The 54,670-nt window shown below is 35.1% G+C and carries 73 protein-coding genes; 28 read left to right on the plus strand and 45 right to left on the minus strand.

The genetic code is table 11. From position 1 onward, the window contains the following. Positions 1-105: 105 nt before the first annotated feature. The 5 genes from JJQ60_RS21075 to JJQ60_RS21095 form a co-directional block, all read right to left on the minus strand. On the minus strand, positions 106-1,146 hold the full coding sequence (locus JJQ60_RS21075; protein WP_201924559.1) for a pentapeptide repeat-containing protein: 1,041 nt from the start codon (positions 1,144-1,146) through the stop codon (positions 106-108). A gap of 37 nt (positions 1,147-1,183) precedes the next feature. Continuing rightward, positions 1,184-1,825, minus strand: coding sequence for a hypothetical protein (locus tag JJQ60_RS21080; protein ID WP_201924561.1), 642 nt, complete (start codon positions 1,823-1,825; stop codon positions 1,184-1,186). Further along, positions 1,818-2,597, minus strand: a complete 780-nt coding sequence (locus tag JJQ60_RS21085) for a ParA family protein (protein WP_201924563.1) — start codon at positions 2,595-2,597, stop codon at positions 1,818-1,820. The genes JJQ60_RS21080 and JJQ60_RS21085 overlap by 8 nt, the downstream gene beginning before the upstream one ends. 909 nt (positions 2,598-3,506) lie before the next feature. Then, on the minus strand, positions 3,507-4,571 hold the full coding sequence (locus tag JJQ60_RS21090) for a replication initiation protein (RefSeq protein ID WP_201924566.1): 1,065 nt from the start codon (positions 4,569-4,571) through the stop codon (positions 3,507-3,509). Between the two features lie 36 nt (positions 4,572-4,607). Continuing rightward, complete coding sequence (locus JJQ60_RS21095) at positions 4,608-4,793, minus strand: hypothetical protein (protein ID WP_201924568.1); 186 nt, start codon at positions 4,791-4,793, stop codon at positions 4,608-4,610. Between the two features lie 194 nt (positions 4,794-4,987). Here JJQ60_RS21095 and JJQ60_RS21100 point away from each other — a divergent pair, with 194 nt between their 5' ends. From JJQ60_RS21100 to JJQ60_RS21145, 10 genes are all read left to right on the plus strand, one after another. After that, complete coding sequence (locus JJQ60_RS21100) at positions 4,988-6,244, plus strand: Y-family DNA polymerase (protein ID WP_201924570.1); 1,257 nt, start codon at positions 4,988-4,990, stop codon at positions 6,242-6,244. Then, positions 6,245-6,664 (plus strand): LexA family protein, encoded by a 420-nt coding sequence (locus JJQ60_RS21105; RefSeq protein WP_201924572.1) that lies wholly within the window; start codon positions 6,245-6,247, stop codon positions 6,662-6,664. A 6-nt stretch (positions 6,665-6,670) separates the two neighbouring features. Then, on the plus strand, positions 6,671-7,381 hold the full coding sequence (locus JJQ60_RS21110) for a hypothetical protein (RefSeq protein WP_201924574.1): 711 nt from the start codon (positions 6,671-6,673) through the stop codon (positions 7,379-7,381). A gap of 10 nt (positions 7,382-7,391) precedes the next feature. Further along, complete coding sequence (locus tag JJQ60_RS21115) at positions 7,392-8,144, plus strand: SOS response-associated peptidase (RefSeq protein WP_201924576.1); 753 nt, start codon at positions 7,392-7,394, stop codon at positions 8,142-8,144. Position 8,145: 1 nt separating this feature from the next. Beyond that, positions 8,146-8,394 (plus strand): hypothetical protein, encoded by a 249-nt coding sequence (locus JJQ60_RS21120; RefSeq protein ID WP_201924577.1) that lies wholly within the window; start codon positions 8,146-8,148, stop codon positions 8,392-8,394. A gap of 163 nt (positions 8,395-8,557) precedes the next feature. After that, positions 8,558-8,725, plus strand: a complete 168-nt coding sequence (locus tag JJQ60_RS21125; RefSeq protein WP_201924579.1) for a hypothetical protein — start codon at positions 8,558-8,560, stop codon at positions 8,723-8,725. Then, positions 8,691-9,167: a hypothetical protein gene (locus tag JJQ60_RS21130; protein WP_201924581.1), complete on the plus strand. Its 477-nt coding sequence runs from the start codon at positions 8,691-8,693 to the stop codon at positions 9,165-9,167. Before JJQ60_RS21125 ends, JJQ60_RS21130 begins: the two co-directional genes overlap by 35 nt. Then, positions 9,157-9,456, plus strand: coding sequence for a hypothetical protein (locus JJQ60_RS21135; RefSeq protein ID WP_201924582.1), 300 nt, complete (start codon positions 9,157-9,159; stop codon positions 9,454-9,456). Before JJQ60_RS21130 ends, JJQ60_RS21135 begins: the two co-directional genes overlap by 11 nt. Positions 9,457-9,481: 25 nt before the next feature. After that, the gene (locus JJQ60_RS21140) at positions 9,482-10,642 is read left to right on the plus strand and encodes an HNH endonuclease (RefSeq protein ID WP_201924583.1); all 1,161 of its coding nucleotides are present in this window, start codon (positions 9,482-9,484) and stop codon (positions 10,640-10,642) included. Continuing rightward, complete coding sequence (locus JJQ60_RS21145; protein WP_201924584.1) at positions 10,623-11,405, plus strand: S1 family peptidase; 783 nt, start codon at positions 10,623-10,625, stop codon at positions 11,403-11,405. Before JJQ60_RS21140 ends, JJQ60_RS21145 begins: the two co-directional genes overlap by 20 nt. Before the next feature lie 22 nt (positions 11,406-11,427). Here JJQ60_RS21145 and JJQ60_RS21150 read toward each other — a convergent pair whose 3' ends face one another. The 15 genes from JJQ60_RS21150 to JJQ60_RS21220 all read right to left on the minus strand — a co-directional run bounded on the left by JJQ60_RS21150 (position 11,428) and on the right by JJQ60_RS21220 (position 19,830). After that, positions 11,428-11,790, minus strand: coding sequence for a hypothetical protein (locus JJQ60_RS21150; protein WP_201924585.1), 363 nt, complete (start codon positions 11,788-11,790; stop codon positions 11,428-11,430). Positions 11,791-11,797: 7 nt separating this feature from the next. Next, a complete protein-coding gene (locus tag JJQ60_RS21155) occupies positions 11,798-12,055 on the minus strand; it encodes a hypothetical protein (protein WP_201924586.1) in 258 nt (85 codons plus the stop codon). Between the two features lie 24 nt (positions 12,056-12,079). Then, the gene (locus JJQ60_RS21160; RefSeq protein WP_201924587.1) at positions 12,080-12,340 is read right to left on the minus strand and encodes a hypothetical protein; all 261 of its coding nucleotides are present in this window, start codon (positions 12,338-12,340) and stop codon (positions 12,080-12,082) included. A gap of 14 nt (positions 12,341-12,354) precedes the next feature. Further along, positions 12,355-12,531: a hypothetical protein gene (locus JJQ60_RS21165; protein ID WP_201924589.1), complete on the minus strand. Its 177-nt coding sequence runs from the start codon at positions 12,529-12,531 to the stop codon at positions 12,355-12,357. A gap of 7 nt (positions 12,532-12,538) precedes the next feature. After that, on the minus strand, positions 12,539-12,799 hold the full coding sequence (locus tag JJQ60_RS21170; RefSeq protein ID WP_201924590.1) for a hypothetical protein: 261 nt from the start codon (positions 12,797-12,799) through the stop codon (positions 12,539-12,541). A gap of 50 nt (positions 12,800-12,849) precedes the next feature. Then, positions 12,850-13,143, minus strand: a complete 294-nt coding sequence (locus tag JJQ60_RS21175) for a type II toxin-antitoxin system RelE/ParE family toxin (protein WP_317194039.1) — start codon at positions 13,141-13,143, stop codon at positions 12,850-12,852. Next, positions 13,143-13,370, minus strand: a complete 228-nt coding sequence (locus JJQ60_RS21180; RefSeq protein WP_201924591.1) for a type II toxin-antitoxin system ParD family antitoxin — start codon at positions 13,368-13,370, stop codon at positions 13,143-13,145. Before JJQ60_RS21180 ends, JJQ60_RS21175 begins: the two co-directional genes overlap by 1 nt. Positions 13,371-13,379: 9 nt before the next feature. Then, on the minus strand, positions 13,380-13,811 hold the full coding sequence (locus JJQ60_RS21185; RefSeq protein ID WP_201924592.1) for a hypothetical protein: 432 nt from the start codon (positions 13,809-13,811) through the stop codon (positions 13,380-13,382). Positions 13,812-13,821: 10 nt separating this feature from the next. Beyond that, the gene (locus JJQ60_RS21190) at positions 13,822-14,019 is read right to left on the minus strand and encodes a hypothetical protein (RefSeq protein ID WP_201924593.1); all 198 of its coding nucleotides are present in this window, start codon (positions 14,017-14,019) and stop codon (positions 13,822-13,824) included. A 10-nt stretch (positions 14,020-14,029) separates the two neighbouring features. Next, on the minus strand, positions 14,030-14,194 hold the full coding sequence (locus JJQ60_RS21195) for a hypothetical protein (RefSeq protein ID WP_201924594.1): 165 nt from the start codon (positions 14,192-14,194) through the stop codon (positions 14,030-14,032). 101 nt (positions 14,195-14,295) lie between these two features. Beyond that, entirely contained in the window at positions 14,296-15,990 is a 1,695-nt protein-coding gene (locus tag JJQ60_RS21200; protein ID WP_201924595.1) for a ParB/RepB/Spo0J family partition protein, read from the minus strand. Positions 15,991-16,015: 25 nt separating this feature from the next. Continuing rightward, the gene (locus tag JJQ60_RS21205; RefSeq protein WP_201924596.1) at positions 16,016-16,231 is read right to left on the minus strand and encodes a hypothetical protein; all 216 of its coding nucleotides are present in this window, start codon (positions 16,229-16,231) and stop codon (positions 16,016-16,018) included. Positions 16,232-16,545: 314 nt separating this feature from the next. Continuing rightward, positions 16,546-17,049, minus strand: a complete 504-nt coding sequence (locus JJQ60_RS21210; RefSeq protein WP_201924597.1) for a restriction endonuclease — start codon at positions 17,047-17,049, stop codon at positions 16,546-16,548. 36 nt (positions 17,050-17,085) lie between these two features. Then, positions 17,086-17,535 carry a hypothetical protein gene (locus JJQ60_RS21215; protein WP_201924598.1) on the minus strand — a complete coding sequence of 150 codons (450 nt, stop codon included), beginning with the start codon at positions 17,533-17,535 and terminating at the stop codon, positions 17,086-17,088. 3 nt (positions 17,536-17,538) lie between these two features. Further along, positions 17,539-19,830 (minus strand): type IV secretory system conjugative DNA transfer family protein, encoded by a 2,292-nt coding sequence (locus tag JJQ60_RS21220; protein ID WP_201924599.1) that lies wholly within the window; start codon positions 19,828-19,830, stop codon positions 17,539-17,541. Positions 19,831-19,902: 72 nt separating this feature from the next. On the opposite strand from JJQ60_RS21220, the gene JJQ60_RS21225 reads away from it, so the two are divergent. The 14 genes from JJQ60_RS21225 (at position 19,903) to JJQ60_RS21290 (ending at position 35,338) form a co-directional block, all read left to right on the plus strand. Then, the gene (locus JJQ60_RS21225; RefSeq protein WP_201924601.1) at positions 19,903-21,054 is read left to right on the plus strand and encodes a hypothetical protein; all 1,152 of its coding nucleotides are present in this window, start codon (positions 19,903-19,905) and stop codon (positions 21,052-21,054) included. 115 nt (positions 21,055-21,169) lie between these two features. Further along, positions 21,170-21,424 (plus strand): hypothetical protein, encoded by a 255-nt coding sequence (locus JJQ60_RS21230; protein WP_201924602.1) that lies wholly within the window; start codon positions 21,170-21,172, stop codon positions 21,422-21,424. A gap of 87 nt (positions 21,425-21,511) precedes the next feature. Next, positions 21,512-23,797: a hypothetical protein gene (locus JJQ60_RS21235; protein WP_201924604.1), complete on the plus strand. Its 2,286-nt coding sequence runs from the start codon at positions 21,512-21,514 to the stop codon at positions 23,795-23,797. 96 nt (positions 23,798-23,893) lie between these two features. Beyond that, complete coding sequence (locus JJQ60_RS21240) at positions 23,894-24,130, plus strand: hypothetical protein (protein ID WP_201924606.1); 237 nt, start codon at positions 23,894-23,896, stop codon at positions 24,128-24,130. A 300-nt stretch (positions 24,131-24,430) separates the two neighbouring features. Beyond that, complete coding sequence (locus JJQ60_RS21245; RefSeq protein WP_201924608.1) at positions 24,431-26,923, plus strand: TraG family conjugative transposon ATPase; 2,493 nt, start codon at positions 24,431-24,433, stop codon at positions 26,921-26,923. 28 nt (positions 26,924-26,951) lie between these two features. Continuing rightward, positions 26,952-27,587, plus strand: a complete 636-nt coding sequence (locus JJQ60_RS21250; RefSeq protein WP_201924609.1) for a hypothetical protein — start codon at positions 26,952-26,954, stop codon at positions 27,585-27,587. 2 nt (positions 27,588-27,589) lie between these two features. Then, complete coding sequence (locus JJQ60_RS21255) at positions 27,590-28,468, plus strand: hypothetical protein (RefSeq protein ID WP_201924610.1); 879 nt, start codon at positions 27,590-27,592, stop codon at positions 28,466-28,468. 8 nt (positions 28,469-28,476) lie between these two features. After that, entirely contained in the window at positions 28,477-29,148 is a 672-nt protein-coding gene (locus JJQ60_RS21260; protein WP_201924611.1) for a hypothetical protein, read from the plus strand. Further along, positions 29,145-30,110, plus strand: a complete 966-nt coding sequence (gene traM, locus JJQ60_RS21265) for a conjugative transposon protein TraM (protein WP_201924612.1) — start codon at positions 29,145-29,147, stop codon at positions 30,108-30,110. Before JJQ60_RS21260 ends, traM begins: the two co-directional genes overlap by 4 nt. Positions 30,111-30,124: 14 nt before the next feature. Beyond that, the gene (locus JJQ60_RS21270; protein ID WP_201924613.1) at positions 30,125-31,129 is read left to right on the plus strand and encodes a DUF4138 domain-containing protein; all 1,005 of its coding nucleotides are present in this window, start codon (positions 30,125-30,127) and stop codon (positions 31,127-31,129) included. Then, positions 31,126-31,674: a conjugal transfer protein TraO gene (locus JJQ60_RS21275; RefSeq protein WP_201924616.1), complete on the plus strand. Its 549-nt coding sequence runs from the start codon at positions 31,126-31,128 to the stop codon at positions 31,672-31,674. Before JJQ60_RS21270 ends, JJQ60_RS21275 begins: the two co-directional genes overlap by 4 nt. Positions 31,675-31,692: 18 nt before the next feature. Next, entirely contained in the window at positions 31,693-34,320 is a 2,628-nt protein-coding gene (locus JJQ60_RS21280) for a hypothetical protein (protein ID WP_201924617.1), read from the plus strand. A gap of 58 nt (positions 34,321-34,378) precedes the next feature. Then, positions 34,379-34,834 carry a hypothetical protein gene (locus tag JJQ60_RS21285; protein ID WP_201924618.1) on the plus strand — a complete coding sequence of 152 codons (456 nt, stop codon included), beginning with the start codon at positions 34,379-34,381 and terminating at the stop codon, positions 34,832-34,834. Positions 34,835-34,840: 6 nt separating this feature from the next. After that, on the plus strand, positions 34,841-35,338 hold the full coding sequence (locus tag JJQ60_RS21290; protein ID WP_201924619.1) for a hypothetical protein: 498 nt from the start codon (positions 34,841-34,843) through the stop codon (positions 35,336-35,338). A 600-nt stretch (positions 35,339-35,938) separates the two neighbouring features. Here the strand turns inward: JJQ60_RS21290 and JJQ60_RS21295 are convergent. Both JJQ60_RS21295 and JJQ60_RS21300 read right to left on the minus strand, forming a co-directional pair. Beyond that, positions 35,939-39,937 carry a relaxase/mobilization nuclease domain-containing protein gene (locus JJQ60_RS21295; protein WP_201924622.1) on the minus strand — a complete coding sequence of 1,333 codons (3,999 nt, stop codon included), beginning with the start codon at positions 39,935-39,937 and terminating at the stop codon, positions 35,939-35,941. A gap of 1 nt (position 39,938) precedes the next feature. Next, a complete protein-coding gene (locus JJQ60_RS21300; RefSeq protein ID WP_201924623.1) occupies positions 39,939-40,352 on the minus strand; it encodes a MobC family plasmid mobilization relaxosome protein in 414 nt (137 codons plus the stop codon). Between the two features lie 447 nt (positions 40,353-40,799). Between JJQ60_RS21300 and JJQ60_RS21305 the strand changes: the two genes are divergently transcribed. From JJQ60_RS21305 to JJQ60_RS21320, 4 genes are read left to right on the plus strand one after another with little or no spacing between them, the layout of a single operon-like run. After that, positions 40,800-41,501, plus strand: coding sequence for a ParA family protein (locus JJQ60_RS21305; protein ID WP_201924624.1), 702 nt, complete (start codon positions 40,800-40,802; stop codon positions 41,499-41,501). A gap of 2 nt (positions 41,502-41,503) precedes the next feature. After that, positions 41,504-41,821: a hypothetical protein gene (locus JJQ60_RS21310; RefSeq protein ID WP_201924625.1), complete on the plus strand. Its 318-nt coding sequence runs from the start codon at positions 41,504-41,506 to the stop codon at positions 41,819-41,821. Between the two features lie 9 nt (positions 41,822-41,830). Further along, positions 41,831-42,166: a hypothetical protein gene (locus JJQ60_RS21315; RefSeq protein ID WP_201924627.1), complete on the plus strand. Its 336-nt coding sequence runs from the start codon at positions 41,831-41,833 to the stop codon at positions 42,164-42,166. Further along, on the plus strand, positions 42,138-43,007 hold the full coding sequence (locus tag JJQ60_RS21320) for a lytic transglycosylase domain-containing protein (RefSeq protein WP_201924629.1): 870 nt from the start codon (positions 42,138-42,140) through the stop codon (positions 43,005-43,007). Before JJQ60_RS21315 ends, JJQ60_RS21320 begins: the two co-directional genes overlap by 29 nt. 9 nt (positions 43,008-43,016) lie before the next feature. Here the strand turns inward: JJQ60_RS21320 and JJQ60_RS21325 are convergent, their stop codons facing one another. From JJQ60_RS21325 to JJQ60_RS21435, 23 genes are all read right to left on the minus strand, one after another. Further along, positions 43,017-43,217 (minus strand): hypothetical protein, encoded by a 201-nt coding sequence (locus JJQ60_RS21325; protein ID WP_201924631.1) that lies wholly within the window; start codon positions 43,215-43,217, stop codon positions 43,017-43,019. Between the two features lie 310 nt (positions 43,218-43,527). Continuing rightward, positions 43,528-44,007: a thermonuclease family protein gene (locus tag JJQ60_RS21330; protein ID WP_201924633.1), complete on the minus strand. Its 480-nt coding sequence runs from the start codon at positions 44,005-44,007 to the stop codon at positions 43,528-43,530. Positions 44,008-44,344: 337 nt separating this feature from the next. Then, the gene (locus JJQ60_RS21335; protein WP_201924634.1) at positions 44,345-44,665 is read right to left on the minus strand and encodes a hypothetical protein; all 321 of its coding nucleotides are present in this window, start codon (positions 44,663-44,665) and stop codon (positions 44,345-44,347) included. A gap of 24 nt (positions 44,666-44,689) precedes the next feature. After that, positions 44,690-44,881 carry a hypothetical protein gene (locus JJQ60_RS21340; RefSeq protein ID WP_201924636.1) on the minus strand — a complete coding sequence of 64 codons (192 nt, stop codon included), beginning with the start codon at positions 44,879-44,881 and terminating at the stop codon, positions 44,690-44,692. A gap of 444 nt (positions 44,882-45,325) precedes the next feature. Continuing rightward, positions 45,326-45,763 carry a hypothetical protein gene (locus JJQ60_RS21345; protein ID WP_201924638.1) on the minus strand — a complete coding sequence of 146 codons (438 nt, stop codon included), beginning with the start codon at positions 45,761-45,763 and terminating at the stop codon, positions 45,326-45,328. Between the two features lie 311 nt (positions 45,764-46,074). After that, positions 46,075-46,698, minus strand: a complete 624-nt coding sequence (locus JJQ60_RS21350; protein ID WP_201924640.1) for a hypothetical protein — start codon at positions 46,696-46,698, stop codon at positions 46,075-46,077. After that, positions 46,688-47,371 carry a DNA-processing protein DprA gene (locus tag JJQ60_RS21355; RefSeq protein ID WP_317194040.1) on the minus strand — a complete coding sequence of 228 codons (684 nt, stop codon included), beginning with the start codon at positions 47,369-47,371 and terminating at the stop codon, positions 46,688-46,690. The genes JJQ60_RS21350 and JJQ60_RS21355 overlap by 11 nt, the downstream gene beginning before the upstream one ends. Positions 47,372-47,403: 32 nt before the next feature. After that, a complete protein-coding gene (locus tag JJQ60_RS21360; RefSeq protein ID WP_201924644.1) occupies positions 47,404-47,922 on the minus strand; it encodes a PH domain-containing protein in 519 nt (172 codons plus the stop codon). A 2-nt stretch (positions 47,923-47,924) separates the two neighbouring features. After that, a complete protein-coding gene (locus JJQ60_RS21365) occupies positions 47,925-48,083 on the minus strand; it encodes a hypothetical protein (RefSeq protein WP_201924645.1) in 159 nt (52 codons plus the stop codon). Between the two features lie 2 nt (positions 48,084-48,085). Continuing rightward, positions 48,086-48,859, minus strand: a complete 774-nt coding sequence (locus tag JJQ60_RS21370; protein ID WP_201924646.1) for a phosphoadenosine phosphosulfate reductase domain-containing protein — start codon at positions 48,857-48,859, stop codon at positions 48,086-48,088. Between the two features lie 8 nt (positions 48,860-48,867). Next, complete coding sequence (locus JJQ60_RS21375; protein WP_201924647.1) at positions 48,868-49,053, minus strand: DUF2158 domain-containing protein; 186 nt, start codon at positions 49,051-49,053, stop codon at positions 48,868-48,870. Continuing rightward, positions 49,050-49,322: a GNAT family N-acetyltransferase gene (locus JJQ60_RS21380; protein ID WP_201924648.1), complete on the minus strand. Its 273-nt coding sequence runs from the start codon at positions 49,320-49,322 to the stop codon at positions 49,050-49,052. Before JJQ60_RS21380 ends, JJQ60_RS21375 begins: the two co-directional genes overlap by 4 nt. Before the next feature lie 437 nt (positions 49,323-49,759). Then, positions 49,760-50,428 carry a hypothetical protein gene (locus JJQ60_RS21385; RefSeq protein WP_201924649.1) on the minus strand — a complete coding sequence of 223 codons (669 nt, stop codon included), beginning with the start codon at positions 50,426-50,428 and terminating at the stop codon, positions 49,760-49,762. A gap of 49 nt (positions 50,429-50,477) precedes the next feature. Further along, positions 50,478-50,696: a hypothetical protein gene (locus JJQ60_RS21390; RefSeq protein ID WP_201924650.1), complete on the minus strand. Its 219-nt coding sequence runs from the start codon at positions 50,694-50,696 to the stop codon at positions 50,478-50,480. Further along, positions 50,693-50,905 carry a hypothetical protein gene (locus JJQ60_RS21395; protein ID WP_201924652.1) on the minus strand — a complete coding sequence of 71 codons (213 nt, stop codon included), beginning with the start codon at positions 50,903-50,905 and terminating at the stop codon, positions 50,693-50,695. The genes JJQ60_RS21390 and JJQ60_RS21395 overlap by 4 nt, the downstream gene beginning before the upstream one ends. Positions 50,906-51,046: 141 nt before the next feature. Then, the gene (locus JJQ60_RS21400) at positions 51,047-51,418 is read right to left on the minus strand and encodes a hypothetical protein (RefSeq protein WP_201924653.1); all 372 of its coding nucleotides are present in this window, start codon (positions 51,416-51,418) and stop codon (positions 51,047-51,049) included. A gap of 177 nt (positions 51,419-51,595) precedes the next feature. Beyond that, positions 51,596-51,994 (minus strand): hypothetical protein, encoded by a 399-nt coding sequence (locus tag JJQ60_RS21405; protein WP_201924654.1) that lies wholly within the window; start codon positions 51,992-51,994, stop codon positions 51,596-51,598. Positions 51,995-52,180: 186 nt separating this feature from the next. Further along, on the minus strand, positions 52,181-52,366 hold the full coding sequence (locus tag JJQ60_RS21410) for a hypothetical protein (protein WP_201924655.1): 186 nt from the start codon (positions 52,364-52,366) through the stop codon (positions 52,181-52,183). A 42-nt stretch (positions 52,367-52,408) separates the two neighbouring features. Next, entirely contained in the window at positions 52,409-52,870 is a 462-nt protein-coding gene (locus JJQ60_RS21415; protein WP_201924656.1) for a hypothetical protein, read from the minus strand. 11 nt (positions 52,871-52,881) lie between these two features. Beyond that, entirely contained in the window at positions 52,882-53,397 is a 516-nt protein-coding gene (locus tag JJQ60_RS21420; protein WP_201924657.1) for a hypothetical protein, read from the minus strand. Positions 53,398-53,538: 141 nt separating this feature from the next. After that, a complete protein-coding gene (locus JJQ60_RS21425) occupies positions 53,539-53,859 on the minus strand; it encodes a hypothetical protein (RefSeq protein ID WP_201924659.1) in 321 nt (106 codons plus the stop codon). A 190-nt stretch (positions 53,860-54,049) separates the two neighbouring features. Further along, on the minus strand, positions 54,050-54,403 hold the full coding sequence (locus JJQ60_RS21430; RefSeq protein WP_201924661.1) for a DUF6876 family protein: 354 nt from the start codon (positions 54,401-54,403) through the stop codon (positions 54,050-54,052). Beyond that, on the minus strand, positions 54,400-54,651 hold the full coding sequence (locus JJQ60_RS21435) for a hypothetical protein (protein ID WP_201924663.1): 252 nt from the start codon (positions 54,649-54,651) through the stop codon (positions 54,400-54,402). The genes JJQ60_RS21430 and JJQ60_RS21435 overlap by 4 nt, the downstream gene beginning before the upstream one ends. Positions 54,652-54,670: the final 19 nt, after the last annotated feature.

Genomic DNA, 54,670 nt, shown 5'->3' on the forward strand with positions numbered 1-54,670 from the left:
AATTTAAATATTGAGTTTGAACCTTAACATACCTTCGTTTGAAGACCATCACAAAATAATGAAATACTAAAAGAATAAATTGTATTAATTGAATATGCACAACATTTAATTATTATCAACTACCTGCTTGCAGTAACCAAAAGATTCTGTATCACATTGGTTTCCATTACTCCAGGTACACCCAGTAAAGTTTGCTTTACTATGCACATCAGAAAAATTAAGATATCCCGCATAAAAATTAGATCCAGAAAAATCGGTATTTCTTGCTATCGGTTCCTGGATAACGGCAGATTCAAAATCGCACACTCTAATTTCAGAATCATCTAAATTAGTCTTACTAAAACCACATCTTCTGAATCTTGAGTTTCGAAAATAAGATCCTCTTAAATTGGCTTCAATGAATTTGGATCCGGAAAAATCACTTTGATTTAATATAATACATCGAATAAATTCAGCTTTAGTAAAGTCTACATCCCTTGCGTTTGAACTGATGAATTTTATTTCACCAAATTTTACCCCTATTGCTGTGGAATTATCTAATATACATTTATCAAACAAAGTCCGCTCAAACCTTTCAAAAACACGAAAGTCCTTATTAGGAAATTGACAGGTAAAAAATTTGTTATTGAAAAAATTGGCTCCCTGCAGGGAAAAGTTTTTAAAATTAATATGGCCAAACTCTACAGAATGTACTTTAGTATTTTCAAAATTAACATAAGACGTATCAACAACGTTTTGTTTTGCTGTAAATGTTGCCCTTTTGATTTCAGAATTCTTGAAGCTGGATCCATTCATAGTACAACGGATAAATTTTGAATCATTTAATATGGTATTTGATAGATCTGCGTTGGATAAGTCACAATCAACAAATTCAGTTAGGGAAAGATTCGTGTTGGAAAACATCGCAAATTTTAGAATGCAATTTTTAAATTTTGCTTTAGAGAGATCGATGCCTGAAAAATCTACACCGGTTAAATCTTCCTTGTCTACATCCAATTGTTTCCCTTTTAAATTATCAGAAGTGTTTAACCAACGTTTATGATGTTGAATTTTCTTAGATATTGGCTGATCTTTATAAGGTAATTCTGAGGTAGGAGTTTGTGATAATAGGGTTATTGGTAATAAGAGTAAAAATATGAATTTCATTATAGTATTAAATATTTAAAAATATGTGACACAACATTTAATTATTTTTATTGAACGGCTCTAAATGTGTATTCTCTTTAGCATATTCAATGATTGAAGTAATATGTTTCTCTGTAAAATCAATTAGGTCGTAAAAGAAATATCCTGTGGTAAATATAGAAGGATCCAGGTTATCTTTACTTTCAAAGTAACTATACATTACATTGAGATATTCATCATAGGATTTTTGAGTTACCCCAAAAAATTCTGCTACTTTTTCATCGGAACTAAAGCTTCTGTCATTTTTCTTTCGCCTTCCTTTCTTTGTAGCATTATAAATAAAATTATCAGGGGCAGTTTTATAGAGATTCTGGTTCTCTAAAAACTTTACATAGTAACTGATCACATCTTGTAAAAAAAACTTTCTGGCCAGGGTAGCTTTATATGTTTCATAGAAAGCATCATCATATTTTCGTGAACAAACATTGAAACGCTGAAATGCATCTCTGTGTATAACCACTTTTAAAGCCTTTTCGTATCCTTGTTGCTTGGAATGATCTATTTTTGGTGGAGGGGTGGTTTTGGAGGTAGGAGTATTGAATTGAGAAGCAGCTTTTGCCATATTTTTATATTCTTTAGGAGCTGAACTCCCAAAAGATACTTCTTGATCAATACTGTCTTGTTTTTGTTTTTTAGTCATTGTTAATGGATTTTAAGATATCATCAACTAAAAGTGTATAATCTTCGGATGATCTAGAATTAGGTTGATATTGAAATATAGTTTTACCAACATCTGCAGCTTCAACTATCTGAGCGTCTTGTCGTATAAATGTTTTATAAAGTAATCCAGGAGCATTATTTTCAACATCTCTCCAGTACTTCTTAAAAGATCTTCTAGTGGATAACACATTACCAAAATAAATTCCTGCCATCTTTAAAGATGGATGATATTCGTCTTTTAATCGCTTAATTTTTGATAAAATTTTTTCTAAATTTTCAACTGCATATACGTCCGCAAAAAGACAGGTTGCAAAATAATCGCTTGCCAATAATGCTAACTCTGCAGGGGTTGTAACTTCCGGATCTAATCCTTGCGGGGGAACGTCTATAAAAATAATATCAAAATGATCTTTTAAATAAAAAGTTCCTCCATCTTTATTAGTGCATGAATTAGTAATTGCTTCTTTTAAAGCAAATCTCTGATACCGGCTAGCGAAAAATTCTTCACTTCCTGGAAGTACAAACAGGTTAGTGCTGCGTTGTTTTAATCGAAAACCAGGATCTTGGTTAAGAAAATTTAAAAGATCATACGTAGATTCCGTTGTACCCGTTCCTCTTGTTAGATCACATTGTTGATCTGCGTCGATCAGTAAAACACGATTTCCTCTGGAAGCTAGTTCAGCTCCGATATGAATTGTATTAGTTGTCTTCCCAACTCCTCCTTTTTGATTGACCTGTGTGAGTGTTACCATAAAGTAATTAAATGTATTAAATAAATATTTATACGTTTCCTACAATTTAAAAGGTAGTTCAAAGATACAAAATATTAATAGAATTTTATGTATTAATAGCATATTTATACATTTAAAATATTTAATACATTTAATTGTTATTTCAAAAAATATACTACATTTGTGGTGCGTGAAGGGATGTAGGAACCCCTTTCGTGAACATATGTGCAAAAACACATTTTAGACCACCCTTTTACAGGGTGGTTTTCTATTATTCGAACTTTTTTTGAAAACGTAAAATTCAAAAAAGCGATTTTAAAGCCTTTTAAGCGATTTTTTTTTTAATTTCACACAACTACTTGTTTTTTCTCTTAAACATCTTTAAACTTATCCCAATCAATCACAGCGCGGAATAAAAACACCCCTTCAAAAGTTTTCTGCAACTTGTTCCTTTGTTCCTGCTTTTGGTTACCTTTTGCAAAAGGTAATAATTAAATTCCGCTTATAGCCTCGCGGCGTTTGAGCAGGTTGGGTGGGTGGGTTTAGTAATACGAATTACGTAAGTTATACGAATTATTAAATAAATTAGGGCCGTGTAAAGCCTTGATAATAGGGGTTTTATCATTTTTAAAGTATGTTTTGATTCCGATAAAGTGTGTTTTCTTTCCGTTAAAGTATGTTTCTTTTCCGAATGATTATAACACATATTTTAAGTGTATACTATTGATATACAGTATTTTAAGTAATAACCTTGAACTAAATATCAAATAACTTAAAGTATGTTTTGATTCCGTAAAGTATGTTTTGATTCCGTAAAGTGTGTTTTTCTTCCGTAAAGTGTGGATGGGCGTTCGGAAGGATTTTTTACTTAAAGTGTGTTTTGATTCCGTAAAGTGTGTTTTCTTTCCGCAAAGTATGTTTTGATTCCGATTAGTGTTTTTTACCATACTCAAATACAACCCCGTATATATATCCGGGAACATTAGAAATCTTTCTGTAATCAGCGCGTTCTTTCTCTCCCCAGTATTTTTTTCCGTGATCATCTCGCATCCGGATAATCTTATCGTGGATCCTGGACAATATTCTATCTGCCGGGAAATCACTAATAATTTTCATTCGTTGGTTCTCCGAGAGTCCAAACTCTTCCAGGGCTTCGTAAACCTTTTGTTTTTCCGGTTCCAGTTTAACAGTTTTGGCGTCATAGGTAACGTGAATAAAAATGCTTCGTATGGGTCGGCCTTGTGTTTGAAAAAAGTTTTTGCCTTTTTTAGCTATTGACAAGCCTGACTCCTCGTGCTCTGATATATCTTTTAGCCAATTATTTAGTAAGGGGCGAAGGTTTTTCCAACCATTAACCCCTTTATAAGCTGTCTGTACAAACTCCTGTCGCTCAATATTAAATAAGTTATCCTCCTTTACATCCTTGAGATATCCATAACCAAGAAGCATATACAATTCATCCTTGGTAAGTTCAAATTTATAAGAAGTATATCTTCGGTGTTCTAACAACTTTTCGTAAAGGCGCTTCGTAGAACTCTCTTCAAAATTTATATAAGTCTTAGGTAAATAAGCAACATAACTATCGTGTTCGTTTTTGCTTTGCTCAAATAATTCCTTGACTAACTTGCTGTCTTTAAAATGTCCCTCTTTAAGCTTGTTGATGTAAAATAAGGGCAGTACATCATCAATGATCTCAACATCCATTATAAAATCCCGATCGAGAGTACATTTTTTAAATAGGTTGTGGCTGCTATAGAGTTTGTTTCCTTTGAAGTACTTAAAATTCACTTTTGATTCCAATAGGCTATCACAAAGTTCTTTGTAGTGGCCATAACGTTGGTCTTTTAAATTAAGTCCTTTCTCTTCAAGATAAGGTTTCAAATCTATGGAAAACTCACTTTTGATTTTACCCGTAGGATGGGTCTGATGTTGGATCAGCATAATAAGATCACGCTGAACGGGGGTAAAGTCAAAAACCGCTTCTACAAAGCGCATAGGTTGTATAACAAGTCGTTGAGTATTCATAGATCTTTATTCAATAAAGGTGTTAATAGAGCATAACAAACCATAATGTACAAACAATTGTTTTTGAAAAGCCTGGGCAAGCTCAACGGTAGTAAACCGCATAGCTTCCGAGATATGTTTAGTAGTTATCAAACTACCAAACAAATACTCTACAATATATTCTTCCTGGTTTGTGTATAATACATACTCCATAAATATCGGCTAATATACAGGATATAAGCTAAAATAACCTTGTAAAAATAATAAATAAATATATTTTCCACAACTTTAAATACATTTAATACATTTATATAGATGTCTAAAAAGAGATGCATTAGAAATATGGATATATTCCTATTTTTAGGAATTTTTCCAATAAAATCCAAAATTTATATAATTTTGCATTTATGATGGCCTTGATTGACTGTAATAATTTTTATGCAAGTTGTGAGCGTGTGTTCAATCCTTCTTTGATAGGAAAACCGGTGGTAGTTTTATCAAATAATGATGGGTGTGTTATTGCGAGGAGTAACGAGGCTAAGGCTCTCGGAATTCCAATGGGAGCTCCTGCATTTGAGTATCAAAAAATTTTTACAGAAAATGATATAAAAGTCTTTTCATCAAATTATGCGCTCTATGGGGATATGAGTCAACGTGTAATGAACGTGATATCTCGATATTCCCCAGAAATCGAGGTATATAGTATTGATGAATCCTTTGTAAAATTTTCAGGCTTTGATCGCTATAACCTTTGGGAATACGGATTAGAAATAAAAAAAGCTGTGTATACCATTACAGGCATTCCCATCAGTATTGGTATTGCTCAAACAAAAGCCCTGGCGAAGGTTGCCAATAAGATTGCCAAAAAATTCCCGGACCAGACGAGAGGGGTGTATGTGATGGATAGTAAGGAAAAAGAATACAAAGGGTTAAAATGGACTAAAATTGAAGATGTATGGGGAATAGGCCGTCAGTTTACGAAAAGGCTTCAACGGATAAATGTGACGAGAGCAAATGAATTTATAGACCTACCAAACGAATACGTCCGTAAGGAATTTTCAATAGTAGGGTTGCGACTAAAAAGAGAATTGGAAGGGCTGCCAACCTTGGAGCTGGAGGAAGTAAAAAATAAAAAGGCTATAGCAACTACCAGGTCACAAAAGAAAGATGTATTGGATTACGAAACTTTAAAGGAGCGAATAGCTACATACGCAGTAAGCTGCGCAGAAAAATTACGCCGTCAAAATTCTGCAGCGAATGTGGTGTATGTCTTTGTACGAACCAATCCGTTTAAGGAGAATATAGCGCATTATGGCAATAGTATTGCGGTGAGCCTTCCTTATCCAAGTAATTCTTCTATTACGATCTCCAGGTATGCAGAACAGGGATTACGCAGTATTTACAAAAAAGGCTATGCATATAAAAAAATAGGAGTGATTGTGATGGGTATTGTACCGGAAAATGAACGGCAGCTCAACCTGTTTTGTAATGAGGATCCACGGCATAAAAATCTAATGAAGATTATCGATCAGGTAAACCAAAGGGAAGGAAATACAAAAATCAGACTGGCCAGCCAGGACTTAGGTAGAAAATGGAAAATGCGGCAGGAGCGCCTTTCTCCGTTTTATACCACCAAATGGGAAGACATTATAACAGTTAAATAGATGATACAACTATATCAAAGGGAGAAGAAAAAAGGAAAATCAATACAGTTTATGGATGTGGGAATATCTGCAGGGTTTCCATCGCCAGCGGATGATTTTTTACAACAAAAATTAAGCTTGGACGATAAGCTTATCAGGGACAAGGAAGCAACATTTTACGCTAGGGTTAAAGGAAATTCTATGATTGGGGCAGGTCTGGATGACGGGGATCTGTTGGTAATTGACCGAAGCGAACAACCTAGTAATAACTGTATTGCTGTTTGTTATTTGGATGGAGAATTCACCGTAAAGAGGTTAAAGGTAGAAAAAGACTGTGTATATTTAATGCCGGAAAACCCGAATTACACCCCAATAAAAGTAGAAAAGGAAAACGAACTCATTGTTTGGGGGGTCGTTTCGTATGTGATCAAAGAAGTATAGTACGCAATGAAAAAAAATTACGATCCGGAAAGCATTGAATGGAAGAGAAATATGGACCAAATGGGATTGGCCACTTATATGGATGAATTGGACATAAACCTGTTGGAGGCCCCTACAAAAGGCTTAATAAAAAGTTTAAATGAAAATCTTGAAAATGAATATCAGGATGCCGGAGAGTCCTTTATGGAAACAGGTTCGTATGATTTGGTGAATGCTAATTATTTGGAACAGCAATTAATGGCTGTTTATGAAGTGAAAATTATTCATCTATATAAAAGCCTGGAGATTAATGTAAAAAGGCTTTTGAAAGCAGCTTATAATAAAACCTCAAAGGATCTATACCGGTGGAGTACATTGACAGGCTTTCTAAATTCTAAGGAAATAGATTATAAGAAAATAAAAGGGTATGTAGAAGTAAACCAACTCCGTGAGGTTAACAACACTTTGAAACATTGGACAAGGGAAGGGGATAGTAAGATCGGCCATATCGAGGAATTTAAAGAAGTGGATGGGTACTCTGAGGAAAGCTTGAGAAAATTTTATACAAGAATTAGAAACTTTCCGATTCAGTGGCTTTTAGGCCTGAGGGATGCGATATATGAAGAGTTGTATGAATTCAGTGATGACAGACTGGAAAACTTGGCCAAAGAATTTGCTTTACGGATGGATCCTCAAGTGATGGAACGTTTTATAAAAAAACTGAAAGATAAATATTAAATACTAGCATATGTGTTTTCACGCCAGTCAAACAAAAAGAGTTCCGGAATTAGAAGAACGCTATGAAGCAAAAAGAAATGAAGTCTTTGAAATACAGGATACTGATTTTATGGGATACCATCTGAATGGTTTTTCCCATCCGGAACTATTGGTGATTCCCCAGGAGAGCCCTTTTGAATTACATCCTTCTATTTGGGGGATCATCCCTAAAGGTAAAAGTGCTGCAGATCAAAACGAATATTACAAAGTACAAGCTCGGTATGGTGGTGGGCTCAATGCCCGAAGTGAAAAGCTATTTGACTACTATGTGTACAAGGATAGTATTTATGAAAAACGCTGTATCATTCCTTTGACGGGCTTTTTCGAGCCTCACGATCATAATGGAAAGAAAATACCCTTTTACTTTAGTGATGCTCAGGATGGTGTATTGTCTGTAGCCGGTATTTATTCTATTACCAGGGATGGGGCGCTTACCATGACAATGATTACTAAAGAAGCAAGCCCGTTGTTTGCAAAAATTCATAATACCAAAAAAAGACAAATTGTTTTATTGGACCGGGAACTGGAAAGGGAATGGCTTCGCCCGGATATGAACGAAAAACACATTAAGGAATTGATCAATGTGGAGTATGATGATAAAACATTAAGCACATATCCTGTTACACAGGATCTATTTAAAACAAAAGTAGAAACAAACAATTCTGAAATCATTAGGCAAAAAGAGTACCCGGAGTTAGGGTTCGTGGAAAGTCTGAAGAACTAGTATGGAAAAAATTACCTTACAGGAATACAGAAACCTAAGTAAAAAGGAACAAGAAGTACTGCTTACAGAAAAAGGGAAACACCTCGATTCTTTAAAAGAAGGATATTATGGGTATGCGCTGTATGCGTTAGATCGTTTTTTTGTGGAAGTAGTATACGCCAGCTCCAGCAATAGAATTGTTTCTATCAAAAGCTTCAACAGCGGGAAAAGATTAGACTTTTATGTCTCGGGGAGAAAACTAAAACCATAAGAATTACGTAGGTATGGAAGAAGGGAAAAAATCCTTTTCTTATATTTGTTAGAGACATCCAGAATTTAAGCCCCTAGAATCTAGTTTATTACACATTTTTGGGTTTGAATAATTTTAGTAGCTTTCATAAGTTAACAAAGTATAACTTTTTAAATGAATTATTATGAAAGCAAAACAATTTTTATTCGGAATTTTAGTAGTTGGTATGTCTGTACTATTTACCTCTTGCGAGGCGGATTCGACTCAGGAAGAAATTCAGGAGTTGGATCAATTGGAACAACTTGACCTAAAAGCAATTGACAAAGAAGAGATCACAGAAGAAGATACTTAATTACTTATTGGTAGCGTTGGCAATTTATTTTTGTACAACGCTACCATTCCTTCACGATATCATCACCGAAAAGGGAACAGGAGTAAAAGACTGGGTTCCGGATCTGGGTATCGAAGAATTTTTCACTACAGTAAACGAGGAAGGTAAAAAAAGAGTAAATGGATTTACCTCCTACCGCACGTTTATTTATTTTTTTCTATTACATTTGTTTGCAGCCATTGGCTGGGCTGGTTGGCATAAAGATGCTACCGGCAAACCCTATAAGTTTTTATTGCTTATCCCGGCAATATTAACTGCGTATACAACCGTCATAATTTTGCTTGATGCCCGGGCTACTCAATTTAATGAACCCGGCACAAAACTTTTTATTGCCTTAATGATCACAGCGATCCTTATGGTCATATTTTTTGTGAAATACTTTAAAAAGCAAAATGAAAAATAAAACTCGCTTTGGATTTGTCACTAAAAGCAAAACGCTTTTAGGAAGGATTGGAGATATCATCTATAATACCATCGATGCGTATAATAATGATGAAATTTACATTGATTTTGAGAATGTGAAAGCTGCTTTTGCCGAGAACCTGAAACAGTTCAAAAACAATCCTGAATTGATTGATATCGATGAATTCTCTGCGAACTATGTATTTGCCAGGCATATGGATGAACCAAATACTGTTAAAGAACAAAAGTACCTGCAGGTTCGCGAATATCTAAACAGAAAGCATACATAGATAAATGAACATAAAATCTTTATCTATGAGAAAAACATATTGTTACAACTGCACCAAAGAGATCACTTCAGACAATCATTCCCTAGAACACATCATACCAAATGCTTGTGGGGGGAGATTAACTTCTAGGGATTTACTATGTAAAGAATGCAATTCAACTTTTGGGAAGAAATGGGATGCTGCCCTGGCAAAATCCACCAACGCCTTCGCAAATCTTTTAATGATCACCCGTGACCGGGGAGAGCCCCAATCAGAAATAGGGATAGGAGTCCGTACCGAAGAAAGATTTAACCTTCCTCCTGGAAAGCCACCGGTACTTTCTTGGCCGACCATTAAAGAAGATCTGAAGAAAGGGGAAATTGAGATACATGCTAATTCTGAAAAGGAATTAAGGAAAGTACTGGAGTCCTACAAAAGAAAATACCCGGAAATAGATGTTGAGAAAGGAGTAGCAGCTGCCGTCCACCAAAAAGAATACTTTAACCAGGCCTTGAACCTAAAAATACATATTGGAGGTCCTGAAGCAATGAAAGCTATTGTAAAGATTGCGGTAAACTTTTATATCTACGCCCAGGGAAAGAGGGAAGTCGTAAAACACTTGTTGCCTTACTTAAATGGAGAAGAAGAATTAGATATCGTATGGATGTACCATCCGGAAGAAAGGGTTTACAAAGCAGAAGAAAATGAGGTTCCTCACGTTCTTAAAATTATTGGAGATCCGAAAGAAGGTGTGTTATATGCCTATGTAGAATTACTAGATGCTTATAGTTTTATGGTACTTCTCAATGAGGACTATACTGGGGAAGTCATAGATATTGATTATGTTTTTGATGTCATCTCTCAAAAAACGAAAAAAAATGTGACGGAACTTTCGTTAACCAAAAAGGAAATTAAAAGAATCGTTACAGAAAAACCTTTTAACCAAAATCAAGCCAAAAGCAGGGTTTTCCGGATACGTCAAATATCAAATAGGTTACACGATCAAAGGGAATTGGATAGGATTATTAGAAAGGCGGTTAAGGTATTTGAAAATGAACCTTCAGGGGAGCCGATAAGTGAAAAGGTAAAAAACGAATTTTTTGAACAGGTTAGTTTAGATTTTGCAAAACTTATGTTGCATAAGCAGAACAGTGCAGAGTTAATAAAAGAAATTAGTAAGAAAAAAGATGGAAACTCAACAAGCTAGGGAATATTATAATTCATTTGGGCCAGCTGTAGCCTATGTGGAAATAGAAAACAAAAAAGGGGATATTGAAATTGGTACCGCTTATCATGTTGGGGAAGGTGTTTTTGTAACTGCTAGGCACGTAGTAGACGTTCGGAAGATCAAAAAAATAGGAACGGTTAAAAATGTGATGTCAGGACCTGAAGAGAATGGTTCTTATACAGTTACTGCTTTCGCTGGCGAATTAAATATAGTAAGCGGTCCTTTCTTTCATTCCGATGAAAATGTGGACTTAGCTTGTTTTATGGTGGACAGGAAAGACCTTCCTGCAATTCCTTTGGGGGGACATTTGGATGATTGGTTAGGGGATGAGATGGTGCTTCATTCTACTTTGATTCTAGGGTATCCCAGGATTCCTATGTCAGGAGGTGTGAATTTGTTTGCTGCCATTGCAGAAGTAAATACGGTAGTAGACAAATATACAGGAGGACATCCTCATTTCATTCTATCGTGTATGGCAAGGGGAGGATTTAGTGGCGGTGTTTCCATAAATGAATATGGCTTTGCTATGGGGGTTATTGTGGAGTCATTGATCAATGATCATGCTCCAGCTGAACTAGGTTACTTTGCGGTAATTTCTGTGGAGCCTATTTATACAATGCTGTCCGAACTTGAAATTATGCCGGAGTGCGTGAAAGAAATGTGGTATAATGATGATGGAACCAATTTGTGGGATAAGGACTATACTGTAGACATTCCGGAGGACAACGATGAGCCTTTCTAACCAAATGGGGTGAAAGGTATATTTAATTATGGGTTGGGTTTTTGTGCATATACTTTACGAACTCAGCGATTTCGAAAAAGGTACCATCTTCGGGTTTTCCTTGCATTCTGGAAACCAGTTCTACAATCATTATAGAGTTAAAAGGCTTTACGGCATCGATAACATCTTTTGGGATCATATCTCTTATGGTAGAATTTTCTTCCAGCAAGTCTTGTACTGTAAAAAATTCTCTTCCTTCTTTACCTCCTAAAAACCTTAAGATTGTGCCCATATTATTATAAATATCAGCGTTTTTTGGAAATTCTGGACGGTAATCGTGTTCCTGGTAATGTATTAAATCTCCAATCTGAAAAGTAAGCTTTGCTATATATTCCTTTAAATTCATTGTGTCTTTAATCTTGTAATTGTTGAAATACTCTGCGGGATAAAATATTGCCATATCTGGCCAGTATATCAATTTTTAATGAGATTTCATCTCGTCGTATTCCTAATAAAATATACTCTTGTGTTTCCCAGTATTCCTTGTTTTCTTTTTCTATTGACATCATCTTATGAAACACTGCATCAGAAAGCAAAATAAGTCGGTCTGAGTATCTTACTGCCCAGGTAATCTTTTTCCTTATCTCTTTTAATTCTAATAAAGAAGTCATCGTTTATTTATCCCTTTAAATTAGTTATTTTGGTTTGTCAAGTTTCCTTTTCAGATTTGTAAAATCATCTTTTACAGATTCAAATGAAATTAAATTCCCATCATTGTCTCTTAAAAGTGGGCCATCGGTCTCTGGAACTTCATAACCCTGTATCTCTAACATTTTAGTAGCAAGTGATTTCCAATAATCCCGTTCAGTTCCCAAAGCGTTAATCTGGTCTTTTTGTTCTAAGAGTAAAAAATTTAATGATTGTATTTCCTCTTCTAATTCTTTTACACTAGACATCTTTCATTTGGTTTTTAGATTTTTCTTTCAATACTTCTTAATCCGGCCAGTGTATCAAACAGTCCCTTTAATGCTAACTTGCCTTCGGCGGTATCAGGATCTGCGGTACACCCTTCCAACAAATTATTTACATAGTCATATGCATCGTGGATAGCTTCTTTTTCCCGTTTGTTTATATATACACTTGGCATCGGTTATTTAGACTTTAGTTTTTAGTTTTTCTAAAGCAATCTCTAAATTTTGTTTTGGTAAATCTGGAAGTTCACCTTCATACTTTTCTACTATAAAATCCCCCTGAATGTATTCATACTTCATATCATATAGATTTAACGCTTTTATTTCAGAGTAATTAACATTTTGAAAATGTTCCCCTATTACTAAAAGATATTTTGTGTAGGTGAAACTGAAACATCTTGCTAGATCTCCTGTTTCTAAAAGTTTAATAGCTTTTTTCATCATTTACTTGCGTTTTAATTAGTCTTCTGAACTCGTGGGTTCAAAAACAACTATTACTTCATTCTTCTCGGTAAATCCATTCCCCCGTATAAAATACGTAATATCACCACTTGATTGTCCCTGATTCTGTAAAAAACAATATGTGCCTGGTAAGGATAGCTTAATAATCCCTGTTTGATTTCATTTCGATATCTGCCTATTGTCGGACTTTGGGCTAAAGTTTCCAAGAGTTCATCAAGTCCAATCAGGTAGTCAATTGCTTGGATATGCCCAAACTTATACTTCCCATCTTCAAACAGATCGTCAATATCCTCCCGGGCATTATCGGTAAGCTTGTAAGAACCCACTATTTTTGTAGGTTTTTCTCTGCAATAATATCCTTTACCGTCTTGTTGCTAATGGGGGCATCCCACGCTTTTTCTATTTCAGCACGTAAATCGCGGATTACCTTCTCTCTATAAATAGTATGTAAGCGAAGGGCATCTCTGATCACTTCACTGTTGTTTTGATACTCTCCGGAAGCCACCTGTTCCTGAATGTATTTTTCCTGTTGTTTTGTGAAACTGATATTCATATTCTTACTTCATTTAAGTTTATAAAAATCAAAGATATAATCTAAGATATAGAACATTTGCTCATAGGTAAGCTTATGCTCGTTATAATTGATCATCACCTCGATGGCTCTCAATGGAAATTCTAAAAAATAATTATCATCTTTAAGCAGCTGCTTGGACTGCAGAAAAAATATTGCGTCATGTTTAGTAAAACTCTCGCCTACATTTTTTCTTCCCATTAGATTTTTAGCGATATATGATCGGTGGCTTTCTGGAATCTCAAGATTCTTAAAGCAATATAATGCTAGTGGTTCAAATGCTTCATATAGTGATGTATCGTCATAAGCTTCAGGAGAACCATCTTCTATTAGTTGCCGTAATTTCTCCAGTCGATTAGCCAGTAAATTTTTAACCTCCTGCTGATTACTGTTGGGTGTGTATTTTCTTTTGAATAATTTCATCATACCTGTTTTAAGAAAGATTTGCTTCTAGTTCGTCGATATATAAATCAATATCTTGTTCATTACCATTGATAGAAAGCCTATAAAAAGTGGTTTGCCCGTTTCTATTCAGGTTTAACCTGGTGACTATTCTAGAATGTGAAATTTGGTTAATTGCATCTAAAACCTCTTGTTTTTTTTCGCTTGGAAAGTCGATATATTTTTCCATTTCCTAAAATTTAATGTGCCGTATACGTTGTTTCTATGGTCTTTAAAAAGACCCCGTTTTTATAAATAGACACGAAACCGGTTCCTTCTTTTTTCGCTTCTTCAATGGTTTTCGATAGCGAAGAAAAGTATTTCAGGGTTCCTGCCCAGCCAATATAATGATACGTATTTTTCATCACTTATGAGCTATTAAAAGTACAAATATTATCTATATTTAGCAAATTTAGACATAAACCCCGCCCTTAAGAACGGGGCTATGTGTACAAACATTGCTTAACTACACCACAGGGGTTTCTTCCAATTCCGCTATCCGTTGAGCGATACGCTCTTCCCGTTTAGCTTCTTCGATTTGATAGGTCGTTTCTATATTGCTAATCTCTTCACCCATAAAATGTTGTATGGCTAGGTAAAAGGATTGGTTCACATTATTATTGGTATGGTTTTGTTCCCCAAAGTGCAATTGATTGAGAATCATATACCGGATAATCTTATTAAAGGTTGCCATATTAAAATCCTTCACACATTTTTTGATAAAGTTTTCTGTGTTTTGGTTTTTCTGATTGGGGAATGTTTTAGCAAAGTGTTTTTCCTTGTCATAATACTGCACATTATGGCTTAAGGCAGACAAGCAGAACGCTACCAATTCCTCTTTTGTAAGTTCCTCTGCAGAGGAAACATAATCGCTTTCTTTTACGTTATTGGAGATTTCTTCAAACAGTTTGTTGTTCTGAATCTGTTTCTTGCGTTCTTCCCGTTGCTTGATTTTGATGATTTTTTCTTTGGGAGTACATTCATCCATCTTTTTAGATTCTACGGAAACCGTAGTTTCCTGTTCTCCGTCAGCATCATCGAGTAAAGCCAGAGCTTCCACACACTGATACGTATAACTATGAAAGTACATTGCCTTTTTATAACCCTTATTCATTGCTTCATTATAGTCCTGTTGTTCGTCTCTATAATATTGTACTTCTTCCTCGTAGAGTTCCTGCAATTCTTCTTCGGTCAGATCACGATATGAATTTTCTGCGCGAATTTCTTCAAGACTTGGCTCAATAGGTTTTTCCACCAAATGTACATCCCCTTCCAAGTATATGGTAAATCCGTGTTGCTCCATCACTTTGAAAATCGCCTGTGCTTTTTCAGTATTCATATTATAACGTCGGATATCGGGGATAAAGAGAATATCTTCTGATTTCGCTTTGGTAAGTAAACGGGTTAAGACCAGGTTCTTTTTAGTTTGGAAGCAACTACCTTTGGTACACACCTGCTTATCTTCCCCAAAAAGATTACCTTGATTTGCGGTATTGAATGGACATAGACTACAAGCACCTGCAGTAGGGTGTAGCGTTTCATCATCAAGGGGAAAAGGGGCTTTTTGAAGGTTACACGCTTGGTTATCTACCAACTGTCTCAACTGCCATTCGGAAAAATCATCCCCTATCTGTTCCAAAAAGGATTCCTGTTCTTCTTTTGGATAAGCTGCAGCTTTGATCGCTATACCAAGGGATAATTGTTTGTTTCGAATATAAGGCTTAAACCCATCGATAAGTTCTCCCAGTTTAATACGCTGATACACGAAATTCAAGCTTCGACCGATGCGTTTAGAAATTTCTTCGGGCTTATGTTTTGACCCAAGATAGGCAATAGCTTCGGCTTCCTCTATGGGTTCTACATCTTGTCGCTGCAGGTTTTCAATGATTTGTATTTCAAGGATATCGTTATCCTTGATTTGCCTTACAATAGCCGGAATGGTCTTTTTTCCTAATTGTTTACAGGCGCGGTATCTCCGTTCCCCTGCAACGATCATATAACCATCTTCGATAGCCCTGACGGTGATGGGTTGAATAACCCCGTGTTTGTCGATACTTTCAGCCAATCCGTTTAAGTGGTCTTGATCGAAAGATTTCCGGGGTTGGTTTTCATCTGGCTTGATCTTATCAAGCTTTAGATGTTGTACTGATAATTTAGTCATGATGTAAAATATTTAGTTAAAGGCTTTACACCAATTCGGTTTCCTGATATGCTGTGATAAAAAATTCGCCGTTCACAGCAATTTCTTCTTGGATAGCCTGCAGAATATTAGGTTCTGTCAGCCCATAAAAAAAGATGATATCATCCGTAGTTTCATCATAATCGTGAGTACTACTGACGATAGCATCAAAAATGGATTGATCGTCTGCAAAATATCCTTGAATTTGAAAGTAACGTTGCATGGTGTTAAAGCTTGATTGCATCTTAAAAATACGAAAAAAATACATTTTACACAACATTTAATACATTTAATACATATTATTTATTTATATTAAACCCTGTTACATAGAGTATTTATATACTTCATAACCAACTATTTAAAATATATTTTTCCCTTTGAAAAAAGCGACAGGCCGAAGGGGAGGGAAATGCGTTAGGGATAGTAGCGGCATCCTTTTGGAAGGGCAACCTGCCAAAAGATATAGCAGATAGCCCGGCCATCAGGAACGCGATAATTATTTCTCCACTGACTATAGAGAAATGTGGTTTAGGGTAATTAATGAGTTGCGAGTAATTCCAATAATTTACTCCCTCCTATAATTTCAATTTTCGAAGAAAAAAACAGTTTTCTGGTATCCGGACTACTCTTGCCGGTATGCACAAAATATCCTTTGGTAGCTTTCTTCAAAGCAATAATTCTTTCAAAATCTTTAAGGTGTTGTCGGTTAATATAGTTCGAGTACCTTTTTGCCTGCAAAACGATCTTATTATTTTGTTGATCATATAGTACTCCATCGATACCTCCATCACCGGTATACCGTTTATTGCGTACAATCTTAAAACCTTTGTTTTTAAAGGCAGACAATAAGAGTTCTTCAAAGACAAACGGATCTATTTTTTTAAGATAATTAATCTTCTGGCCGGGATGGTCAAAAGTATTAATCTTTTGGATGATCTGTTTTCCCTTACGTATATTCCTCCGATGTTTCCCTGGTTTAAAAGTAAGCAGAAAGAAAATAACACCCAAGCATACTAAAAAAATAAGGTAAGAAAAACTCATAGTGGTCAGTAATTTAGCTTGTCAAAGAAAGCAGGCTTATGATTTGATATTCTGTTTAAATTCCTCCATAGCATCCTGAGTAAGTTCCATTGCCTGGTTTAACTGGGTCAGCATCTTATTCATTGCGATTTCTACAGAGCTTTTGTTTAAAATAAGGCTATTGTCACCCTCCATTTTCTCCACAAAAAAGTTTTCCTTTTTAAGGATCCACATCGGGTTATAACCTTTCATTGTATATAAATTGATCAATTTGATAACAGTCCGATAATCCGCACCCACGGTTCCGCTTTCGAGTTTAACGAAAGTGTTTTTAGAAATTCCCAGAACTTTAGTAAGGTTTTGCATTTCAAACAACTTGTCTTCTTTCAGGAGTTCCTTACGGATATCCCGCAAACGGAAAACGATGTAATTAACGTCGCCGTCTTCAAAGCAATACTCCTCCAGCTGTTCCTTTAGGTTTTCAATTTTAGTGGTCATTTCACTCATACTCTAAAAATATATATGGTCTTTATCCTGTTCTTTTAAGTTATCCAGGGTAAATAAATCATCTTCCGGATATTTACCCGTAACATTTTGGTACTCTTTAATGACCCAATCTTCAACTTCTTTATAGATAGAATCCAGATGTTTGTCCAGGAACATATCTTTTTCGTTGTCAAGAATGATTTTTTTCAACCGGGCACTAAAGAATTCTGAAAGATACATATCTAAATTGAATGTCTTGTAGTCCGGATCATCGGAACGGAGTTTCTCATGAAGCTCAGGATTCATTTTATTACGAATATGCCGGTGTTCGGAGGTAAAGAAATCTCCATCCAGCTGCAGGTATTTCATATAAAATCGGGCATCCTCGGTAAGGGAGTCAAAACTATTGGCCAGGATAGCGGTTTTATAGGTTTCAAAAAAATCGATGTGGATCATTTCATTCCAATGTTCTTCATAAACAGATTGTGTTTTAGGGGAATCAAAAGAATATATCTGCGGAAGTTTGTGTTTTTTAGAAATAGAAGTAGATTCAGTATGTTCCAGTACCTGTCCTAAAAAACGTTTTTGTTCGATTTTATTTTGGAAGCGATCAGCTACCACTCCGGCAAAATCCCCGGGGGAGAAGTTTGCAATTCTTGAAGGTGGTACCAGGTCACTTTCATAAAAGGAATGGTTGACACTTATATTTTCTGAAGTTTCGGTGATGGAGCTTCTTTTCTGATTGGTTTTTCCCATTTTACGAGACACAAGCTCTGCAGTCTTTTGTCCTGCCTGTCCGGTGATCACCGTCCCCTGGATATCGATAAGGGCTTCAGCTTCGCGTTGCGGATATTTTTTATACAACTGGGTAACTCCTTGCATCAGGGCAAATAATCCGCACTTACGCTCCCTGCCGGTTTCTATATACTTGTGGCATCCTTTAAAATACATTTGAGCAAATTCATCAATGACCATCATAAACTTATGGCGCCCATCGCGGTTCACACGTTTGGAGATGATTTCAAAATATAAAGAAGTATAAGGGGCAATCACATCTGCTTTATCTTCATCCCCGCCCAGGGTAAGGATTTTTTTATCATAAGGATCGTTCAGGTCCAAAGAAAAATCACTCTTTCCGGAAGCGATATAGAAAAAGTCCTTATTAAATAAATCTTTCAACTTTTGCTGTAAGGTAGATGTCTGCCCGGTAAGTTGTTCTTCTGCAGCGCCCCCATCAAAAGCATCCCTCAAGGAAGTGATTTGAACCAGGGTGTCTTTATTGGCCAGTAAAATAGGGATCAGGTATTTGATCTTTACAGAAGCCAGTACAATAACGTGGGGTATGGAACACACAGGAACATCATACTTATACTGCATCTTTTTGGATATAGCGATAAGGGCTGACAAGATACTCTCTGCGGACCCGGCAAAAAACGGGTTTTCTTTGTCCTGGTCGGAAAGGTTCTTCAGGATAGTACTCGTTACATTCTGAATTTCCGTAGAAGTAGGAATGTATTTAGGCTCGATAGGGTTACAGCGGTGGGAATACCTCATATCGGTTAAACATATCTGGTAAAAAGAAGTGTTGGGCTGGAGGTGTTTATAGAAATTATAGGTTGCGGTAGATACCTGAGGAAACTTAAAGTCATAAATAGCCAGGGAAAAGTCTTTTTTCATCAGCTGGTAGATCCCAGGAAAGAAAAAGGAAAAAGATTTTCCGGATCCCATCACCCCGTATACCCAAACCGAACGAAAGATTTCTACCAGGTTGATGGCTCCGGTATGTTTCTTACCATCAAAGTAGAATTCGTGTTCAAAATTAAGAGAGGTGTCCGTTTCAACCAGTTCTTTTTCCTGCATAAATGATTGGTTCTTCAGGTTGAATTGATCTTGGTCAATTTTACGGCTGTACAATATTTTCTTAATCTGTAAGGCACTGAACAATAGTAAAGGAAGGGACAGCCCACAAAATGCAAGGCCTAAGGGCAATGGTAAGGCGCGTAGGTTTTCAAAAGGGTACAACACAAATAAAAGCGATATCCCACAGATCCAGTACTGTCGTACCAGGTTTCCTTTCTTCTCGGTATATCCTTTATAAAAGTAAAAGGCACAAGCAACCGCAAAGAGGGTTACAAATTTCAGCTTAAACTCTGTCAAGGTAAATGCATTGACTGTTTTATGGATCAACCAGGTAAGAACGTTTTGGTCAAAGACGGATTTAAAAAAATCATCAAAAACGATTCGTACATATAATACCCAACAAGCGATGGAAAAAAAAGCCAATCCAAACACATATCCTATTCTATTGTTCCGCATAACATATTTTTTTATATATTTGTATTGCAAATCTATTAAAATAGTTTTAAATAAATAAGTCCATTATAATAAATGTATATAGAATCAACATTAAAACATTTGGGATATCAGGAAAATGATACGTTGCAAAGTGATTATTTCGTGATGTACACCAAAGGTACTTCCCACTTGTTTGTATATGAATCAGCGAGAAACGGGAAGCGGTTCTTTTCTTCGGCTTCCGGAGAGTTCACCGGAGAAGACAAAGACTTGGTGGTTTTCTTTTTCCAAACGGAGTTTTCAAGCTTATATAATGAACAGGACCGGTTGGATATGTTTTACGAGCTACATAAGGAAGAACTGGTAGAACCAAGAAAGTTAAAGCCGGTAGACTCCTTTAACTTATACCAAATCCTGCTTAAGGATGCCGCCAAAGTAAAAGATCCTGCCCTGGTGAATAGCGTAGAGACGGAAAAAACGCATTATTTCTTTTTTATGGACGAAGAAAAGATCAAAAGCGGGAGAAACATATTAGGGGTTGTTGCGGTTGACAAAGCCACTAAGAAAGAAAGCATCTTAAAGTTTTCGGAGCTAAGTAGGAGCATCTATTTTACCAACCCAAGTATCAAAAGTGAAGCAGCGATTATTTTCAATTCCTTCAATGAAATGATGGCTTTCAAAGCCCTGCAAAATCAGGACTTTTTCTATATCGTGGTAAAAGGGAAGTTTAATGAGAACCACGCCAGAACCATCGGTATGGTATTAAACTCAAAGGGAATTAAAAAAACATTTTTGGCATTCCCGGACAATCTGGACGGATATAGCAGTGATCTTAATTATTTAGGGGTGTTCTCCAACATAAAAATGAAGAACAGGACGGCTTTTTACAAACTAAGTATCCCGGTAACAAAAGAGAGTGAAGTGCTATTGGAAAAGCTAAAGAATTTGAAGAAGTCTGTGGAGAAGGACCTGGAGGGAAGTATGATTAAGCAATTGATCAATTTAAGCCAGGGAAAAGATCATACCGGAAACATCATCTTTATTGTGGAGTTACCCAAGATCGCTAATGTAATTAAGGGGTTTCTTGTATTGGGATCCAAGTTCCTTTTTAAAGACAAAGAGTATAAAATTATAAAACCTAAAAAAGAGTTTTGGAATGATCACGACAAGCCAATCACTAATGTGGATAAAGAATTTAAACTGAATATGTTTGACAGTATTAAAGAAGTTTACAGTTACAATTAATTGAGTTCATTCGACCAGTAGAAAAAGCTCAAACCTTTAGTAATCTTTATTGTTTAACGGAGCAAAGAACGGCAAATTTAAAGCTCCACTTTTATTTAACTAAATATTATATAGTATGTACAACAATGCAAAAATCGAAGGGGTAAACCCTACAATGGAAATTAGTGTAAATGGTGCAATCTTGGTAAATGACAAAGGGCAGGATATACCATTAAACGACAACACTTCAGAGAAAAAGGAACCATTCAAACCTTTCATTTCAGAAACTACGAAAGCCACTGAAACGCCACAGCCAAAAAAAGAAAAAAGGGATTGGTGGGCGATTTGGAGAGAGCTTACCAAAGGGGCTGCTTTTGCTTGCCACCACTAATCAATGTGTATTTAATAAAATGAAAAAGGAGTAGCAGAACGGCGATTCTTTACTCCTTTTATTTAACTAAATATTATACATATCACTATGCATAACGATCACAAAAATACAAAATTTGTAGCTCATACCTATGAAAACATAGATGAATTGTTTACCGTCAAGGATTTACTGGTGACAGATAATCCAATAAAAGAGGCTTTGGGAATTACGGAAGTCATATACGACAAAGGAACCAATTCCGTGGGCTCTAAAGGGGAGCAATACAAAATGGTAGATGCGCTGGGGAGTCAGCGCATTATTTTATATGACAAAGAAGTAATAGACGAAGATACTGGAGAAGTAAAGCATTTTCCGAGGGGGATCTATTATAATGATGACCGGGTTAACGATAAAGGGGATTTATCTCAATTCATCCAGAACCGGATAGAAGGAAAGAACAAAAAAGATGTATTGCCTTTTCTGGAACGCTTTGATTTTTTCAACCAGGCAGCACTTTGGAAGGAAAATATCAATGTAGAATATGCTTACTTACAAGGTAAAGTAAAGGCTTCCAGACCTTTTAACCTCTCCGATTTCGAAAACTTACGTAGCATCGAAGAGGACATCAAAAAGGAAAAAAAGCACTATTTAAACGAACGGGGTATCAAGAATGAAACCCTGCTAAGCGCTCCTTTCAAAGGGAAAGTAATGGTATATGACTTCCGTAATTACCAAAGAGTGCATAAGAATATTTTCTTTCCCAAGCATAACCGCAGTGAAACCATAAAAGGTACGGAAATCAAGCCAACCAAAGGGAAAGGGTATTGTTTCGGAAAAGATGATCTGTTGTGGCATTCCAACAAACCGGAAGTGGTAAAAAAGGTAATGATCGTCGAGTCTGCATTAAATGCGATATCGCATTATCAACTACATCCGGAAGAGAACAAAAACACCTGGTATTTCTCAACTAATGGAAAGTTTTATGAAGCCCGGATAGACCGCTTTTTCCACGAATTGGAAAACCAGGGCGTTGATAAAAAAGAGGTTCAGATTACACTGGGAACCGATAAAGATTTTGATGGAATTAAATATGATGTAGCGGTAGTCAACAGGATGCTGGAAGGGAAAGATAACTTTAAGGTAGATGATGACTATCAGGGGAAAAGATCAGTGTCTTTTGAAACTTACGATATCAAAAGACGCTCTGAGGTCCACAAATATTTTATGTTGTTAAATGAAACTATTCAGGGGACTGAAATATTTGCAGAAGAGAACAAGCTTCATCTCACCTTTCCCAGCAAGGAGAAGATCGGGGAATATTCGATGTTGGTTAGGGAAATGAAAGAGAACATCCCATTTCTTCAGGAGAAAAATTTCTTTATGGAGAAAGCGCCTAAATTCAACGACTGGAATGATGTGGTGCAGTATGAATTTGATAAGAAACAATTCACTAATCTCAAGCCTATTGCTGACTTTATGGAGTCGGAAGAACCGCATATGTTGGTGTATAAGGGAATCAGTAATGATTTACTCCTTGACCGAAGCTTTGCAAACAAGGTGTTTCTCTTTGACGACAAGGATAAAGACAGCATGGATGTTACCAAAAAAATGTTCTTTGCTAAACACAAAGAAGGTCATCTGATTGGTGCTGAAGTATCTGATGGTTTTAAAATTGAGAATAAAGGAAACCCGAAAACATTATGGACTTCCAACAAGCCCAAAGAGGTCGATAGGGTTGTAATTGTTGAACAAGGGTTAAATGCTTTATCTCATAAACAATTAGATCCGGCCAGTAATGAGAACACCTATTACATTTCTACGGGTAGAAGGTACAAAAAAGAGGTAGTCGATGAAATCTTCAATAATCTGAAATCTGAAGGAATAGACTTAAATAAAACGCTACTGGAAGTTGGAACAGATAATAATTTATGGTCTGTATCCCTGGAACTCCAAATATTAAACCGGGTTCAAAGCGAAGGGCGTTTTAGGGTTTCTTTATCCTCCAAGCCTGACTTTGCAGAGATCATCTTCACCACAAAAGAGACAAAGAATTTAGAAGATGTGGGGAGTTACTTTAAGGACCTAAAGAAATACCTGAATGAAAAGTACCTGAACGACCCTATGGATAAAAACAGGTTTATCAAGTTTACGGAGGATAAGAACTTCGTGGCCATACGCTTTCCAAACAAAGAGAAGCTTAAAAAGATTTCACACGCTTTTACAGGCAAAATGGTTGGCAAGGTGGGCTTTTTAAAGCAAAGAAAATTAAGTGTACAGAAATCTTTTGAAGGAAACAATTTGAATGATAAACTACGTAGAAAGATCTTCTTAGGACAAGCCCAGGGAATCCATAATCCTAAAAAAAAAGTACAACATAAAATAAATTATACATAAACACATTATAATAGACTTAAATTAAAAAATGTACTAAAATAGTTTTTAGTACATTTTTTTTATATATATTTGTTGAAACTTTAAAAAACAAATATTATGGAAGTTATTGTTGATTTAATCGAAAGGCTAAGAGGCTATATAGAAGTGATCGCCTCGAACTTTGTATTCATCATTAGCGGATTGTGCTATATAGCATCGCTGATATTAATTATTGTTTCTGTAGTAGCAGATCAAAGAGGATCGAATATTGGTTTTAATGCCGGTAAATGGGTGATCAATACAGCGGTTGCCGGAACACTAATCTTAGCTGCAGGAGAGATATTCGGATTTTAATGGTTAAGGCTGAAACATACAAGGTGTACAAGGGAATTCAGAAGGAAATCCGTTTTCTGTTATTGGAAAGGGGAATAGCAATGCAGTTCCTGGGCAGCAGCATTATCATTATAGGAATTGTATTGATGTTATTGGGCGCTTCTTTTATATCACTGTTACTATGCCTTGGGGTATTGATCTTTAGTTATGGATACTTCAAGAGAAAAGACAAAAGGAACCAGAAGCATAACATCAAAAAGAAGAACATAAACAACAAAAAGCCGGATGTCATCAGAACCAAATCAATGATTGTAATTCGAAATGAAAGAAGTTTATTTAATAAAGGATAGGTCATTACCAATTTATGGTATTGAAAACAACGTAACCATCTCTAAGGAGAAAGGATGTCTTTCTTATGGGTTTATGGTACGCTACCCGGCCTTATATACGAAACCGGCAAGTGAGTACCGAACCATCAGGAACATTATGCAAACGGTTTTCTCTATCCTGGAAAAGGATTACATTGTTCATAAACAGGATTTCTTTTTACAGGATACACACAAAGAAACACCCATTAAAAAAGAAAGCGATTTACAACGCTACAACAGAATCCATTTTAGTGGCCGAAAAGTAAGAAGGCAGTTTTCATACATATACATCACAAAGGTTCCGGAGAACTATATTGATTTTGATTCTTCTCACACGAATTCATTCTTAATCAAGGAAAGAAAATCATTCTTGTCCCTAACTATAGACAGAAAATATATCACACAAGAAGAGCTGGCCTCCTTTTTCAAAAAGAAAGAAAGGGTTACTAAAGCTTTAAAAAACCAATACTTTAAAGCTATTGAATTAGGTGCTGGGGGGTACTTAAGAGAAAAAAGGGGGGTGCTTAACTTGTTTAAGAATTATGACTTCTCCGGAGGGGATAAAGACAAATCGTTTGAAGAAAACAAATTTTACATTGGCGATAAAAGAGTTCAGTATTATACGTTACAAAATGCAGACTCTTTAACCGATCATGTTCCTGAATTTGTAGAATGCAAAAAGAAGCAAACCGATGATTTGCAGTTGTTCAAATCTGCAATCACTGAACTGGGAATGCAGATGGATAATGATCATATCCTGAATCAATATTTCTATATCCCTTCCCAGGAAAAGGTCTTCAAAAAATTAAAAGAGAAACAAAGCAGGCTGTATAACTTCACCGAATGGTTTAAACCATCAGGAGCCGGGGATCGTCCGGAACACAAAGGGGAGAGTATTGACAGTGAAAACAATAAAATCTTTGCCAGACAACTCAGGGAGTTCAAGGACGATATTGTCAGCAATAGCCAAAACTTGATTTTCACCCATATTAATGTTGGGATCATTGGAGGTGACTTAGAGGTTTCGGAAAATTTTAAATTCAAATTAAAACCTAATGAGGCAGATATTAAAGACTTATATTTTGCCAGCTGTCCGGGCAATGCTATTGGATTACCTGCAGATCTGTATATGCCATTAACTGAAGCTGCTGCTATCTCATTAGGTTACTATGAAGATTACTCCAGGGGTAATGCACCATTTGGGGTAAGGCTGGTAGAGACAAATTCAGGAAATCCTGTTTTTTATGATACCTTCCAAACTCCCTTTGAAAAAGGATTGATTACGAATAGAAATGCCTGGGGAGTGGGTAAAACGGGAAGCGGAAAATCCTTTACCTGGAATACGCTTTTATCACACGAATATACCTTGGGGCATCACATCTTTAACATTGATGGTTCCTCTAGTTTTGAGAGAGCTACAAAATATAATAACGGTTTCTACTTTAAGGTGTCCAAAGGAACTAAACTTGGGTTGAATCCTTTTCTGTTAACGACAGGAAGTGTGGAAGAAATAGAAGATAAAAGAACCTTTATCTCAAGTTTCTTATTAAACCTGGTAGACGACCCTAAAAAGGATTATGCAAACAACCTTACATATACACTGTTCACAGACATTACGGATGGATATTATAAAGAGATAAAAGACAATTATTGTTTTGATACCTATTATGAGTATTTCAAAGAGAACGCTCCTCAGATCGTAAAATTAAACGGGATTGAAAAGGACGTGTATTTGGAAGCCATCACGTATATGCTAAAAAGCTACTATAAGGGCGGAGCGTATGATTACCTTTTAAATTCAAGGGATGAAAAACTAAAAGGATTATTGAATAACAGGTATATCACTTTCCAAATTAAGGAATTAAAAGATGACCCAAAATTATTCACTATCACAACCTTTTTACTAACGAACCTATACAAGGAAAAGTTGTATCACCCGGATCTTTTGGACAAGGTAAAGTATTTGCATTACGATGAGTCCTGGACGGCAATGGATAAACCGATCTTAATGAATTTTATGAAAGATACCATTAAAACGGTTCGTTCACAAAAAGGAGCTACGATCTTTACATCCCAGGATATCGAGGACTTTTTTAATTCGGAGATCATAAAGAATACAGTGATCAACAACTCTGATATCGGGGTTGTTTCAGACATCCGGTCTTACAAAGGGAAAAAGGAATACATAAAAAATATCCTTTCCTTATCGGATCATCAGATCAACAGATTGTTTGCACTGAACAACAATCTTCCGGAAGGTTATAATATGAGAGAATTTGGTTTGATCTATGCCAAAAAACATTTGGTCACTTTTGGAAACGAAGTATCCCTGGAGGAAAAATCTGTTTTTGAATCAGATCCGGACGAGAAGGTTAAACTCAGAAAAATAGACCAGAGTAATAACGATAACCTGCATATAACGGCGATTCAATATGCGGGCAATTAAACCTTTTATTTAACTAAATTATTTTAAAATGAAAAAGCAATTTATTGTAATGGTGTTGTCCGCATTGCCGTTTCTGGCAATGGGACAAATCCCGGTAACAGACGTAGCAGCTGGTGCGCAATTATCATCGTTGAATATGCAAGTAACGATGTTGAGTCAAAGCGTGACCCAAACAAACAGCAAGTTGGCCAATCTGAACAGTAAGGTTCAAAACACGAATCAAAAACTGGAACAGGCCAATGATTATTTAAAAAAGTTGGCAGAACTAAAAGAAGAGGAGATCAACACTTATAAAAACGCACCGGACAACCGACTGGTGAGTTATCAAAAAGAAACCTTGTTGATGGAAAAAAAGCGAATCGTACTACAGGTAAAACAATTACTGCAGAACCTGGAACGATTCGAGTACATCACCGAAAATGAGAAAAGCAAAACAGAAGATAGGCTTTCAGGGATGGTTACCCAGGTGTTGCTTATATGGGATCAGACAACCAATCTGTTAAATGCCAATGACAAAATTATCCCTGCTAATGAACGTCAAAAAATGTTAGAAGAAACTTTAGATGTTTTTAGAAAGTGTATTAGCAGAATGGAGCAGGATCAAACCTGGCTTGCTATGGTGAACAAAAGAAGGAAGTCTCAAAAAGAATTATTCGGATTTTAGTTATGGATGGAACGACGGTTTTATTACGTTTAAAAGAACTCCTGAATGAGTTTATATATGATATGATCGATACGGTGTTTACCTATGGGGACGTAATGCTATCGACGTTCAAATGGATTGCATTTATTGGAGTATTAATCAAGATTTTATATAACTTTTATTATTCTCCGAACGATTACTGGGGCTATATTTCCTGGCTACCTTTAGCAGCTCTTTTATTTCACTATGATGTAGTAGTAATTGCTTTTTTTGAATGGTCTAAAGAATTGGATAATAGGATTTCTGTACTGGAAAATTTTGAAAAAACGAAACACTTCTTTGAATCTACAGAATTGGATTATGAAGAAAATAGCATGTTCCAGATTGGAATGACCATCCTTACGGATATCATAAAATCTGCAATTTTCGAGGGTGTGGTACGATTGCTGTTGTTTTTAGGTTTCATCGGATCAATGATAGCTTATTTCTATTTAAAGATAAAAATGTTCTTCAAGTTGTTAATTTTAACACTTTTTGGACCTTTGAACATATCATTATCGTTTTTGAACGAATTTAAAGGCAATTATATAGGTTGGTTAACGAAATTAATAGAAGTTTGTACCTACATTCCTTTGATTTACTTGGTTGATTACATAGGTATTGAGATGCTCGACAAGGTGTTTTCCCCCCGTGTGATCAGTTCCGGATCCGAGATGGCCGAAACACTAACCAGGCAGGTATTGGGAATAATATTTTATGTGGGGATCATATTTATGTATTTATCGATACCAGGTTTGGTAAAATACGCATTGACCCAAGGTGCAGCTGCAGTAGGTAATGGTAAAAAGGTTGCTGCTCTGGCAATGCTGGCAGCACGTAAAGTAATGACAGGAGGAGTGTAATTATGAAAATGAGAATTTTAAATAACATCAGCGCAAAAGAAATGTTCTCAATGGTGGCAATGGTAATAGCAGGCGCTATATGCTTAATTGTACCACTGAGCGCTATCTATATGAACAATAAGGCTATTAATGAAAGTATGGCCGAACAAAAAAAGGAAGTGTATATGTACGAAAACAATGCTATTAAAAAAGCAAAGTTAGTAGAACATTTCAGGGATCCGGAGGAGGGATCTATAAAAGGACACCTTATTCTTTTTCACAATCTGTTTTGGTCTTCTGAGCCTTATATGGAATATATCAGAAAGAACTATAACCAAGCGAAGGAAATGGGGGATAGCACTATCCAGACCTTATATACATTTCTGGAAAGGCAAGAACATTATTTCGAAAAAAATGTAGCCGGGGGTTATTCTATTTTAGTTGAAATTGACAAAGATGATATCGAGATCGATTTCACTACAAAACCCTACGAATTCAGGGTGACTGCCCAATTAAAGGTAATCAGGAACCAGGATATTATGATAAAGAAATTGGTGACTACCGGAAAGGTGAGGAATAACTTGGATTTTGAAGAAAAACAAAGGGATAAAAAAGACAGTTATTATACCGCATGGCAAATTGTTGACTATGAAGTGTTGGAGATGGCTGTAATAAAGAACTTAAAACAAAATGACTTATGAGCACACAAGGATCTTTACAGGAAGGCTTAAAAGCCATTAAAAACCAAAAAATACTATTAGTCGTCGGGTTAATAGTATTAGTATTATTATCAAGTTTTGTTTTTAAACCAGATGAGAAGACTGAAGATAAAGAAAAGAAGGAAGATGTAGTAAAAAAAGAAAAGGTGGATTTCAATGTAGCTTTAGATACTATAGAAAAGCCGGTTCAAAATATCTTCAACAAAGAAAAGGAAACAAAAATTGTGGATAACAATCCTTGGAAAAAAGAAGAAAAGGAAAAGGAAACGAAGCTTAGCACCTCTATTGAAAAACTGGAAAAAAGAGGAACCACTCCGGATCCCTACAAGAATGACAATATGTGGAAAATGGATCCAACTCCATCAAAAAACAACTTAGGTTTAGAAAAGGCGCTCACGGAAGAGGAAAAGATTTTACAAAAAATAGAGCAGCGTAAAAAGCTAAGGGAACAAATGCGAGCTGAAAATCAAAAAAATGCATCCAGAGATCCTGTTTCCTCTTCAGAGAAAATTAGAATTAAAGCCTATGTATATAGGAACCAAAATGTATTACCAGATTTTCAAGTAAACCTTACCCTAATTACCCCTTTTATATACAACGGAAAGAAATATGAATCTGGCTTTTCCTTGGTAGGTAATGTAATAAAAGTAGAAAGAAACAAAGTTTTTATAGAAGTGAATTCAATCGGTGATGACGAAGATAGAATTAAGCTAAAAGCCTATGATCCGAAAGGAAAGCACGAAGGCTTGTATTATCCACAAGCTGGAGCTCTAGAACAAGAATTAAAGTTTGAAATTGAAAGGCAAGGTTTACAGGAAGCTGCAAGGGAATCTCAAAGCGGTTTAGTGAGGGCGGTGTCAACAGTTTTAACTTCAAACAAAAGAAAAAAGTTTACGTTTATCCCTTTGGAAAACGACAAAGAAATGGTACTTAAAAATTATTAACACAAATACTTAAAATGAGAATACTTATAAATTTATTGCTTTTAACACAACTCATATATAGTCAAAAAGACACTTTACGTATTGAAGTTGCCGAGAGTAAGTATACCCAGTTAATTTTTACTTCAGAAGTTGTTGACAAGGATCCTGGTCATATGTCTTACCAAATTGTCAAATCTACAAGTGCAAATCCAAATGATAAAATTCTAAAATTATACTATGCCGGTACTGCGGAAGATTATACGTTTCCATCTAATCTACAGGTTGAAACGAGTAATGGGGATATATATGATCTAAAACTGATTAATACCGAAAATCCAAAGAAAACAACGTATATCATCACTCCCAATATGGCTGTGGTAAACATAAACCAAATGGGAGCTTCAAGCACCCCTATGAGAAGACAAGAGATAACAAATACAGAAGAAGAAACACTAACAAAGGTAGAGGCGCCTATTACACATTACTCGGACAAATCAGATGTTCCCGATGACGCTGAAAACTATTCAGAAATCCAGGACCGGTTATATGTTTCTGATAAGCTTCAATATATGACAAACCTGGCCAAGGAACTAAATGATACTAAAAGAAGATATTCAAGAGTTAAAAGTGTTGCTGTTAAGCAAAATATAGAGTTAACGATAAAAGGGGTATACGCAGACAAAGACGAACTGTATTTTGTTTTTAATATGAAGAACGATGGGGCTCAACCTTTTGACATAAAAGTATGGAAAATCTATAGGGGATCTGTGGAGCTTGCTAAGCAGTTGGAAACTGGTAACCTATCTGGAAAAGGGTTAATTCAACCATTAAATTACAAACCGGAGACCGTTTACAATTTATCTAAGAGAATTGAGCCTAAATCACAAATGAATTTTGTTATAGTGATTTCCAAATTCACAATAGCAAAAGACAGAGCGGTCTATTTTGATATTGACGAACTCAACGGGGAGAGAGATATTTTTATCCCTTTGTATTATAAGAGAGTAAATTATCCATTAAACTATAAAAGAAAAAAATGAAAAAAACAGTATTTATTTTGATGCTTTTTTACGGCGTTTTAGCATCAGCACAATTGACAGATAACAGTTTAAACGCTATAGATGTTTCTGCAGGCTATGCAGAAAACGGATTTGGGGTATCTCTTTCTTACAATAGATATATCTCTTATTCTAAAAGGAATAATTATTTTCAATTTGCTTTATTGTATACCTTTAGTAACATTGAAAAAAAAGGTTTTGATCTTCCTTACAATCTTATAACACTAAATTTGGGATATTTTTATAATATTCCCCTTGATAGATTTGACAAAATAAACCTTAACCTTGGAGGAGGAATGGTAGCTGGCATTGAAAGAATTAATAAAGGAAATAAAGAATTAGAAACAGGTGCTTTATTAAAGTCTGATGGTGGGTTTATTTATGGTCCTTTTATTGGGGGAGAATTAGAACTGTTTGTTAGCAGCAATGTGTCTTTTCTAATTAAAGCAAATGAATTTTATCACATAAACTCAGATATAGGAGATTTTACCATTTTCGCGGGTGGTGGAATAAGAGTTTTTCTTTAATCAATAAAAAAAATAAATATGAAAAATATAATAAAATATACGATTGGGATGTTTGTTTTATCTACCCTCTTTTTTGCTTGCACAAAAGATGATGCTGTAGTGTTTGATGAATTTCCTTTTGAAATCGAAATTGTTCAGAAAGATACCGTAACGGTAAATTACCCAGAAAAAACGGTTTTTAAAATTATCACAGAAACTCCAGTTTCCAGCAATGTTTATATGTTCAAATATGAATCTCTAAATGGAACTGGTATATATACAAATTTAAATAATGATACTATACCAGAGAATCAATTTATTACTTTAGATAGTTTAAGTTTAGAGGTAAATTATATAAGTAATAATGTGGATTCGGATAAAATTAGAGCAACTATAAAAAGAGGGGATGAAGAAAAGGTTAAAGATTTATTGTATGAGGTTGAAAACAATGAATATTCTTTAGACTTATCTACAGCAATAACAGAAATAGATATTAATGAGATTAGGCCATTTTCTTACGATCTATTCAATAAAGGGAAAGATAAAAACGTAACTTACAAAAGAGCTTTGTATATTATAAATGGGAGTGGAGTTGTATTGAATGCTGATGAAAGTGAAGAAATAAAATTGGCAGAATTCGAAAATTCAGTCGAGGGAAAATTTAATTATAATGTTAAATTTAAAGAGAAAGGAAACCCTAAATTAGTAATCGTTGGAGAAGATAGTAATGGTTATATTAAAAGAGACACATTATCTTATACTGTAGAGGAACCGCCTATAAGGTTTTCTGTTACAACAAGTCCCAATAGTACAACAATAGGAAGTCCTTATAGGTTTAATTTTATAATACCAGAAAACCAAGGAACAACTACAACCAATAAAATAAGATATACTATCCAAAGTGGCTCTGCAAATATAACTTATAACAGTACCCCCGTTAATCCAAATGAACAAGTTGACGTTCCTCTTTCTGGAAGTTTTTACTTTGATGCTGTTTCAAATTCAGAACAAACTTTGAATATTACTTTTTATTTGGAAAACGGAGGGGTAGAAGTTGATAGAACCGCCAGTATTAATATTGTTGGTGGCACGTTTGCATTAAGTGCGATACCAGAAGTGTCACAAGCAGAGGCAGGAAGTCAGGTGGGAATAAATTGCATAATTACAGAAAGTGGACCTACTGGAGCTCCATATTCTTTAGTATATTCCTCAACAGAGACAGGTAATATAGAATATCGCGGAACGGTATATGCTCCAGGATCTGTTATCGACGGTATCACAGATTTAACTTTTTCGTTAAAATATTTAGGTGTTAATGAAGCAAATCATAGGCTAAGTTTTACACTAAGAGACAAAAATGGAAATCCATTTGAGGCAACAGAGCAAAACATCAATTTTATAAATACGCAGCACACTTTCAGTGCGGCCTCTACTGGAACTACAGCCTTTACAGACACTCCTACTAACATAGTAATGGAATTAAATGGATTGTCTACTCTTACTTATACCATGAAGTGGACGGCTGATGTTTCTGGTACATTTGTACTAAATGGTATTTCATATCCAACCAACACCCCTATATTGGTTAGTCCAGGTAATTTTACGGGCGCATTTATAGGTACGTCTCCAGGTAGATCCAATTTAACTTTTGAAGTAACATCTTCTAGTGGTAAAACAGCAAGTGATGATGTGGATTTAACTATAAATGAGTTTACCTTTAATTTTGATGTTCCTGAAGTATTAGATGTTGTAGCAGGGAATACCGCTGAATTTGATATCAATTATACAGCATCTAATAATAATGTGAGTGCTCGTGTGTTTTATTCAATTAATACTAACAACGGATCTGTAAAAAGAAGAGAAAATTCTCAAACATTAAATTCTCCCTTTGATTTGACTCAAGGAACGATTGGATTAAGATTTGATTATAGTGAGGTTAAAACTTATGTAATTACTTGGTCATATACAAATAGCAATGGTGCTTCAAGAGACTATGAAACAGAAGTAAGAGTTAGAAACAGGGACTTTTCTATATCGATAAACCCAGTTACCAATATTAGTTTTGGTAGTGACGTGATAGTTGACTTAAATCTTTCTTCTCAACAAAGCCCTCTAACGTATAGATTAGATGGATATTCATTCAGTCAATCTGGAATGACACTTCGTAATCAAAACAATTCTATCGTTGGCAATTCTCAAAGTATCGGTTTCGGAAATAATAGGTTCTTAGCAAGCGGATATAACACTAATTCTTTTTCGATAACAATTTATGTAATAGATAGTTTTGGGCAAAGAAAATCAGTATCAAGAACCTTTTCTATCAATGCTCCAAATGAAGAGTATACAAGTGATATTGGCAGACGTAGTGTGAATTGTGGTGTTCAAGCTGGTGAACAAAGGATATATTATATTTATACAAGAAGAATTTCGCTAAAAAACAATAACGGCGGTGTTATTAACAGGGTTCAAGTTTATGATGAAAACAACAACCTAATTAATGATGCTAGAAATCTTTCTATAGAGCCGAATGAAACAGAAATTATAGGGGAAACAACATGTCAAACTAATTGTTCATTAGGACCTGGGCCGTGTACACCTTTGGGAAGATTTAAGATTAGATATAGAATTGGAAATAGTTGGACGGAATTTAAAAATGTTAACTTGTAATACAATTAATTAAAAATTAATACATTTATAAAGATTATTAACCATAAAATTAAATATAATGAAAGCTTACTTTTTATTTTTTATACTATCGATATTTACCTTGATTGGTTGTAGTGATGACGATAACGGCAATTTAGGTGCATTAAGAAAATCAGATAAAACCACGTTAATTAATACAGCTGGAGGAGATACAGTAATAGACAAAGTTTTTACTAATGAAGTTGAGATCAGTATAACAAGACAGAATAATTATGAAGGAAATATTAGTTTTCGATTAAATAGTGTAAACACAATAGTGGATAAAGATACCCCTGGTTTTTTTAGAACATTAGACATGAATGATAACGAAATAGATCTTTCAGAGTATGTAGTTGTAGATGGAGATAAGTTTAATTTTAAAATAGAATTTTCTGGTATAAATTCTTCACAATATGTCTTTTACTATTTAAACGCAGACGATTCAGAATGGATTGGTAACAAAAATCTTAACTATAATGTAAAATTATCTAAATAAAAAACAATGAAGCACTTAATTATAGTATTTATATCCGTTCTGATTATATCGTGTGAGGATAATGACACGCCAGTACCAACGTATCAGTACATATTAGATGATAAAAAAAGTGAGCTTGTATCAGAATATATTGGATATGATGAATCTACTAGAACTTTGACCAACAGGTTAACATTTAATTTCGTTAGAAACACAGAAGTTTATAATGGTGATTTAGTAATAGCAATAATTCCAAAAAACTTTAGAGAAAGAGAAGAATATTCCGTTCAAATTTTGGACGAGAATAATGAAGAAATAAACACTGGATTTAACGTGTTATATCCTATTAATAGTGAGAACAATTATTCTTTTACTTATATTTTAAAACTTAACGAGGATTTTAACTATAATGTCACTGATTTAGGATATCCTGATGTGTCGGTTGAAGTTTCGGCTGTTAATAGTGATGTTTTGTGGCACAATAGAAGGTCCTATCCAACGTTTTTGAAATTAACTAGAGAGTAAAAAGAAATTGTTAATTTAGGATGATTGACAATTAAAGGGAGTTGGAGTTTAATCCAACTCTCTTTTTTATTTGTGCCACGCATACTATTTCCTGATAGTGTTAAAGTCCCGTGCTAGCCAATTTGACAAGAGTAGTTAGCTGAACGCAAGGGTGGCTAGAGGAAGTTGGGGCATACCACCGGTTAAAGATCGTCTAGTACACCAAATGTCAAAAAGAGGGTGCGATTAGTCTAGTGTATCCAGTCACGATCATGATATAGAAAATTTACCAGATAATAAATTTGCTTGTTGTGGACATGGATTAGCTGGAAAAGCTTATCTAAAATTAACCAGTGTAAAAAGACTCTTGTCAAAAACTTACAAAAAGTTTAGAAGTTAATTTTTGATATTATCTATTTAAAAAAAAGTCCGCCTCTAAATAAGTCAAACCCTCGGTATTTTTATTTACACCCTTTTAGAGATAGTGTCTATTTATATTACTATTTAATCCCAAAAAATGATCAATAATAAGATTGCTGAGATCCAGTCAAATTTCTTTTTCTTTTTAATTCGCCGTTTTGTTTTCATAATGTATATAATATTTAGTTAATAATATGAAGGCTATAACCTTCGGTTTTTTCTCTTTTTCTTATTCTTGTTCTTTTGGCCTTTCTTACCATGATCTTCTTGGTATTTATTCTCCATAAGAATTTTGGTTACTGCAAGGATATCACTATATAATGTGTTCCTTGTAATTGATTTTAGAGCTTGATTTAGTTGTTCGCCATGTTGCTCTAACTCCTTATTAGACAGCAAATTTCGTGCCTCACCTTTCTTCAATAACCAAGCTGCACCAACATAATTTTCATTTTCAATCGCATTATTGAACTCGATCTGTTTATACAAGCCAGATTCACTTAATAGACCATTTTCTCTAAAGTAAATGATTTGTCTATCCGTACTAACATTCCCTAATTTAAGACCTTCAATAGCCACTTTAGTATACTCCGGGTGATTAACTAATTTAAGAACACTACGCTCCCCATCAGAAGATAGAACTCTTATTCCCTTTGAGTTTAAATACCTGGTTTTTTCTTCATAACTATCAAACTCATAGGTTTGCAATTTGGAAACATAATAATGGATATAGTTAGAAGAAACTGCACTCAAATATTTCTCATTATGTTCTTCCGGAATAAACGCTTCAAAACTCTTATACACTAAAATTCCGTTTGGATCCAGTACAGCTTCAGATTCATTAAATATCTGTTGAGACACTTTCTCAAAGACACTTGAATAGTATTTAAAAAATGGTTGATTTTGAAGTAATAATAGCGCATCGGACGTCGGCAATTTGTATGTTGCTTTGTATTTACCGTTGATATCAGCAACTGTATTTTCATCGACTTTTTTAACTCCTAATAATGCAGCTACGTGGTTATGGCCAATAGTATTTGCCAGGACCAGTTTATCCAATAATCGATTTTCTTCTTTTTCAATGGTATTATTGAGATATTCAATCCCTAACTTATCGCCTATAAACTCAGAGAAAACAGTATGAGACAAAGCACTGTCTAATCCTTCATCGAGAACAAATGAAGCTTTAAATGCTTCCGGATTATCATATGTTACCATAAGAAAATCACTTTCATATAGATGACCAGAATCTTTGTAGAGAGTATAATACTGCTCGTTTAGATTTGTTCTTATTTCCAGGCGTACAATTGCTTCTTCTAAGGGTTCTTTATGAGTCAGCGCTTCTTCTGAAGACAGTAAAACTTTCGCGTCAGAATTTTCTAAAATATACGCTGCGCTTTGATAATTACCACCTTCTAAAGCTAAATTAAAACGGATCTGATCTACTATAGTACCAGGTTCTATTATAGGTCTAGAATAAGGTGCAGCTGAGTACATTTCATTCAAGAGCTCCGGTTTCAAATCATCTAAAGTTACTGACACATTGTTTTGTGTCATCCTGAGAGATAATGTTTCTCCGCTGATATCTATTTCAATTCCCTTTGAATTAAAATAAAGGGCAATGTCCGAAGCTTCTTTAAAGCTCAGCTCACTAAACTCTTTAAGGTAATGAGATATATAATTATTGGTAAAAAGTTCTGTATACGCTTTTCTGTATTCCTCCGGAATATGATTTTCAAAAGTCCAATTCACCAATATACCTGTAGGATCCTTTCGGAACTCTTCCTGATCATAGAACAACTTTTTAGAAGCTGATTCAAATATCCGGGAATAATAAGCGAAATAAGGTTCTTTCTGTAGTTGACTAATTTGAGAATCAAAATTACCTTGGTAAGGAACTGTATATTTACCATAAAGATCGGTAGCTACAGAAGCATTTTGAATTACGCCCAGTAAACCAGCTGTGTTTTTACCTCCTATAGTCTGGGCAAGTTTCATCTTATTAGATAATTTTTCTTCTTCTTTCCTAGACACCTCTCTGGAGTATTCATCACTTATTTTAGTCTCCAGAAAGCTATTGTATAATTCGGTATATACTTCTTTATTTGTTAGATCGGTATCCCCTAAGAATTCAGTAAACTCAGGTATATGAGTTTTAAAATACACTAGAAAATCACTCTCATATTTATAATCAAATTCATTCCTAAACTCGTAATATTTCTCTCTTAGCAGGTCTCGTATCGCTGCTTTATCAGTCTCTTCTTGGAACGTTTGTGAAGATTCATATAGAGATTTCAATTCTTCAGAAATTCCTCCCTGTTGATATAAGTAATGTAATCCTGGTCCATAATCATCATCCAGCGCTTTTCGGAACTGTAGGTTAACCAGGTCAGCTTCCACCTTCTGATCATAACTTTTCAATGTATCAAGCACAAAGTCCTTAGCACCTCGTAACCCCTCTCTGTGTTTAAGTCCGGAAATAGATGCTGAGATACTTTCTCTTCCATATTCATTTTGTTCTATATGAATTTCAATCCCTCGCTGATTTAGCACCTGTATAAAATCTTCCGGAGAGATCATATTACTTTTCGCATATTGAAAAGCAGATTTTATATAGGATTCTGATATCACTTTTTCATAGGATGGTAAAAATTCTTCAGACAACTGCTCTGCAGAGAAATACTTTTGGTGTAAAAACATTGTACCTGGAGAAACGTAAACTTTCTCTTCATCCTTTTGAAGTCCGTTTATGTCTTGATAAATAGCCTGGATTAAAGAAGTAGTATTCCGGATAGAACTGTGTTGGGTATATTGCTCTTTGATATCCACCAGTTCCATAAGCTTATTTAACGAGTCAGAATCCAGCTTATTTGAATTAGCAAAAGTTGCTATTAATTCTTTCAAACCCTGTTCTTTCTCTACCTCACTTTTAGAAATAGCTTCAATAGAAGAATACTTATTATTAAAATATGCTGTGGCACTTTTACCTAACATTGACAGCTGTTCTTCACTCATAAACTGTTGATATAGCTGGAACGTGTCTGAAGTATCAAGGTAAGTATGATAAGTGTCTTGAAGGGCTATTTTGTCGAGGAATACACTTTCTTTTAGATAAGGTGAAATATCTTGTTTATAGGTATAAAACGCTTCTGAAGAAATAGCATGAAAAAGCTCCGGAAGCTTATCGATATCCAATACTGTTGTTGATGAAAATCTGCTGAAATCAAAATCTTTGAAATCACTGGAACTATATAAATTCTTCCCTTTGGTATCGATGACATAAGACTTTTCATTTTCACTGAATACCTTTAATCCTTTTGATTCTAAAACAACATTAGAATCAGATACTTTTAATGCAGAGAAATATTTCAATTCATCATTCAGTTTTTCTTCTGCAAGCTTTAGGTTTCTATAACGTTTGGGAGCATTCTTAAAGTTCTCCTGGAGGGATGCTTTTAATTTGTTTAAAGAATATTCTTTATTGATAGCAGATCCAGACATCCCTTTCACCCCAAATCCTTCAAACCTCTGAATATCGATACCGCCTTCTTTCTCAAAAATATGAAACGAAACGCCTTTTGATTTGGTTTTATAAGCATCAATTTGATACTGGTTCCGTAAGGTATTAAGAAAATCTTCTTCACGCTTAGGCTTTAAAGCCATCACCTCTTTAATCGAACTTTTAAGATAGTTCTTGAGATCCTGTTTGTTGGATAAATTAACCTTGTACTCCTTGTTCTGCTTAATGCTGGAGACAATAGTTAAGCCGTGTTCTTTTTCCAATTCCCTGGATATATTTTGCGATCGGTACCGGTCCTGAAATTTTGGAATTTTAGTTCCGTCATCCAATACAGAAGTAGTGATAATGTGTACGTGTGGGTGATCTTGATCTTCGTGCTTGATCAATACATAAGGCTGGTCGTGATATCCTAAATGATTTAGATAAGAAGTAGTCAGCTCTTTATATTTTTCATTGGTCAATTTAGAGCGATCGTCCGGGTGAAAGCTTAAGCTGATATGCACATAGGGATTCTTTTCTTCACTTAAATAGGAATACGCTCGAAAGGATGCATTTATTTGACTGGTAGATCTGTCTTGTACTTTATGGCTCTGAAGAATTTCGGCCACACCATTTTGGATCTTGGTTTGATGATAATTCACCAAAGATTCAATACTAGATGTATATCCGATTTCTCCTATCATTTTAATTAATATTTGGTACGTTTTCGTCTAATTTATCAACCAGTTTAGCGAACAATTCTTCCTTTTTTTGAGACAACTCTTTCAAGGTTTTTTCCAGATCATCATTGATAAAATGTCCCATATTCGCTTTTCTGGTGAGCTGATTTAGGTTAGCACCTATCTTGTTTAGCTCACGAACGAGGGCATAAAACACCGCACGATCTACATTTTCTCCCTTTGAAGGAAGGCTAATTTCACTATTGTTTTTGTTCTGCAAGACATAGTTTATGTAATTAGAAAGGTTTCCCCCAAATAAAACATCAGCTTTTTCAATGTATTTAGCCTTGTTTTTTGGGTGGGTTTTGAAGGTTATACTGACCTTTTTTTCACTCTCCGGTAAGGGTGGCCTTCCTAGTTTTTTCTCTTCTTTTTTCATTTAAAAAAATCGATTACTTGTAAAAGTAAATTAATTAATGTCTTACATTAATCTACCTTGCAGAAAACGAATGTTTTCATACTGCAATATAACGATTAACCTTAAACTGACCAAAAACATTCCAAAAAAACTGTAGCTTAAATCCTTAAAAAAGAGCGGTATAGTATTATGTAAATACCTATTAGGATATGATATAGTATGGCAATAGGTATGATGATAACATATTGGTTAAAAAGATATATTATTATAATACATAACATATATTATGATAACATATAATAGCTATTAAAAAAAGAGATAGTATCTTGGTACATAATAGTTTGGGTAATATTTTTAATTATCAAAATATATCTTATCTTAGCACATAACTAAATATTATATATTAACTATTATAGCAATACATATTAGCGGCGAACTAATTTTGCTATAGCATAACATTTTACTACAATGAAAATTATTATTGTCTACAACCACAAAGGGGGTGTGTCAAAAACCACCACTACGGTAAACACTGCAACATTTTTAGAAGCTTACTATGGTAAAAAAGTAGCCATCATTGACTGTGATGATTACCAATGGAGTACTTACAACAATCATCAAAGGGAAATGGATTTGGTTTTGGATTCTTACCAAAATGACAGGGAAGCAATTGAAAAAGCTATTGCTGAAAAAAAGATCGTAAACTACGATGTAGAAAAATGCCTGGTTCAGGATTTTGATGACAAAATTGAAGAGGTAAGGTCAAAAGATTATGACTATGTTTTTGTGGATTTGGGAAACCGAACCTTATCAGAATGTGAACCTGTTTTTGGAATAGCAGATCAGATTTTAATTCCATATTCTAATGACGAAGAGGAAATACAAAAAGCAATCGCTTTTTATAATTTGATCAGAAACAATTTCCCACACGTTCAAGCTTTTTGTCTAGTGGTTAAAATTGAAAAGTCCAGGGTCGAGAATCACCAAAAAATCAGAAATATTCTTCAGGAAAAACACGGACTGCAGTATTATGATACTATTATTCCATTAAGAACCCGGTTTGTTAAGGAACGAAGTTTCTTTAAACCTCTTAATTTTGAAACTGAAAAAAAGGATTTTAATCAAGGGCTTATATCCTTTGTAGACGAACTATTACATAAAACAGCTTGAATATGAACTTAACAGACAAACTAAGTAATACAAAAGTTCCGGATTCGTTGGATGGGGCCTTCAAAGGGAAAAAAAAGGAAGAGGCTGTTGTAACAGAAAAAAAGAAAAAAGTGGTTAAGAAGCCAAATGAAGCGTCAGATTCCACTAAAGACAAAAAGGTTAATGTTTCGTACACAATCAATGAGTCGCTTGATAAGAAGCTTCGAAAACACGTTCTGGAGCTGAAATTACAAAGTATAGATAACGAAGAATTGGCAGATATTTCTGCCAGTTCTATCGTGAATGAATTGATAGATAACTTTTTAAAGGAAAATAAATAATTAAACCGTATGGATAGCACAATGATCTTGATAATGAAGTTTGTAGCTGCAGGATTGGTGTATTTTGCCGTCGATAAATTTTATTTTTCTAAAAAAGAAAAAAAACTATACGAAGAACATTCTGCGAAAGAACCCGTAGCAATAGAACAGGAAGAAGAAAAACCCAAAGTATTGGATTTGAAGGAAGAGGACACAATTTTCGATGATAGCTGGATGGAGGAAGATGAGTTTAAAATTGAAGAACACGAAATAAAGGATCCTTACGGTAAGAAAACCTTGGAAGATCTATTCAAGGAAAATGACAAATTAGATTTAGATGGAGATATTAAGAACCTTATTAATTAAGTTGTTCTTGATATGTTGTTTTGCAATTAATGGTACCTCACAGGAAAAAATTGAGATAGAAAATCGGATTGAAGCTTTAAACAGCATTAATGAAATAAAAGTCAAGCTTCATCCATTAGTCTGGAATCAAATACAAAAATTTAGTAAAAGGAAAAGCTTCCCGAAGACGATGGGATTAGCTAAGTTCTATTTTCCTTTGTTTAAGACCAAGCTAAAACTTTATGATCTTCCGGAGGAGCTAAAATACTTAACAATAGTAGAGAGCAATTTAAAAACCAGGGCTACAAGTAAAGTAGGTGCTCAGGGATTGTGGCAATTTATGAGACCTACAGGAAAGTCGCTGGGTTTGTATGAAAATCAATATATAAATTTATTCAATGATCCTGTTGCTTCCACAGATGCAGCGTGTCGATATTTAAAGCAACTGTATACGCAGCTTGGAGACTGGGAATTAGCTTTAGCCGCTTATAATTGTGGAATTGGCAGGATAAAAAGAATATTAAAAAAAACAGGTAAAACAACCTTTTGGGAAATTATACAATATCTCCCTGAAGAAACAAGACTATATGTTCCTTCATTTTTGGCTGTACAATTCTTAATGAATTATTACAGCGACTTTGGGATTAAGCCCTATACTTTTGCTATAAGATATAGCGATGTGCGGCTAAACAAAGCAGAGTCGGATATGAGAATAGACAGAAGTAGTTTTACAAATCAAAGGGAAAAAAACATTTTTATGTTTTTGAACCCGCACTTAAAAACCCTGTACATTCCAAAAGGAACGTACTACTATAGTATAAAAAAACCCGCTATCGTAGATAGCAGGTTAATTTTAAATTAAAATGCAAGTTTATCTGTGACAAGCATAACTTGCTGCTTTTGCGAATTCTCTGAACTTAGCAACCCAGTCTGTTTTTTGATTGGGTTTCTTTTTTGTTCCTGTTTTTTCTTCAGATAGAAAGGGTCTGAAAAAATTGTTAATTGGAAGATTTTCGCCGTTACTTCCTACCATTACTGGCTCATTTACTTGAATTTCTACTACATTTTTCATAATGTATAATATTTAGTTAAACAATTATTTGCCGGTATGACAAACGTTAGCAAAATTTCATCTCAAATTTTCAAATAAGAATTCAGGAGGGTTCCCCTGACGAAGGAAGTGGGATACCTTAATTGTTGTGCAGATAAATTTGAAAGGGAATATTTTGCGGGTTTATCTTTGCACTATAATTGATTAATAGTACATCATCGATCTGGCAAAAAGATTGTTAATAAGCAAATCCCAAACGGTTCCTGAAGGGGTTCGATACCCCGAAAGGGCCGAAAATGATAAGTCCCTTTAAGAATAAAAAAGAGAGAGATTAATTTCTCTCTCCTTTTCTCCAGTTATATGGATTGATTGGGTTGGGATCTGACCACAACCCTATTTTTTGTTTCTTGGCGGTAGATTCTAAACTGGCCATTACCTTATCGGAAGAATAATATTTATAATGCCAGGCTAATCCCGCTTTCAGTAATTCGTGAGAGAGGTTTTTATCTTCATAAATGAGATAGCCTATGATCCTTCCCCATCTGTCAGTTGGCTTATTGGAATCCTTAACCTGTATCGATACCTTCTTTCCAAAAATTTGTTCTGAAGTAAACCATTTTGCTTTTTTGCCGAAAGGTTGGTTCTTTTCGGGACAGTCAATATCAGCAACACGAACAGTATATTGATTCTTATCATCATCCAGGATAACGACTGTATCGCCGTCCTTCACACCTATCACTTTTCCTTCCTGTGATAAAACAGATAACTGTACAAAAAGGAGAAACACAAATAATTTAAAAGTAGATTTCATAGTATACATAAATTTAAGTTAAACATTATTTGTGTCACTTTCAAACGGTAGTAAAATTTCATCTCAAATTTTCAAATAAGAATTCAGGAGGGTTCCCCTGACGAAGGAAGTGGGATACCTTAATTGTTGTGCAGGAAAATTTGAAAGGGAATATTTTACGGGTTTATCTTTACACAGATATATGATTAATAAATACCCTTGGATCCGGAACAGGTTTTATAAAACCAAAAAGTCCTGAACACCAGGAAGAGGGATTCGATATCCTCTTCCTGGTGAATGCAGTCCAGAGAAATAATGTTATATTCTTATTACCTAAGAATATAACATTATTAAAGTATTATCGATACTCAATATCCACCTTCTTAAATGGTATTTGATTTTGTGTGCAAAATGCTATCACCTTGTGTAGATCTTCGGGATTGTCTTTAAAGTGAATAGCAGGAAAGGTTGCTCCCAGTGTAGGGTCTAAAAGGGTTGCTTTCCCCTCCTTCAATAAATCAATATAATGTTTTAAGGAATGATACGGGAAAGGTTCGGTGTCTCCAAATTGTTCACTCATTTGATAGAATTCCTCTTCACGGTAATAGTTCATTTCAATTGTTTTTAAGGTAACTAGGGTTTCTTTACCTTTTACGAGTATTTTTTCAGAATGTTCCATTATAGTAATTTTAATAATTAATAATTAGAGTAGACAAAAAGTTCCGTTATCCAACAGATGAAGAAAATCCTGATCTGCTACAAGTTCATTAGATGTTGAATCCCAAATGGATTGACAATGGAAAGTAACCAGGTTTTGTTTAGTTGTAATTTTTTGCAGGCTGTAAATGATTCCTGAATCAACGTTCAAAAATTCCAGATTTAATGTAGTGTACATAATTTTAGATTTAATGATGAAACAATATTTGTACTCAGCTCCAGTGCTAAGGAGATTTTCGCTCAAATTTTGAAGTGAAGAATTGGATGGGTCCCCTGACGTTAGGAAGAGGGTTAATGTAATTGTTTACGCACAGAAATTTGATGGTAAATCGAGTGTGCTGAACTTAGTGCTAATATTGATTAATAACCGAGCGGAGCGAGACCATATACTATTTTGTTTCTTTTGTGAAAAGAAAATACAAAGGGGATACTGCCTATTACAAATAAATACATACTTTTAATGTATGGAAGAAAAGTTATCGATATCAGAAGAAGTAAGAATAGACAGAACACTAATAAAAATGGGATTAAAGAAATGCAATCATCAAATAAAATTTGATGGCTATTGTATGATCTGCCAGAGAAAAGTATCATTAAAAAAGGGGCAATAATGCCCCCGTGTTTATAACTTCATTTCTTTTCCGTATTCTATAATATCGAGTTCGAAACTGATCTTCATTTCATCTAAAATCCGTAACATCTCACTCGTTAAAAAGGTAATTGAATTCGGAGATGATAAGGTAACAATTTCTTTGCTTTCACCATCTACAACATTCTGAACGGTGATTTGATAATGAAATCCGGTGTCACGTTCTGATGGTAGTACCGAATCTAAACTTCCATCGGTTAAAGCTTTCATCTGCTGATATGCCTGATATACCGCATAACGCTTCTTTTTAAAGCTTAGGTAAGCTTCTTTAAGGTCATTGGATCCTTCGATCTTTTGTAAAATAAATTCAACTCGTTTTCTTCGTTCCCATTCCTCGGAAGTTTCAATAATAGGACGAAATCCTAACGTGTTGGTAATTCCCTGTAGTTGATCATCTTTTAAATTTGTCATAGGTGATAAATTTTATATTAAACAATACTGCAGCAACAATCAACAGGAGGGTACCGGTGAGGGGGACAAGGTGGAATTAGGCAGTGGGCTGCCGGTAAAAAAATAGTGGAGGGTCCCCTGACAACGGAAGAGGGATACCCTATTTTTTTAAATCTACCTTGGCAGGGCAAAGGCGGCTTGATTAAATTAGTAGTATTGAATGATATAATATTTCTTTGGTTTAGCACAGGTTTCTATAAACACAAATGTCCTGTGTTTCTTGGTATAGGTTCGATCCCTATATCAAGAAAAAGGGGGCTCGATGTATAACTTTAATCTGGCATTTGAACATTACCGGTATAATCTCTGTAGATCATTGTACCGAACCTAACATCCCGAAGTAAATTCGGATCCTCAAAGCCTCGTGTACGAAATAAACCAAAGGCCTTTACGGTTGCATTTGGAAATGCATCACTTAGCCGGGATGCACAGGCGAAAGTGGTTCTCCCTAAAGTAATGATATCTTCCACTAAAATCATATTATTGGATTCTAAAAAATCAAAATGAGCTGCTAAACTTTCATAATGTCTCTGTACCGATGGTCGGTCAGCTGCATTAGTTTGAAAACCAGACTTAGGAACTGCAGTTATTCTTTCCAGACAAGTACAAACTTCAATTCCAATACCGGCCTTTAACATTTCTTCAGCAATAACTTTCGTTGGCCAAAGGTTTCCTTCCCGGTATAAAGAACTTCTTGGAACGGGAACAAGTATCGCGTCCTTTCCAAAAAAATCCATTAATTCAGGAGTACTGACAATAACTTTTAGTGCATTTTGAATAACTGTGCGGTTTCCGTTTTTAACAGCTCCTCCCAAACGTCTCGATTTACGACCGTTTTCTGAATTCCCCCGGGTGGTATAACGTGCAAAAGTAGCGTAATCAAGTTCAGAAAGCATAATCGGATTTGGAAGTTACAAAGGGAAGATCACTAAGGATGCTGTCAAAATTCTCACGGGTTAAAACCTGAGCTCCATAATCCAACATCTCTTTTGGCCAGGTTAACGAAGAGTCACTGACAATGTTTTCCAAAAGCAATACAGATCTCCCTAACCTAAGGGCTTCCCAACCTTGATGCCTGGTTCCGCTTTTTTCTGAAGCTTCGATGATAATGGTTGCATCGCTGATTAATGCCATTGTCCGGTTCCGGATAGGAAAGTTTGCCGGCCTGGAGGGATAATTCAAAGGAAATTGGGAAATAGCCAGGTGATCCTTTTTAATAAGGTCTAAAAGCTCTTTGTTTTCTTTAGGATATACCTTGTCAAGGGGTGTTCCTAGTACTGCTATAGTTTTTCCTTGTTCACGGATAGCAGTGGTATGGGCAACTGTATCTACTCCTTGGGCAAGACCGCTGACAACAATAATTCCTTTTTCAACCAATTTTTTAGTGATAACCTGAGCTCTTTTGATGCCCTGGGGACTCACCTTTCTGGATCCAACCACGGCAACCCTCCTACCCTCGTATAACAAAGAGAAATCACCCTCGGTAAATAATTCTTCAGGAGAATTTTTTAATTCCACTTCCGTTAAATAAGATCTGAATTCCTGATAATTGCTGATTTCCATTTCCATAGGATTAAACTGCTTTTGAAAAGGCAATGTATTTAATTTGTATCAAATTCCCTAACACCTCGATTGATCCGGCGTTCTTCCACTAATTTACGAATTTGTTCGCGAAGCGCTTTAGCTTTCCTAATCCCTGGGATAGTAAAATTTTCTGTTGTTTTCTGGGAGGTAACTAAGCGAATGGATCCAAATCCAAGAATTCTGAGAAACAACGGTTCTATCAGTAAGACATCTTTCACCCGGTATAGTTCAACATCAAATGTATAACGATTCAAGATCCCGTGTTTTTTTACAATTCTGTGATTGGTGAGCACATATTGAGTGGTTTGTACATAAAGCCACGCCCAGAATGCAGTAAAAAACGGAACAATATATGCATACAAAATATAGTCATTTCCATTGTATAAATAAGCTACCGTAATTCCCACAAACACTAATGTCGATAAAAAGAAATGCTTGAAATTAATCCATTGTGTGGACTTTCCGGTCCATAATACAATTTCAGTCGAAGTCTCTCCGTCTCTTGAATAATTCTGAAATAAGATTGCATCATCCATAATTATAATTCTACTTTATAATAATACTCTTTTTTTGAAAAAGGGGCTGACCAGGAATGGAGCGTAAAACTTTTGGTATCTTCTTTAATGATTTCACCAAAATAAGGTGTTTCAATGTCTTCCTCTATTTCTTTAGTTTGTTTTTGATATACTTTTACCATAATTAAGAGGCTTTTTTATGAGTTCTCCTTTGTATAGTTTCTTTTACTTCTGCCAGGGAATGTGCCGTAGTAAAAGTATGTCCAATAGTTTTTTCTACATCGACGTACTCTTCTAATAATTCTGGGTTATGAGTTCCAGAAATAACCAATTCTTCAAAAGGAGCAAAAATACAGAATCGACAGGATAGCCTTGTCATCCCTAGATCATATGCGTAATGATAAGGTAATTGTTGTTGGTGAATAGTATCCCAAACTCTTTGTAAAGACCAGTGTAGGATAGGATTGTATTCGTGAACAATACGACTCTTGTTAGTGAGTCTTTTATTGATTGAAATTTTTTCTTTTTTTGCTCTAAAAGGACTTTCTTCAGCTCTAAATCCAAATACATATAAAACTTTGCATGATGTAAGGTTTTTGGTTAGTGCAGTGACAACCCTTCCTCCAGGACCTCTTTTAAAATCCGAAGTACAATAGCGCTGTTTACTCGAAGGCCACTTTTTTCTGCGTTTTACATATTCCAATAATGATTCCTGATATCCCTGTTTGTTTCTCCTGTGAGAATAGACAATTTTTAAGCCAAATAAGGCTGCTTGGGTTTCAGCGAGCTCCTTGGTACCTGGCCATTTGGCTTTACCAAGGTCTTGATGAGATACAATGATATTTTGTTTAGGAAAGCTCTGTAGTTCTGCCATTCTGCATATCTCATACAAAGCGCACAAAGAATCCTTTCCTGCACTACTGTTAATTATTATAATATCATACTCTGATAATCTCATAGAAAAAATTATATAGTCTGTAGTTTTAAAATATGGATTGGAAAATCTCCGACCATATGGTCACCCCTGGTATTTTCCCATTCACATCGGACATAGTTTTCAGTGTCCTTCGAGGTAACTTTCATTGTAGGGCCTCCGGATTGCAAACAAACCAGATCCCCTATTGTTAATGATAAAGGTGTGTTTGTATTCATTGCTCTAACTTTAATGTAATGGTACCGCCGGTGTTATGATCATTAACAACACATTCAGCACCAAATTTTTGGTAAAAGTGTAATAATAAAGCTTTATGGTTTTCTAGGTCTAAAGAAGAAAACTCTCCGGAGATCACCTTTATCCCTTCCGCTTTTGCATAAGATAACAAGTATTCCATTATAAGGCTTCCATATCCTTCTAGCTTTTTCCCGGTGATATCATGGACAAATATGTTGTCCTGATCTCTCCGGATAGCATAAAGGGTCATTACGTAACTATCGTACAAGTGTGTCTGGATCCTGTACACATCGATTTCAATTTGTACACCATACCGATAAGCGATAAAAACTTCCTCCCCTTTGGAGGTTTTCCGAAGTTCAAATCCCGAATACCGTTTACAATCATTTTTCAGGTAATGGATCCTGGCTTCACGGGTGGGGTGATCGGTAGATGTGTATGGAGTTTTTTCTATCATTTATTTGTTGTATCTTATAAAGGCATTTTACCTCTCTATTTTACATAATACCACTTCTGTTACAAACTGTTAAATTCTGCCTATCCCTTATCGTTTCTGGCTTCGGCTTAATTATTGGTTCTTTTTAACTAATTATGAGACGCTTGTCTTTATACCAAACTTTACTCCTGTTCGTTAAATCGGTTAATTTCACTTACAGATTGAAAGTAAAAAAATACAATTATAAAACTTTAAGAACCTGGGCATTTATAAGTAAAAACTAACCGAATAGGTGGTGGTATTTTAACAGGACGATCTTCTTCTCCTTCAACAGTTCCGGAATCATCAAAAGGACATCTCTCATCTGGCTTTAATCGATTGGTAACAACATAGTTTGAAGCTACCAGTTCTTCAGCTTTCGAAATATTAATAGTCTCCCCCGGAAAGATAGTATAGGGGTGTCCTATTATTTCTAAAAACACGGTAACAGAAGATTGATTTTCTACTGTCTGTATAATCGCAGAATCAGTCCATTCATTTGTCAGACTATTAGAACTATATCTCTCGGATTTACATAAAAATTGGAAAACTAAAGGGTATGATGATTCCGGAGGTACGACTGCTATGTTATTTTCCCATATAACTTTATCTCCATCAATCAAGGCCATTTTAGTGTCTCTCCTTACTTCTATCTTTGCAGATCCTTTGTTTTCAGAATTTATCCTTTCATTCAAAGCGGCTATCTCAACATTATCATCTGGAGGAACGACAGTAAATCTAAAGGTTGGTTTGCTCTCTCTCCAGGTAAATTCTATTTCATCCCCAGCACAGGCTTTGGTAGCATCTATAGAAAATTTTGGTTTACTACCAGAACAATAACAAAATAGAATCGGTAAGATCAATAAAGTTAATTTTCTCATTTTCATAGTTTTAATAGTTTTCAATTATAGGTTATCTGTGTGATTCCAGTTACTTCTCATAGTAGGTCGCTGAAGTATTGATGACTCCAGCGCTATCTTTTGTTTTACCATCCCTAAGAAAAAATCCGTCGCGTATAAGGGAGTCATAGTTCTCTTCAGTGGTCCAGAAAGCACAAGGCCTTCCGTCAATATAAACATTACAGGATATTAATCCGTTTATAGGATTATTACTGTCAACTACATCTATTTGTATGGTTCTTTTGCTCATAATTTATTAAGGTCTGTTATTTGATCGCTATAATATTTCCCATCATCTTCCGGATCTTCCATATCAATACACACACAACCATCTCTATCGATTAATACTCCATAACCTTTTCCTCGCCATTGATCGTAATATTGATCTATTTTTGAAATATGAATATTTCCTAATTTCCGCTGAGATGTAATGTCATATACTGTTACGTGTGTTTTCATTCTATTTAAAGTTACATATGGTTTTCAATCCAACATTCGTAGCAGATCCCGTCCGGCTCAATCATTTCATTTTCGGTACTTCCGCACTGAGGGCATTCATTGGGGTCTTCTTCGATTCCGATGATGGTGATACTCATAATACTATTTATTAATTCCGTGTTTTTTATAGTGCTCCTGAAGTTGTTCTTCCATCCAGGCATTATTTTTTCGTTGTTTTTCAATGTTTGCAACATATCCTTTATTGAAGATATAATCAAACAACATTTGTTGATGGGTCTTGTCCATATTAAGAACGATTCCTACTAACGCGTTTGTAGGATTATCCGGATTATCACTTTTAGGATTCGATCGGGCTTGTAACTTATCCCAAAAATAATCCCATCCCAGGCGAGATTCTTTAAAAGCTTCTTTAAAATCATCTTGTGTCCAGTTATAAAGCCAAAGGGAAAAGTAATGTATGATCTCTATCCCTGTTAAGTTTTTTACAGATTCAGTTGAAATTGTATTATTCATTGTTGTAGTTTTTATTAGAATTAATAGTTCTTATATTCTTCTTCCGCAATACAGACAATATTTGTAATCCGGTAACATTGGATATTTTGGGTTACAAATACAATAGTTGTATCGCCAGGAGTTATAAGCTCGTTTTTTCAGTCGTATCCAGTTTGAAATTTTAGTCATCATAACCCACTAATCTTTTAGATCCAGAAGAAGTTTCATTTTAAATAGTTTCCGCTGGTTTCTAGGCAAGTTAACTAAAATTAAATTCAATCTTTGAAGGATATTTTCGTATTCTGATTTTGGAACTTTTTTCATTTCCTTTAATAAATCATATTCTTTTTTAGCTGCCCAGTCTAACTCGATCCAATGGGTTATTTTAGATTCATCGTCAAATTTACCTTTATAGTCATACGGAGCTTTGACTCCCGTATCTGTTTTGGTGCATTCTATAATGGATCCAATAGAGCTTTGGGATAGTTTTTTAGAATACCAGCTATCCTTTCCTGAATCTTTCTCAAGATAAGAATGAATCAGTTTCTTTTTGTGGGTAAGCCTCCTCCCTTGATAGATATATATTATTTTTCCCATTTTAATTGAGTATTACGGGAAGCTCAGAAAACAAATGAGCAAATTCAGATTTTTGTTTACTGGAATAGTGTACTTGTTGGCACTTAAAGCAAACATATTGATTCGTGTCCTGGTCCAGAAAACCATTCCAAACGGAGCTGTTGCTTTTGGTTCCGGGGTCTTTGTTACAGTAATGGCATTTCATTATCAAAAGTTTTTATCTATTAATGTATATTCATATTTAAGAAGCTTGACCAATTCGGTGTGTCCTTTATCCTCTACGGACTGAAGACAAGCCATAAAGCCTAACTTAAAAGCTTCGGTAACAGGGTCTTTCCCTTCACTCACATTCTTTTTAAATTGATCCCATTTTTCTTTGTCTTCCGGATGCATACGTTGTTTTTTTTAAAATTAAGAAGCTTAATTCCGGATGTATTACGAATTTCCGTAATCCTTGTTCCATCCTTCAATATCTAACCGCAATTGTATATCTCCTGTATATCCTCTTTTTTTAGCTTCCTCAACAAATTCTAAAGGGGTATCGATATAGTATTTTTCATCTTCTACCTGGAGCTGTTCTATATATCTATAGTGATAGACAATAAACCTCCGGTTGCTACATCCCCAGTTATTGATAAGTTCATCGTACTCTATATTGGTTATACCACGCTCACATATTACTTCCCAATTGTTTTGTACAGCGCTGCGCCTAGGACAATAAGGCATCTGATCTATGATAAAAGTTATATAGCAATCAAACTTACTTGTCTTTCTGTAAAAGGCATATTGAGCTTTCCAGTTCGATTTAGGAAACTTGGATTTTAAATATGCAATATCTTCAGGAGGGAGTAATTGGTTTTTTGGTTTGTCCCATATTTCATCTAGCCGTTTATCCATTTCTTTACAGATTAAAATTGACTGATTCTTGAAAATGTTTTCAAATCCTCTTTTATCCTGTAGCGATTCAAATTATAATAAAGATGCTGCAGATAATTTTTTGCTTCTTTATATCCTTTGTTAGAGGTTTTCAGATAATACAAGATCGCTGCATTCATTCCTTCCCTATCCACGATATCGATAGCGGCCATATCCCTGGGAGAAAAAAAACGATAACCAGGAGGACACCGTTTTTTAAAAACGGCAAAATAATCATCATCGCCAATATGAATTACGGTATCCAGGCGGATGGTATGATGTTCTAATTTATATTTTGTATTCCAGTTTTTTGTATTAAAACGATCTACTGCCTGTTTTGCTTCTTTATAGGTTTTAGCAACTCCGCATACACGGATCCCTCCAGCTGTGATACCTTCCCATTTGTATGTAAAAACTTGTTGTTGTTGTATCAACACTTTTTGGGTTCGCTGAGCTTGTATGCTTAAAGGGAAAAAAAGTAATAGTACCCATATTTTTAAAATCTTCATTTTTATTAAGTTTTAATATCGTTATCTTTATATAGATCTCCTCCAGTTCTGGAGTTGTGTTCTTTTTTTGCCCTGTATCCCTGCTACTCGTCCCACATCATTTCGTTCTCATTTCGAGCAGCAGGTATCAACAGGGGGCAATCAATAACTAAAGAACCGTTTCAAAAATCCCCTTACTTTAGTGGACCAACTTTTAGGTTTAGAAGTCTTCTTCTCTTGCGGTGGTTCTTCTACCGGAAGCGGAACTTCTGCTAATTCAATTAACTTTCTATAATCAAAATACCGTTGTGCGAAAAAAACAATTACTTCCTCTGAATATTCCCCTGGTTTATTCTGTTTATAAATACCATTTGGAAAATGCTTTTCTCCGTATTCATCGGTAATGATTTTATGTACGATGGCTTGTGCCAGTTCATTTATATTGATGTAAATATCTTGTTCTTTATCTACTGAAATATTCATCTTGTATGTTTTTGAAGTTTTTAAAAAACCAACCCTAACAATAAGGGTTGGTTTCGTTCACACACTAAATCACCTATGACAGGCAAAACCTGCACCTTTGGCTAAATCTTTCCATAGTGCTTTGAAATCAGTATGCACATAAATGGATCTAAGTTGTATATATAATGTCTTCATCGTTTTGAAATTATTATTACCATTCTGAAGGAAGTAGTAAAGTATTATTACAGAAAAAAAGACGTTGTTGGTCTAATGGAAAATCAGGTTGGTCATATTCCTGGCGATACAATAGCATGGATCCTCCATCAGAATATATAACCGCTGCTTTATTGTCGGTCTTTTTAAAATCTATTGTAATAAAAAGATGTGCCTTTTTTAGCTTACTGCAGACCTGTAATGCATCCTTTATAAACCACTTACACTGACAAATTCTTGAGAATCTTTCAATCCCTTCCGTATAAAAACTTTCTGTTTCCGGGGATGAAAAAAGTAACTCGGAATAAGTATAAGATGCTAATTGATTTGTGATTACCTGAGGACTATTCATAACAAATGTTTTTTAGTGATAGTCTCAGAGATAAAAGGACGGAACTTTCTTTTAGGTCTTCCTGATTTTGATAGTTCGTGTTTTTGGAATACTTCAATATGAACTGTATCCCCGTTCATACGTTTTTGTGTAGACACTCCGGTTGCTAATGGAGTGGGTTCTGGTGCTAGATTCTCAAAAGTAAAGTTTGATTTACTTAAAAACAGAAAAGAGAATCCCGTGAAGAATTGTTTTATTAAATTTGCCACGATAATCTTTTAATTAGGA

The organism is Aquimarina mytili (assembly GCF_016735115.1).
GTDB classification, from domain to species: Bacteria; Bacteroidota; Bacteroidia; order Flavobacteriales; family Flavobacteriaceae; genus Aquimarina; species Aquimarina mytili.

Bases quoted from the DNA above. Each gene is read 5' to 3' on its own strand.
- JJQ60_RS21205 (WP_201924596.1), bottom strand. From the start codon at position 16,231: ATGCAACGTTACTTTCAAATTCAAGGATATTTTGCAGACGATCAATCC.
- JJQ60_RS21180 (WP_201924591.1), bottom strand. From the start codon at position 13,370: ATGAATATCAGTTTCACAAAACAACAGGAAAAATACATTCAGGAACAG.
- JJQ60_RS21145 (WP_201924584.1), top strand. From the start codon at position 10,623: ATGGAAACTCAACAAGCTAGGGAATATTATAATTCATTTGGGCCAGCT.
- JJQ60_RS21300 (WP_201924623.1), bottom strand. From the start codon at position 40,352: ATGAAAAAAGAAGAGAAAAAACTAGGAAGGCCACCCTTACCGGAGAGT.
- JJQ60_RS21390 (WP_201924650.1), bottom strand. From the start codon at position 50,696: ATGAGCAAAAGAACCATACAAATAGATGTAGTTGACAGTAATAATCCT.
- JJQ60_RS21160 (WP_201924587.1), bottom strand. From the start codon at position 12,340: ATGTCTAGTGTAAAAGAATTAGAAGAGGAAATACAATCATTAAATTTT.
- JJQ60_RS21135 (WP_201924582.1), top strand. From the start codon at position 9,157: ATGAAAAATAAAACTCGCTTTGGATTTGTCACTAAAAGCAAAACGCTT.
- JJQ60_RS21380 (WP_201924648.1), bottom strand. From the start codon at position 49,322: ATGACCCTTTATGCTATCCGGAGAGATCAGGACAACATATTTGTCCAT.
- JJQ60_RS21170 (WP_201924590.1), bottom strand. From the start codon at position 12,799: ATGATGAAAAAAGCTATTAAACTTTTAGAAACAGGAGATCTAGCAAGA.
- JJQ60_RS21275 (WP_201924616.1), top strand. From the start codon at position 31,126: ATGAAAAAAACAGTATTTATTTTGATGCTTTTTTACGGCGTTTTAGCA.
- JJQ60_RS21150 (WP_201924585.1), bottom strand. From the start codon at position 11,790: ATGAATTTAAAGGAATATATAGCAAAGCTTACTTTTCAGATTGGAGAT.
- JJQ60_RS21325 (WP_201924631.1), bottom strand. From the start codon at position 43,217: ATGAAAAATGTAGTAGAAATTCAAGTAAATGAGCCAGTAATGGTAGGA.
- JJQ60_RS21335 (WP_201924634.1), bottom strand. From the start codon at position 44,665: ATGGAACATTCTGAAAAAATACTCGTAAAAGGTAAAGAAACCCTAGTT.
- JJQ60_RS21295 (WP_201924622.1), bottom strand. From the start codon at position 39,937: ATGATAGGAGAAATCGGATATACATCTAGTATTGAATCTTTGGTGAAT.
- JJQ60_RS21140 (WP_201924583.1), top strand. From the start codon at position 9,482: ATGAGAAAAACATATTGTTACAACTGCACCAAAGAGATCACTTCAGAC.
- JJQ60_RS21355 (WP_317194040.1), bottom strand. From the start codon at position 47,371: ATGGAAATGGAAATCAGCAATTATCAGGAATTCAGATCTTATTTAACG.
- JJQ60_RS21110 (WP_201924574.1), top strand. From the start codon at position 6,671: ATGAAAAAAAATTACGATCCGGAAAGCATTGAATGGAAGAGAAATATG.
- JJQ60_RS21350 (WP_201924640.1), bottom strand. From the start codon at position 46,698: ATGCTTTCTGAACTTGATTACGCTACTTTTGCACGTTATACCACCCGG.
- JJQ60_RS21210 (WP_201924597.1), bottom strand. From the start codon at position 17,049: ATGAGTTTTTCTTACCTTATTTTTTTAGTATGCTTGGGTGTTATTTTC.
- JJQ60_RS21235 (WP_201924604.1), top strand. From the start codon at position 21,512: ATGCATAACGATCACAAAAATACAAAATTTGTAGCTCATACCTATGAA.
- JJQ60_RS21120 (WP_201924577.1), top strand. From the start codon at position 8,146: ATGGAAAAAATTACCTTACAGGAATACAGAAACCTAAGTAAAAAGGAA.
- JJQ60_RS21165 (WP_201924589.1), bottom strand. From the start codon at position 12,531: ATGCCAAGTGTATATATAAACAAACGGGAAAAAGAAGCTATCCACGAT.
- JJQ60_RS21220 (WP_201924599.1), bottom strand. From the start codon at position 19,830: ATGCGGAACAATAGAATAGGATATGTGTTTGGATTGGCTTTTTTTTCC.
- JJQ60_RS21155 (WP_201924586.1), bottom strand. From the start codon at position 12,055: ATGACTTCTTTATTAGAATTAAAAGAGATAAGGAAAAAGATTACCTGG.
- JJQ60_RS21125 (WP_201924579.1), top strand. From the start codon at position 8,558: ATGAAAGCAAAACAATTTTTATTCGGAATTTTAGTAGTTGGTATGTCT.
- JJQ60_RS21080 (WP_201924561.1), bottom strand. From the start codon at position 1,825: ATGACTAAAAAACAAAAACAAGACAGTATTGATCAAGAAGTATCTTTT.
- JJQ60_RS21360 (WP_201924644.1), bottom strand. From the start codon at position 47,922: ATGGATGATGCAATCTTATTTCAGAATTATTCAAGAGACGGAGAGACT.
- JJQ60_RS21400 (WP_201924653.1), bottom strand. From the start codon at position 51,418: ATGAATAATACAATTTCAACTGAATCTGTAAAAAACTTAACAGGGATA.
- JJQ60_RS21185 (WP_201924592.1), bottom strand. From the start codon at position 13,811: ATGAAATTATTCAAAAGAAAATACACACCCAACAGTAATCAGCAGGAG.
- JJQ60_RS21345 (WP_201924638.1), bottom strand. From the start codon at position 45,763: ATGACAAATTTAAAAGATGATCAACTACAGGGAATTACCAACACGTTA.
- JJQ60_RS21330 (WP_201924633.1), bottom strand. From the start codon at position 44,007: ATGAAATCTACTTTTAAATTATTTGTGTTTCTCCTTTTTGTACAGTTA.
- JJQ60_RS21340 (WP_201924636.1), bottom strand. From the start codon at position 44,881: ATGTACACTACATTAAATCTGGAATTTTTGAACGTTGATTCAGGAATC.
- JJQ60_RS21225 (WP_201924601.1), top strand. From the start codon at position 19,903: ATGTATATAGAATCAACATTAAAACATTTGGGATATCAGGAAAATGAT.
- JJQ60_RS21415 (WP_201924656.1), bottom strand. From the start codon at position 52,870: ATGGATAAACGGCTAGATGAAATATGGGACAAACCAAAAAACCAATTA.
- JJQ60_RS21255 (WP_201924610.1), top strand. From the start codon at position 27,590: ATGGATGGAACGACGGTTTTATTACGTTTAAAAGAACTCCTGAATGAG.
- JJQ60_RS21315 (WP_201924627.1), top strand. From the start codon at position 41,831: ATGGATAGCACAATGATCTTGATAATGAAGTTTGTAGCTGCAGGATTG.
- JJQ60_RS21430 (WP_201924661.1), bottom strand. From the start codon at position 54,403: ATGAATAGTCCTCAGGTAATCACAAATCAATTAGCATCTTATACTTAT.
- JJQ60_RS21215 (WP_201924598.1), bottom strand. From the start codon at position 17,535: ATGAGTGAAATGACCACTAAAATTGAAAACCTAAAGGAACAGCTGGAG.
- traM (WP_201924612.1), top strand. From the start codon at position 29,145: ATGAGCACACAAGGATCTTTACAGGAAGGCTTAAAAGCCATTAAAAAC.
- JJQ60_RS21280 (WP_201924617.1), top strand. From the start codon at position 31,693: ATGAAAAATATAATAAAATATACGATTGGGATGTTTGTTTTATCTACC.
- JJQ60_RS21405 (WP_201924654.1), bottom strand. From the start codon at position 51,994: ATGGGAAAAATAATATATATCTATCAAGGGAGGAGGCTTACCCACAAA.
- JJQ60_RS21320 (WP_201924629.1), top strand. From the start codon at position 42,138: ATGGAGATATTAAGAACCTTATTAATTAAGTTGTTCTTGATATGTTGT.
- JJQ60_RS21250 (WP_201924609.1), top strand. From the start codon at position 26,952: ATGAAAAAGCAATTTATTGTAATGGTGTTGTCCGCATTGCCGTTTCTG.
- JJQ60_RS21285 (WP_201924618.1), top strand. From the start codon at position 34,379: ATGAAAGCTTACTTTTTATTTTTTATACTATCGATATTTACCTTGATT.
- JJQ60_RS21395 (WP_201924652.1), bottom strand. From the start codon at position 50,905: ATGAAAACACACGTAACAGTATATGACATTACATCTCAGCGGAAATTA.
- JJQ60_RS21190 (WP_201924593.1), bottom strand. From the start codon at position 14,019: ATGGAAAAATATATCGACTTTCCAAGCGAAAAAAAACAAGAGGTTTTA.
- JJQ60_RS21420 (WP_201924657.1), bottom strand. From the start codon at position 53,397: ATGAAGATTTTAAAAATATGGGTACTATTACTTTTTTTCCCTTTAAGC.
- JJQ60_RS21310 (WP_201924625.1), top strand. From the start codon at position 41,504: ATGAACTTAACAGACAAACTAAGTAATACAAAAGTTCCGGATTCGTTG.
- JJQ60_RS21425 (WP_201924659.1), bottom strand. From the start codon at position 53,859: ATGAATATTTCAGTAGATAAAGAACAAGATATTTACATCAATATAAAT.
- JJQ60_RS21385 (WP_201924649.1), bottom strand. From the start codon at position 50,428: ATGAGAAAATTAACTTTATTGATCTTACCGATTCTATTTTGTTATTGT.
- JJQ60_RS21290 (WP_201924619.1), top strand. From the start codon at position 34,841: ATGAAGCACTTAATTATAGTATTTATATCCGTTCTGATTATATCGTGT.
- JJQ60_RS21090 (WP_201924566.1), bottom strand. From the start codon at position 4,571: ATGCGCTTTGTAGAAGCGGTTTTTGACTTTACCCCCGTTCAGCGTGAT.
- JJQ60_RS21245 (WP_201924608.1), top strand. From the start codon at position 24,431: ATGAAAGAAGTTTATTTAATAAAGGATAGGTCATTACCAATTTATGGT.
- JJQ60_RS21200 (WP_201924595.1), bottom strand. From the start codon at position 15,990: ATGACTAAATTATCAGTACAACATCTAAAGCTTGATAAGATCAAGCCA.
- JJQ60_RS21270 (WP_201924613.1), top strand. From the start codon at position 30,125: ATGAGAATACTTATAAATTTATTGCTTTTAACACAACTCATATATAGT.
- JJQ60_RS21095 (WP_201924568.1), bottom strand. From the start codon at position 4,793: ATGGAGTATGTATTATACACAAACCAGGAAGAATATATTGTAGAGTAT.
- JJQ60_RS21260 (WP_201924611.1), top strand. From the start codon at position 28,477: ATGAGAATTTTAAATAACATCAGCGCAAAAGAAATGTTCTCAATGGTG.
- JJQ60_RS21305 (WP_201924624.1), top strand. From the start codon at position 40,800: ATGAAAATTATTATTGTCTACAACCACAAAGGGGGTGTGTCAAAAACC.
- JJQ60_RS21195 (WP_201924594.1), bottom strand. From the start codon at position 14,194: ATGAAAAATACGTATCATTATATTGGCTGGGCAGGAACCCTGAAATAC.
- JJQ60_RS21085 (WP_201924563.1), bottom strand. From the start codon at position 2,597: ATGGTAACACTCACACAGGTCAATCAAAAAGGAGGAGTTGGGAAGACA.
- JJQ60_RS21230 (WP_201924602.1), top strand. From the start codon at position 21,170: ATGTACAACAATGCAAAAATCGAAGGGGTAAACCCTACAATGGAAATT.
- JJQ60_RS21115 (WP_201924576.1), top strand. From the start codon at position 7,392: ATGTGTTTTCACGCCAGTCAAACAAAAAGAGTTCCGGAATTAGAAGAA.
- JJQ60_RS21410 (WP_201924655.1), bottom strand. From the start codon at position 52,366: ATGCATCCGGAAGACAAAGAAAAATGGGATCAATTTAAAAAGAATGTG.
- JJQ60_RS21375 (WP_201924647.1), bottom strand. From the start codon at position 49,053: ATGAATACAAACACACCTTTATCATTAACAATAGGGGATCTGGTTTGT.
- JJQ60_RS21370 (WP_201924646.1), bottom strand. From the start codon at position 48,859: ATGAGATTATCAGAGTATGATATTATAATAATTAACAGTAGTGCAGGA.
- JJQ60_RS21105 (WP_201924572.1), top strand. From the start codon at position 6,245: ATGATACAACTATATCAAAGGGAGAAGAAAAAAGGAAAATCAATACAG.
- JJQ60_RS21240 (WP_201924606.1), top strand. From the start codon at position 23,894: ATGGAAGTTATTGTTGATTTAATCGAAAGGCTAAGAGGCTATATAGAA.
- JJQ60_RS21100 (WP_201924570.1), top strand. From the start codon at position 4,988: ATGATGGCCTTGATTGACTGTAATAATTTTTATGCAAGTTGTGAGCGT.
- JJQ60_RS21075 (WP_201924559.1), bottom strand. From the start codon at position 1,146: ATGAAATTCATATTTTTACTCTTATTACCAATAACCCTATTATCACAA.
- JJQ60_RS21365 (WP_201924645.1), bottom strand. From the start codon at position 48,083: ATGGTAAAAGTATATCAAAAACAAACTAAAGAAATAGAGGAAGACATT.